Source organism: Yersinia alsatica (genome assembly GCF_902170305.1).
Taxonomy (GTDB): Bacteria; Pseudomonadota; Gammaproteobacteria; order Enterobacterales; family Enterobacteriaceae; genus Yersinia; species Yersinia alsatica.
On the sequence record NZ_CABHWW010000015.1, the window covers coordinates 1 to 57,671 of the forward strand.

The window sequence follows — 57,671 nt, forward strand, 5'->3', positions numbered from 1 at the left end:
GTTCCCGGTCAGTGGAGGCGCATTATAGGGAGTTCCTGACAGCCTGCAACCCCTAATTTGAAAAAACTTTTCAACCGTGTTTTATTTCAACGATTTGCTGTGATAACCGCCACTATTGTTATTTTTTGTACGACAATGCCGAGAAATCCTGAGCAAAACTGCTTACCTGTTGCCAATCCGTATACTCAACTTCTTTACTGGTATCAGTTTCTCCGCCCGTCATACGCATAATAAGTTGAATCATCACCCGATCTATCCAACGATAGCGGGGATAACGCAGGGCTCCAGCGAATACAGTGCACAATGTAGGTTGCCAAGGTGTGCTGAGCAAAAACTTACGGACATAGGCATTAGTTTGTGGCGAGCGCTTTTCTGGCTTACGTGCGGTCAGATTGACTGCAAAGAATGCACTCGGCATTTGATTTAGCTGTTCGACGTGTTTGTTGACGAATTTGCTCAAGCTTGGGTTGAAATGCCCATAACGCACAGAGGCACCAATCATCACTTGCTGGTATTGGCCCAGATCGATTTGCCCCACTTCTGCCAAATCCTGTATTTCACAGGTGGCAGCCACTGATAACTCCTTAGCTATATAGGAAGCGATGGTTTTCGTTTGACCATCTCGGCTGGAGTAAAATATCAGTACTTTCATAGCAATGTTCCTTATGCAGAATTACTCACGCCAGAATGTTGGGGTGAAAAGAACCAGTAAGGTGAAGACTTCTAGTCGACCAAATAACATGGTTATCACCAGTATCCATTTCGCCGCTGGGTTCATAGAGGTAAAGTTATCAGCAACAACCCCCAGGCCTGGCCCAAGATTGTTCAAAGTTGCGGTGACTGCCGCAAAAGCAGAGAACTCATCAACACCCGTCGCGATAATCGCCAACATACTAATGATGAAAACCAAAGCATAGGCGGAGAAGAACCCCCAGACAGCCTCCAATATCCTTTCCGGCAACGCCCGCCGCCCGAGCTTAATGGTATAAACTGCATTCGGATGAACCAAACGTTTTAACTCACGCGAACCTTGCAGATAGAGCAACAGGATACGGATAACTTTCAGGCCACCACCGGTCGACCCCGCACATCCCCCAATAAATGCAGAGCATAATAAGAGTATTGGCAAGAACAAAGGCCACTTAGAAATACTGTCAGTGGTGAAGCCCGCCGTGGTCGCCATTGATACCACTTGGAAAAACGCCTGGTTTAGCGTTTCCATGCCCGACTTGTACACATTATGTTGCCAGAGCACTAGGGTGCACACGATAACCAAGGTCAATTGTACGAAGATAAACATACGGAATTCGGGGTCACGCCAATACACTTTCAAACTGCGGCCACTGAGCACCGCAAAGTGCAGACCAAAGTTACACCCGGAGATCAGTAAGAAAATACCAATAATGGTGTTAATCGTTGGGCTGTTGAAGTAACCGATACTGGCGTCATGGGTCGAGAAGCCGCCAATAGCTATAGTAGAAAAGCTGTGAGAGATAGCATCAAACACCGACATGCCCGCGCCCCACAGGGAAAGCGCACAGGCAATCGTCAGTAATACATAGATAAGCCACAGCGTTTTAGCGGTTTCAGCAATTCGGGGCCGCATCTTATTGTCTTTCAACGGGCCGGGCATTTCTGCTCGATAGAGCTGCATCCCCCCGACCCCCAGAATAGGTAAGATTGCCACAGCCAGCACAATGATCCCCATACCACCAAGCCATTGCAGCATTTGCCGATAGAATAAAATAGCTTTAGGCAGTGAATCCAATCCCACTAGCGTGGTCGCCCCAGTGGTGGTCAAACCGGAGAATGATTCAAAAAATGCATCAGTTAAGGAGAGGTTTGGCCGCTCAGAGAATAAGAAAGGTAATGCCCCGACACTGCCCAGCACCGTCCAGAACAGCACGACAATGAGAAAACCCTCGCGAGGCTTCAACTCATGCTTCTGTTTTCGGTTTGGTAGCCAAAGCAAAAGACCGATCGCCAGAGCAACAAAAAAGGTTTCGCTGAAGGCACGGCCGGCACCATCACGATAGATCAAGGCCACTAGCCCGGGAATAAACATTGTCCCGGAGAATAAGATGACCAGCAGGCCAACAATACGGGTTATGGCACGAAAATGCATTCCGGCACGTTCCTTAGCAATTCACTTGGATGGGGATTATTGCGAAATGGGCGTCAATTGCAACGTACCACGACTGAGATCACGCAATTTATCCCCGACCTGACTGGCTTGAGTTGCTGGCAATGAGAGATGAAGTGTCACGAGTTGTGCATATTCACTCTGTAAAATCTGGCCTTCAACCTGCTGTAATAGTGTTTCTACCATCGCAAGCTGCGCATAGTCACACTGCAAAGTATATTCTACCTGCGGGACTTTATATTTTACTTCAATCTGTTTTAACGCTTGCTGAACACCACTACCGTACGCCCTGACCAGCCCGCCAGTCCCCAGCTTTATACCGCCATAGTAACGCACAACCACAGCAGTAATTTCACCAATATGACTGCCCATAAGCTGAGCCAGAATAGGTTTGCCCGCAGTACCCGAGGGTTCACCATCATCGGAAAAGCCTAATTGCTGTGAATCTGTTGGTGTACCGGCAACAAAAGCCCAGCAATGATGCCGGGCTGTAGGATGTTGTTGCTTAACCTGCTGAATAAAATCCTTCGCTTCATTCACCCCACAGGTATGTGCCAGTAGGGTGATAAAACGACTTTTTTTGATCTCTTCGCTGATAGTCACCGGAGCCGCAGGTATCAGATAAGGCTGCATCAGGCCAGCTTCAGGTCACGTGTCATGTTCTCAACCCGATTATCGTGAATAACGATATTATCTTCTATACGAATACCACCAAAAGGCTTCAGCGCATCAATACGATCCCAATTGAAGTGCTGACTAAACTCCCCTGAGCGCCATGGGGCCAGCAGAGATTCGATAAAGTAGAGGCCCGGCTCGATGGTGAGCACCATGCGAGGTTGCAGAATTCGTGTGCAACGCAGATAAGGATACTTGGTTGGCGCGCTCAGGTGAGTACCGGTATCATCCTGCATAAAACCAGCAGTATCATGCACTTGTAACCCAAGAGGATGGCCTAGCCCGTGAGGTAAGAATGGGCAGGTAATTCCTTGTTCGACCATGGCATCTTCACTGATCCCAGTGACCAGATTATGAGAGCGCAGTAACTTGGCAATGCGCTGATGCATCTGGACGTGATAATCAGTATAGCGCTCACCACTTTTGATGGTTTTGATCAGTGCAAGCTGCTCATCATTCAAATCTTGGATCAGCGCTGCAAAATCGCTATCACTATCAGCGGCATAAGTCCGCGTCAGGTCAGCAGCATAGCCATTGTATTCAGCACCTGCATCCATCAAGAAGCTGCGTATTTCTGCCGGTGGCTGATGCTGTAAGGTGGTGTAGTGAAGCACAGCAGAGTGTTCATTCAGCGCAACAATATTATCGTAAGGCACATCAGTATCACGGTGGCCTGTGGCCATCAGATACGCCAGATTGATGTCAAACTCACTCATTCCTGATTGGAATGCTTCATGAGCGGCCCGATGCCCGGTGACCGCCATTTTTTGCGCTTCGCGCATACATGCCAGCTCATAGTCCGTTTTATAAGAACGGTAGAAATGCAGATAATCTAACACCGGCTGCGGATTGATGTTTTCGGCGCTGAAACCCAGAGCCTGAGCGCGGTGCTGCGCATATCCAATATAGGCTACGCGATCCCGCTGCACAGGTAATTGCTGCGCAATATCATCTGCATTAGCTAATGGTTGGATATCGATCGATTTTGTCCAGAAACTGTCTGGCAATGGCTCCACACTGTGCCAATAGTCAACTGGGGAGTAAAACCATAACTTCGGCGTATTGACCCCATCAACCCATAACCAGCAGTTTGGGACTTGCGTCACTGGCACCCAAGCTTTGAATTGGGCGTTAACTTTAAAGGGATAATCACGATCATCAAGGAAAATGCGTTGTAATTCACCGGAGTGAATCAGTAAAGCGTCTAGCTGATGACGCTCCAGCACATCGCGGGTGCGCTGTTGTAGGGTGGACAAATGTTCGTTATATAAAGAAGCCAGCGTTTCCATCACAGTACCCTTTGCTATTAGAACTTAATTTTTTCATCTTATCATAGTCGCCAAAGCCATGTTCCGGCGACCGCTTATCTGTCTGAAAAATACGTTACAACCCACAATAAATTGATTATTTAACCGCTCAAACGCCACGAATAAACATGATAAAAATCAACTAACCCTTCTAATTGACTGTGATCTTCACTGCAAAAAATCAATCTCTTGTTTGCATTTCATTAACAAAATATCCACACTTCCTGAATATCTGGTCATACCAGATCACATGCGCTTATTCAGGAGATAGATATGCTCTACCAAAGCGAAACACTGCAGCTTCACTGGCTGGAAAACGGCATCGCCGAGTTGGTGTTTGATGCACCGGGTTCAGTTAATAAACTGGATACCAAAACTGTAGCCAATCTGGGTGAAGCCCTGGCTGTGCTGGAAAAACAAAGCGAACTTAAAGGGTTACTGCTGCGTTCCGCCAAGGCGGCCTTTATTGTCGGTGCCGATATCACCGAGTTTCTGTCTCTGTTTAATGCGCCACCCGAAAAGCTGCACCAATGGCTGGTCTTCGCCAACGATATCTTCAATCGTTTGGAAGACTTACCGGTCCCGACTATTTCTGCCATCAATGGCTACGCATTGGGTGGTGGCTGTGAATGTATTCTTGCTACTGATTTCCGTGTTGCATCGCCAGAAACCCGTATCGGTCTGCCGGAAACCAAACTTGGTATCATGCCGGGCTTTGGCGGTTCCGTGCGTTTGCCGCGCTTACTAGGTGCTGACAGTGCATTGGAAATCATTGCGGCTGGCAAAGATATTATTGCCAAAGATGCCCTAAAAGTTGGGCTGGTTGATGCCGTTGTTGCCCCTGAAAAGCTGGCTGATGCTGCTTTAATCATGCTGAAACAGGCGATTGACGGAAAGCTCGATTGGCAAGCTGCACGCCGTCCGAAATTAGAGCCACTAAAACTCAACCCAACTGAAGCCACCATGTGCTTTACCATTGCCAAAGGCATGGTCATGCAAGTCGCGGGTAAACACTATCCAGCCCCATTGACCGCGGTCAAAACTATCGAAGCTGCAGCGAAGTTTGGCCGAACCGAAGCATTGAAACTGGAAACCAATAGCTTTGTGCCATTGGCCGGTTCTAATGAAGCTCGAGCGCTGGTCGGTATTTTCCTTAATGACCAATATGTTAAAGGTCAGGCCAAAAAACTGTCCAAAGGTGTCAGTGCACCAAAACAAGCTGCCGTATTGGGTGCTGGGATTATGGGCGGTGGGATTGCCTATCAATCGGCGCTGAAAGGCGTGCCAGTCATTATGAAAGATATTAATGACAAATCGTTGACCCTTGGCATGAATGAAGCCGCCAAGCTGCTCAATAAACAGCTGGAGCGCGGTAAAGTCGATGGCCTGAAAATGGCGAATATTTTGGCAACCATCCAGCCAACACTGGATTATGCCGGAATTGAACGTGCGCAAGTTATCGTAGAAGCTGTGGTGGAAAATCCAAAAGTGAAAGCCGCTGTTTTGGCAGAGGTTGAAGCGCTGATTGGTGAAGAAACGGTTTTAGCCTCTAATACATCGACCATTCCAATCGATCAATTAGCTAAATCACTGAAACGCCCTGAAAACTTCTGCGGCATGCACTTCTTTAACCCCGTTCATCGTATGCCGCTGGTTGAAATTATTCGTGGCGCGAAAACCTCAGATAAAACTATTGCCGCCGTTGTGGCATATGCCACACAAATGGGCAAAACCCCAATTGTGGTGAATGATTGCCCGGGTTTCTTCGTTAACCGCGTCTTATTCCCGTATCTGGCTGGCTTTGGCATGCTGGTCAGAGACGGTGGCGATTTCCGTCAAATTGATAAAGTGATGGAAAAACAGTTTGGCTGGCCAATGGGTCCGGCTTATCTGCTAGATGTGGTGGGAATTGATACTGCGCATCATGCACAAGCTGTGATGGCTGTTGGCTTCCCAGATCGCATGAATAAAGATTATCGCGATGCAGTTGATGTAATGTTTGATAATCAACGCTTTGGTCAGAAAAATGGCCAAGGTTTCTACCGTTATACCCAAGATGCCAAAGGCAAGCCACGTAAAGAAAATGACGAGCAAGTCGATGGGTTACTGGCACAAGTCAGCCAACCGGCTCAGAAATTTAGTGACGCAGATATTATCGCGCGCACCATGATACCGATGATCAATGAAGTTGTGCGGTGTCTGGAAGAAGGCATTATTGCCAGCCCGGCTGAGGGTGACATGGCATTAGTTTATGGTCTGGGCTTCCCTCCATTCCACGGCGGTGTCTTCCGTTACCTTGATACTATCGGCAGTGCAAATTATGTCGAGATGGCGCAACGTTATGCTCACCTTGGCGCGCTGTATCACGTCCCGGCAGGGCTGAGAGCCAAAGCTGAACATAACGAAAGTTATTATCCTGTGGCAGCAGCGCTGCTTGATGTTTCTACCAGTCAACCGGCATGAGGTCTGAAAACATGGAAAATGTAGTCATTATTGATGCCGTCCGCACGCCGATGGGCCGCTCTAAAGGCGGCGCATTCCGTCAGGTTCGAGCAGAAGATCTCTCGGCTCACTTAATGCGGGAAGTTTTAAGCCGCAATCCTGGGCTGAATGCTGCCGAAATCGATGATATTTATTGGGGCTGCGTGCAACAAACGCTAGAGCAGGGCTTTAATATCGCCCGCAATGCCTCTTTGTTGGCTGAAATCCCGCATAGCGTTCCCGCAGTGACAGTGAACCGCCTATGTGGTTCATCTATGCAGGCTCTGCATGATGGCGCCCGAGCTATTATGGTGGGTGATGCACAAGTTAGCTTGATTGGTGGCGTGGAACATATGGGCCATGTGCCAATGAATCACGGTGTCGATTTCCATCCGGGCATGGGCCGTACTGTGGCTAAAGCGGCGGGCATGATGGGGTTAACCGCTGAAATGTTAGCAAAAATCCACAATATCAGCCGCCAATCACAAGATGAGTTTGCTGTTCGTTCTCATCAACGTGCCTATGCGGCGACGCAAGCGGGCCATTTTGCCAATGAGATAGTCGCGACCAATGGACATGACGCTGACGGCATCTTAACACGCTTTGATTTCGATGAAGTTATTCGCCCTGAAACCAATCTAGCCGGTCTGGCAGCTCTGCGCCCAGCCTTTGATCCCGTGAACGGCACCGTGACGGCCGGAACATCGTCGGCACTTTCTGATGGTGCTTCAGCCATGCTTATCATGAGTGAATCTCGTGCAAAATCATTAGGTTTAACACCGCGCGCCCGTATTCGCTCAATGGCGGTCGTCGGTTGTGACCCTTCGATTATGGGATATGGCCCAGTACCCGCCAGTCAACTAGCATTAAAACGTGCTGGGTTAAAACTGGAAGATATTGGTTTATTTGAATTAAATGAGGCTTTTGCCGCGCAATCACTGGCTTGTCTGAAAGGTTTGGGTTTGCTGGAAAGCATGGATGATAAGGTAAACCTGAATGGCGGGGCCATTGCATTAGGCCATCCATTGGGTTGTTCAGGGGCGCGAATCTCTACCACATTGCTCAATCTGATGGAACGCCGTGACGTGCAGTTTGGTCTGGCAACCATGTGCATCGGCTTGGGCCAAGGCATCGCGACCGTCTTTGAACGCGTCTAATCTCTGAATATCTTATCTAAAAAACATTAAGGGCCTGAATACAGGCCCTGATAACCGCTGTACCTGGTGTTTAGTTGCCGTTTTCCCGCCTGTCAGGGGCGGGCTTTTTTATTCTGAATAAAATCATTCACTCAGATAAAGGCAAAAGCATCACCATAGATATGCGCTTCCTGCGCGCTACGTTCAGCACAAAAACGCTCACGGGCAATTTTCGCCATTTCAAAACGACCGGCGATATAGATATCCTGCTCAGCGAGAGAGCCGTAGTCTTGCAATACCGCACTCAGCACTGTTCCGGTACGGCCACGCCAGCCCTCTTCAGGTTGCTCGACCACCGGGATAACTTTCAATTGTGGATATTTAACCGACAGCGCTTCCAGCTCGTTTAGATCGTATAAATGCACGGCTTCGCGGCCTCCCCAATAGATAGAGACTTCACGATCAGGCCGTTCCGCTAACGCCGCTAACAAAATTGAGCGCGCATAGGAAAAACCAGTGCCGCCGGCAATAAGAAGCAATGGACGGTGACTGCCCTCACGGAACCATGCCTCACCATGAGGGATATCCACATCCAGTGTTTTCTCTTTCAGAATTCTGTCCATCACGGCCATGGCATACAAATTCAGTTCCGAAGCCCCAATATGCAGCTCAATAAAATCTTGCTGCAATGGCGTGGATGCCATAGAGAATGGGCGCTTATCACGCTCGTCCATTACTACCATCAAATACTGCCCAGCACGGAAAGAAAATGCAGATGCAGGCACCAATTGCACCCGGTACACCGTATCGGTAATGGCCTCTACGGAGGTTACTTTACAGCTTAAAGTTGTCATGCCTTCCCTCTGTCGGGTCATCAAATGCAAAACCAAGGACAAGAACGACGCCGGTTAGCGTTTCGTCTCTTTGTCACTGAAAATGGCGAGTTCATCCCAAATAGCATCAACACGGGCGCGGACTTCTTCATCCATTTTAATTGGACGCCCCCATTCACGCGAAGTCTCAGCTGGCCATTTGTTGGTGGCATCCAGCCCCATTTTCGATCCCAAACCGGAAACCGGTGAGGCGAAATCCAAATAATCAATTGGCGTGTTTTCAATTAACACCGTATCGCGGGATGGGTCCATCCGGGTGGTAATCGCCCAAATAACATCATTCCAATCACGCGCATTAATATCATCATCGCAAACAATAACAAATTTTGTATACATAAACTGGCGTAAAAACGACCAAACGCCCATCATCACGCGTTTAGCATGGCCTGCATACTGTTTCTTTATTGTCACTACCGCCAGACGGTATGAACAGCCTTCTGGTGGCAGATAGAAATCAACAATCTCTGGGAACTGCTTTTGCAAAATAGGGACAAATACTTCATTCAGTGCAACCCCCATCACCGCCGGTTCATCCGGAGGACGGCCAGTATAAGTGGAATGGTAAATTGCATCTTTGCGCTGGGTAATATGGGTAACGGTAAAGACTGGGAAGCTGTCAATCTCGTTGTAATAACCCGTATGGTCACCATAAGGACCTTCCGGAGCCATATCGCCCTGCTCAATATATCCTTCCAATACAATTTCTGCACTGGCAGGCACTTCAAGGTCATTGGAAAGACACTTCACAACTTCTGTTTTGTGCCCACGCAGTAAGCCAGCAAAAGCATATTCAGACAGTGTGTCGGGCACTGGCGTTACCGCCGCCAAGATGGTTGCTGGATCAGCACCAAGCGCCACAGCCACCGGGAAACGTTCACCGGGATGAGCTTCACACCACTCTTGATAATCTAGCGCGCCACCACGATGGGATAACCAGCGCATAATTAATTTGTTTTTGCCTAAAACTTGCTGGCGATAGATACCCAGGTTTTGACGCTCTTTATGCGGGCCACGAGTGACCGTCAGCCCCCAGGAAACCAAGGGTGCAGCATCCTCAGGCCAGCAATGCATGACTGGGATTCGGCTCAAGTCGACATCGTCCCCTTCCCAGACTTGTTCCTGGCAAGGAGCGGAACTTAAGCATTTCGTCGGCATATTCAATACCTGCTTAAATTTCGGCAGTTTATCGAATAGATCGCGAAATCCCTTCGGAGGATCGGGTTCTTTCAAGAAAGCCAACAGCTTACCAACATCGCGCAGTGCGCTGACATCCTCTTGTCCCATCCCCATGGCTACCCGCTTGGCGGTGCCAAACAAGTTACACAGCACTGGCATGCTGTAACCCTTAGGATTTTCAAAAAGTAATGCAGGCCCGCCAGCACGCAAGGTGCGGTCGGCAATTTCTGTCATTTCCAGATAGGGATCAATAGGCTGGCTAATACGTTTAAGTTCACCCCTCTGTTCCAGCAACGAGAGGAAGTCACGTAAGTCACGGTATTTCATGCTGATCATTTCGGCGGCTATGTGATGCGCCATTATAGGCTGTCTTTATAGCAGTTGCTGTCTTTTTGTTAAAAATGGATACGGGCTCACTCGAAAAGATATCATGCTGCTCTCTGCTATTAACAACTATCAATCCAAATATCATTTCATCAGTGGGAAATAGGCTAAATCTTTGTATAACAATCAATAGGCTCTAAATGCCCATTTATCCTCACTGTTTATATATCGCCACTTTTGTTATGCTGCCAAGTAGTACCTAAAGGCATGTGAAATTATGAAATATTGGCATTTATTATATTGTAAACGTGGCCAGCTTTTACGCGCTAAAGAGCATCTAGAGCGGCAAAAAGTGAACTGCTGGACGCCGATAGTGACTATCGAGAAGATAGTGCGCGGAAAACGGGCTGAAACGACAGAAGCGTTATTTCCTAATTATCTGTTCGTGGAGTTTGATCCGGAACATATTCATACCACCACGATAAGTGCCACTCGAGGTGTAAGCCACTTTGTCCGATTTGGTGTGCAACCCGCGGTGATTCCAGCACTGGTTATCGCTGAGATGCAATCTCACACTGCAGATAGAATCATTGCGCCAGAAGTCCCTGTACCTGGTGATGTGGTGACAATTACCGAGGGTATTTTTTCTGGGCTACAGGCGATTTATACCGAGCCAGATGGCGAGGCTCGCTCAATGTTGCTGCTGAATATGCTCAATAGCCAAGTGCTGCAAAGCTTGGATAATCGTCAGTTCGAAAAACAATAATATCCCAGTATAGAAATAAATCGAGGTAGGTACATCCATACCTACCTTATAGTTTATATGCAAAGAGTTAGCGCTGCATTTGATCGTCATGAAGCCATTGTGCAACTTGCTTAGCAAAATAGGTTAATACCCCATCCGCACCTGCACGTTTAAAGCATAATAGTGACTCCATTACCGTCGGTTTTTCTTGCAGCCAGCCATTTTGAATGGCTGCCATGTGCATCGCATATTCACCCGAAACCTGATACGCAAAAGTTGGAACCCCAAAGGTATCTTTCACCCGACGCACCACATCCAGATATGGCATTCCTGGCTTGACCATGACCATATCAGCGCCTTCCTGCAAGTCCTGGGCTATCTCTTGCAAAGCTTCATCACTGTTGGCCGGGTCCATTTGATAGGTTTTCTTGTTGCCGCCTTTTAAATTGCTGCTAGAGCCAATAGCATCGCGGAATGGGCCATAGTAGCAAGAGGCATATTTCGCTGAGTACGCCATGATTTGCGTATTTACCAACCCTTGCAGTTCTAACTGATCGCGAATAGCCCCAATGCGGCCATCCATCATATCGCTCGGAGCAACAATCTCGGCTCCGGCTTCTGCATGTGACAATGCCTGACGCACTAAAATCTCTTTGGTGATGTCGTTAATGACATACCCGTCAGCATCAATGACGCCATCTTGCCCGTGGGTTGTGTAAGGGTCGAGTGCGACATCGGTAAGAATACCTAACTCAGGTACTGCATCTTTTAAAGCACGTACAGTTCGTTGTACCAAGCCATTTGGGTTATAGGCTTCTTCCGCATGTAATGATTTCAGGCCTGACTCAATAACAGGGAACAACGAGATGACCGGAACACCAAGCTTGGCAATGGCCTCAGCTTCTTTTACCAACAGGTCAATCGTCATGCGCGAGACTCCGGGCATGGATGAAACCGCTTGCTGCTGGTTATTTCCTTCCATGACGAACACCGGATAGATCAGGTCATTGACTGTCAGTTGATTTTCAGCGACCAGTCGGCGACTGAAATCATGACGGCGCACACGGCGCATACGGCGACCAGGAAAGGTGCCCGGGAATGCATAGCTCATATTGTTCTCCTAACTCAAACCAACCGGAAAATCCGGCGGGCGTTTTCATCAGTTTTCTGTCCCAGCCATTGAGGGTCTTCTTGTCGCCAGACAGCAACCTGCTGGACGATATGAGGCAGAAAGCAAGGTTCATTGCGACGGGATGCAGGTTTTGGATGTATATCCCTTGGCAATAAATAAGGGGCATCAGTTTCCAGCAACAATTGTTGAACGGGAATGCGCGGCAGTAGTGATCTTAGCTCAAGGCCTCGGCGTTCATCACAAACCCAACCGGTGATACCAATAGATAGACCCAACGCCAGGCAAGAATCTAGCTCATCAGCAGTGCCCGTAAAACAATGCACAACAGCAGCGGGGATTTTATCTAACCAAGGCGAAAGCAGAGTGATAAAACGTTCGTGAGCTTCACGACAATGTAAGAAAACAGGCAAAGAAAGCTCTGCTGCCAGTGCAAGCTGGGCAGTAAATGCGATTTCTTGCTCTGCTGGTGTAGAGAAGTTGCGGTTAAAATCTAGCCCACACTCACCGATGGCGACTACCGAGGTATCTGCCGCCAATGTTCTGATTTGCTGCTCTACCGATATTTGCCAGCTACTCGCATGATGAGGATGAACCCCTGCGGTTGACCAGCAGTAACCCGCGTTGGCTGTGGCAAGCTCAAGTGCGGCCTGACTCTCTTCGGCATCAGTACCGGTAATCAGCATCCCGCTAACCCCAGCTTCTTTTGCGCGAGCAATAACCTGAGGACAATCTTTGGTAAATTGCGCGCTGGTTAAATTCACACCAATATCAAACATGTACGTTCCAAAACAGAAGCCGCCCCAGAGGGCGGCTAAACATCAAAACAGAGAGTTAAGGGGCTTTCGGATGGTTATCGCTGTCTTCATCCTCTTCCTCAATATCTGCGCGCCGTTGTTTGCCAGTATAAAAACGAGCAAAGAACACACCCAGTTCAAATAACAGATACATTGGAATGGCCAATAATGTCTGTGACAGCACATCAGGTGGCGTAAGGAGCATGCCCACGACAAAAGCACCGACAAATACATAAGGACGTTTTTTCTTCAATGCTTCAGGTGTTGTTACCCCAGCCCAGCATAGAAGAATGATGGCGATCGGGACTTCGAAAGAAATACCAAACGCCATAAATAGCGCCATAACAAAATCAAGGTATTTGGTGATATCCGTCGCAATCAATACGCTTTCCGGCGCTGTTTTGGCAAAAAAACCAAAAGCTAACGGGAAAACGATAAAATAGGCAAATGCCATACCCAGATAAAACAAGAAACTGCTGGATATCAGCAGTGGAACCATCAGGCGGCGCTCATGTTTATACAGCGCAGGGGCTATAAATGCCCAAACCTGATAGAGGATCATCGGTGCAGAAACAAACACCGAGACCATCATGGTCAATTTAATCGGGGTAAAGAACGGGGATGCAACATCAGTTGCGATCATACTGGAGCCAACAGGCAGTTGTTTGATCAACGGTGCTGAAACCAAGTGATAGATATCATTGGCAAAAAAAACCAATGCTAAAAAAACCACTAAAATAGTGATAATACAATTCAATAGCCGCTTACGCAGTTCTATCAAATGAGTGATAAGGGGTTGGGTATCATCAACAGCCATGTTTACCGATCGCCGTCAGGTTGGTGAGTTCGAGGTTGGTCAGCACTGATTGAATCTGTGCTATGGGAGTCAATTGTGGCTGCGTTCGCCTTGGTTACAGGGGGGTTTGTAACTGGCACAGCCTCCCTCTCTACTGAAGGGATAGACTCAGAGAATGCCTTAACCTGAACAATGGGTTTCTCGACGTTATCAAGGGCAGTTTCAACCACAGTCGAGGTGCCCACCTCATTAGTGCTCGGTGCCTGAGGTGAAGCTTCAGCTTGCGTCGCCGATTCAGCAGGGGTAACGCCATCATGAATTGCTTCTGGCTCGGTTACCAACGGATTATGGATCGTATGTGGCGCTTCCGAAGCAATATCAGAATGATAAGAACGCTTCAGCGCCTCCGCAGCCTCTTTGAGTTCATCCATTGAGGCTTTCAGCTCAGGTGTCAGGTTCTGCAAACCAGCCTGTTCTGCTTTTTTCAGACTGTCTTGCAACTCTTGCAACTTAAGTTCTTGTGCCAATTCGTTTTGCACTGTTGCCGCGAGTGAGCGCAATGTCCGAATCCAGCCGGCGACTGTTCTTACAGCAACCGGCAGCCGTTCTGGCCCAAGCACGACCAGACCAATAACAAGTATCAGTAGCAGTTCACTAAACCCGATGTCGAACACAGCTTATCCCTGCTCTTTGTCGTGACTCTTAGTAGGCTCTTCAGCTTTGACTACCGGCTGTTGCTGCTTTTCTGCAATCGATTTTGCAAAATCAGCATCATTGCTGGTCTTATCAGCATCAGTTGGAGCGTCTTTTGGTTCATCACCTATCGCTTTTTTAAAACCTTTGATGGACGCACCTAGATCTGACCCTAATGTCCGCAGCTTGTTAGTACCAAACAGCAGAACAACAATCACGGCAATGATTAATAACTGCCAAATACTTATACCACCCATTACATTCACCTCTATATACAAGGGTTATTCCACAGAGGGCCGCATTATACGTCATATAACCTCTGTGAATACCTATCTAACTTACCGCATTTTGAACTAGCGCATAGCTTCTTGAACAAATAAATGGCTTCTTGAATAACTTTTACATAACTCATTAACCATGCAATAAGTATGTTAACTGGTTCGTCGCCAACCAATAAACCAGGCCAGTACTCCAGCGACAATGAATCCCGTTGAGATCTCTACCGCACCAGCCAAGAATAAAATGGTACCACTGACTAATAGTGTAGCGCCAACCCCGAACAAATACCGTGACTGCCCTTGACGTTGTTGCTGGCCTTGTATCTGTGTAGTGAGTTTATCGACACTTTGTTGCAATAATTTGTGCTGTTGCAAGCTGTCATAAACGAGTTCCGGTAGCTCTGGGAACTTCTCTGCCCAGAACGGCGCCTTCTCTTTCAATGCACGAATTACCGCGGGTAAGCCAACCTGGTCCCGTAACCAGCTTTCAAGAAACGGCTTCGCTGTCGTCCAGAGATCAAGCTGGGGATAGAGTTGACGCCCTAAACCCTCAACATACAGCAACGTTTTCTGTAACAGAACCAACTGAGGCTGTACTTCCATATTAAAGCGACGTGCTGTGTTAAAGAGATTCAATAACACATGCCCGAATGATATTTCTGCCAGGGGCTTTTCAAAAATTGGCTCACAAACGGTACGAATAGCGAACTCAAAATCTTCAACATTGGTATCACGAGGTACCCAGCCCGAATCAACATGCAACTCAGCAACTCGCCGGTAATCGCGGTTAAAGAAAGCAATAAAATTTTCAGCGAGATAGCGTTTATCTGCTTTGTTTAACGAACCAACAATACCGCAGTCAATCCCGATGTACAGTGGGTCGTGAGGATGCTCATAGCTAACAAAAATGTTCCCAGGATGCATATCCGCATGGAAAAAGCTGTCACGGAAAACCTGAGTGAAGAAAACTTGCACTCCACGTTCCGCCAACAATTTCATATTTGTACCTTGATCTTCTAAAGCAGCAATATCAGATACAGGTATGCCGTAAATACGTTCCATCACCAATACGCTTTCCCGGCAATAGTCTGAATAGACCTCAGGAATATAGAGCATGGGGCTGTCTTCAAAATTGCGGCGTAATTGAATAGCGTTAGCGGCTTCACGTAACAGATTCAGCTCATCAAGCAGCGTTTTTTCATATTCACGCACGACTTCCCGTGGACGCAATCTGCGGCCATCAGGTAAAAGCTTAGGTACCCAGCCAGCAAGACGATACATTAAGCGGACGTCGGCTTTAATAATCGGCAAAATATCAGGGCGAATAACTTTCAGTACAACTTCCTGGCCGTTCTCTTTTAAGCGCGCCGTATGTACCTGAGCAATAGAAGCAGAGGCCAAAGCTTGCTGTTCAAAATCGTCGAACCATGTTTCTAACGGCCCACCCATAGCGATTTCAATCTGCTTGCGTGCAAGCGCACCATCAAATGGAGCAACTCTGTCCTGCAATAACGCCAGTTGATCAGCAATGGCTGGCGGGAAAAGATCACGGCGCGTGGACATCATCTGGCCAAATTTGATCCAGACGGGTCCTAACTCCTGTAAAGCGAGACGTAAACGCTCACCCAAGGGTTTATCTTTATGGCGATTAGGCAGCCAGAAAAACAGATGACGACCAATACGTAATGGCAACGTCAAACGTATCTTCGGAATTAATTCTTCCAGCCCATAGCTTAAGAAAACCCGAATAATGAGATACAGGCGCCGAAGTTCTCCTGGCGTCATTGTTTTGTCTCCATAGTTGCCAACCTGGCACTTAAAGCCTCTGTGGCACGAACAGTGGCATCCACCTCTTCGTTAAACCACACAACCTCTAGTGGTGCCGGCGCTATTTTCCATTCTTCAGTTATTGCGTCAGCCAAGTAATGTTGCTGCTGCCGTAACTGCTTACCAAGAAAACGACTACTTTTATGCACTACCTGCCCTATGGATTCAGCGGCAATATCACCGATGTAGGGAGCCAACCATTCTGCAGGCTCCCACTCAGCAAGATCCAATAGCGCAGCAAGTTGTTGAACCACCTGAATATCACCTTCGACAATCAGTTCGCCACTGCGCATCAAGGGTGAGAGTTGCTGACGGTCTCGCAATTTTGCCAACACAGCAACTTCTGTTTTCACGATGCAATCCGCTTCACCATCCCATTGGCTTAAAACATCTACCTGCCGTTCACTAAAAACGAACAGCAGTGGGAAGCTTATCTCGCGTAACTCGATGCGCAGAACTTTCCCTGCCAAGCGTAAACGCGCAGCTTTCATGCTTTTATCGCGAAATAGCACACTATTGAGTGATGTTTCTATAGCGGCTGTAATTAGTGGCAACAGTAAAGTTGGTTTCAGTGACAAAGGTCTAAATATCAGTGATTTTAGCGGCATAACCCCATTCCTGTTAGAACTTAAAGCCCCGATGTAACGCAACGATGCCACCGGTTAAATTGGAATAGGTTACGTTTTCAAACCCGGCATCCATCATCATGCCTTTCAGTGTTTCTTGGTCAGGATGCATCCGAATAGACTCCGCCAAATAGCGGTAGCTTTCAGAGTCCTGTGCCACAAGCTCACCAATCTTAGGTAGAATATGGAAAGAGTAAGCATCATAGGCTTTGCTCAAAGGTGCCAGAAGTGGTTTAGAGAATTCGAGAACTAACAAGCGACCGCCGGGCTTTAGTACCCGAAACATAGAACGTAACGCCTTTTCTTTTTCGGTGACATTTCTCAAACCGAATGAAATGGTGATGCAATCGAAGTAATTATCAGGGAAAGGTAGGGCCTCAGCATTGGCCTGTACATAGCTGACATTACCAACGATGCCTTTATCACGCAGCTTTTCACGGCCCATACGCAGCATAGATTCATTGATATCAGCCAGAACGACTTCGCCCTGTTCTCCCACCAGCCGAGAGAATTTAGCCGTTAAATCTCCGGTACCACCAGCTAGATCCAATACTCGTTGACCGCGCCTAACACCGCTACAGTCAATAGTAAAACGCTTCCAAATACGGTGAACACCGAACGACATCAGGTCATTCATCAGATCGTATTTGGCGGCTACGGAATGAAAAACTTCTGCCACCATGCCTTCTTTCTGTTCTTTGGCTACGGTGCGAAAACCAAAATGAGTGGTTTCCTTGTCCTGATCTACCATTTTCTGTGCCTGCTTTTCAGTCAATCTTTCGAGGAAGTGTACCAGAACTCCGATGAAAGCCCCACCTCACCTGGTATTAAGGTAACTGCTTAATCGCAGTCTTCTCAACATCATACAGAAGAGGAACATGCAACTAACCCTAGTACTTCAGCGGTGCAGAATCATTGATTGCGGATTCTGCATCATCGGATAGCGCTAAATCGCTCTCTGGGCTTTCCTCCATACTGGCTTTCTCTGCCAGTGACGGGCTAATAGGTCGTTTTACCTCGACCCCCAGAGTGCGAAAACCTTCAACTTGCCCTATCAGGTTACCACGGCCTTGCGACAGTTTGTTCATTGCCTGACGATAACTTAGCTGAGCTTTATCGAGGCTTTGCCCTAATGACTCCATATCATCAACAAATAAGCGCAATTTGTCATAGAGTTTGGCTGCTCTTTCTGCGATGCGTTGCGCATTTTGGCTTTGGTGCTCATATCGCCATAAGTTAGTAATAGTTCGTAGAGCCACCAGTAGTGTTGTCGGGCTAACCAGCATAATATTGTGCTGTAATGCTTCACTGATCAATTCTGGCTGGCGGTCTATCGCAACCAGAAAGGCGGGTTCTACCGGGATAAACATCAAAACATAATCAAGCGAACGTAAGCCGGGAAGTTGCTGATAATCTTTGCGGCCCAGCATTCGAATATGGGCGCGTAGCGAGGATAAATGCTCATTTAATGCTGCGTCTCGTTCAGTATCATCTTCGCTATTAAAATAGCGCTCATAAGCCACCAGCGACATTTTAGCGTCAATGACGACATCTTTACCCTGTGGCAAGCGAACGATAACATCCGGCTGCATACGGTTATTGTTATCGATTTTTACGCTAACTTGGGTTTGATACTCATAACCTTCACGCAGACCTGAAGCTTCGAGCACTTTAGCTAAAACAACTTCGCCCCAGTTTCCTTGCGTTTTATTATCCCCTTTGAGTGCTTTCGTCAGGTTTAATGCTTCGCGCGCCATTTGAGCATTGAGCTGTTGCAAGCTACGGATTTCATGGGTCAAAGTATGGCGTTCGCGCGCTTCTTGCCCAAAGCTATCCTGAACCTGCCGACGGAAACCATCTAACTGCTCTCGTAGAGGCAGCAATAAGCGATCCAAACTCTGCTTATTCTGTTCATCCGCACGGCGGCCAGTTTGTTCAAAGATACGGTTTGCCAGATTTTCAAACTGAGTGGTTAGCCGCTGTTCGCTATTAAGGAGCAAACGCTGCTTTTCTTCTGCGGTCAGGCGGGTTTCTTCCAGGCGAATAGTCACTTCGCGTAGTTCGGCCTCTTGCGCGCTATTCACTTCCCTTTGAGCGCGTAACTCTTGATTAAGTTGCTCGCATTCATCGCGCCAATGGGCCAACTGCTGTAGTTTCTCTGCATTTGCCGCTAGCTGGCTATGTAAATTACGTAGCTCTAACTCACCTTGCCGTAATTGTTGTTCATTACGTTGTAAAGCAGTCTGTAATTCTGCGGTATTCTGCTGAGACTGTTGTAATGCCTGTTCCAGTAACCGCCGTTCAATATCCTGCTGTGCTTTATTACGCTGCTGATGCAAGCTGGCAATCAGCCAACCAATAAGGCCACCAAGCAGACAGCCCCCCAGCCCATAAAATAAACTGATATCCACGGTTATCTCCCCATTAACCTATTGTTAGTCAAGGTAAGGGGATACTGTATGGATGTCCAGAGTGTTTTTCCGTTACATGCCATCTTGCGAAGCGGTACGCATAAATAATAAGCAGTTCAAAAAGTACTTACTTTGCCACAAAGAAATAGGCTAAAACTGTCAGCCGTAGAGCGCTGATGACGCACTATATGCCTAAGTAGGGTTAATCTATCCAGTGAGAAAGCCACTGAATACCAAATGCACCTGGAGCCAAAATACCGAATGCCCAAATTAAGGCGGAAGTGATGTTAGCTAACTGGAAATAGAACTTTGGCATGCCACAAATACCGGCCACCAGCGGAACGGCTGCACGCAGAGGGCCAAAGAAACGGCCAATAAAGGCACCAAAGAATCCCCAACGTTCAAAGAATATATGACCGCGAACCAGTAGCTGAGGATTACGAGAAAGTGGCCACATGGTGCCGACGCGATCCTTGTAATGGTCACCGACCCAATAAGAGAGCCAATCACCAAAGAATGCACCGGCCACGGCAGCGGCCCAAATTGGCCAGAAGGAAATACCACTTTCACCAATTAATGCGCCCAATCCGAGCAAGATAACTGTTGCAGGTAGAAGCAAGGAGATAAAAGCGAGTGACTCACCGAAAGCAAGAATAAACACGATAGGCATAGCCCATGTTTCATGTTCGCGAACAAAATCGATAGTGGCGGTAATGACATCATTCAGGGTCACAGGTATTTTCCTGTTATCAATAAAGTTGCCATTAGCATACGCAATGTGTCGACATTTTGGCTTAACAAAAAATAAACGGCCGGAAGATTCCGACCGTTCTGACAAATTAATACAATAAATTTAGTTTATCAGGCGTTAGCAGTGACTACTTTGTTGCCCGCCATTTCGGCTGATCTGCGGATCCACAGTTCACGCCATTTTTTCAGTGCGGATATCAAGATGATTACACCCAGTGTCATCATGATAATAGAGATGATGCCATTGAATAGGTTGTAACCTTTTGCTGCTGAGTTGAAATACACGTGGGTGATCATCCAGTAACCAGCATAGTTTACGGTAACAAACAGATAGGCCAGTGGGATAACACAGGTCAGCATGTAAATCCGTTTAGTCGCCAAACGCAGAATGATAGTGGCACCAATGATTAACCCAACAGAAGCCATTAACTGGTTTGATACACCAAATAGCGCCCATACCGAGTTGATATCACCGGAGTTCAGGAGATAGCCCCACAGTGCGCAAGCGATAACACTACAAGCTAATGTGCCTGGTAGCCAATCAGTGCGTTTCAATGGTGCCCAGATATCGCCCAAGAAATCTTGCAGCAAGTAGCGAGCAACACGAGTACCAGAGTCAACTGCGGTCAGGATGAATACGGCTTCAAACATAACAACGAACTGGAAGAAGTAAGCGGCCAGACTACTAAACCATGGCACACGAATGAAGATATCCGTCATACCAACCGCCAAGGTGACAGCACCACCAGTACGGCCATATAAGTCCAGACCGATTTCCTGACTCAGTTTCGGCAGGTTAACCACATCCATGCCAAGCATACTCCAGGCTTCAGCAGATGAGTTAATCGCGAAGTAGTCAGCTGGATGCAAGGATGTTGCAGCGATCAGGGCCATAACCCCAACCATACATTCGGCCAGCATCGCACCAAAACCGACAGGTAAAATATCACTCCATTTATCGATCTGTTTTGGTGTTGTACCTGAACCGATAAAGGCATGGAAACCAGAAATCGCACCACAAGCAATAGTTATCGAGATGAACGGCCACACTGGCCCGGCCAAAACTGGGCCACCACCATGAATAAACTGTGTCAGTGCCGGGAATTGAATCTCAGGGTTGATAAATACAACACCAACAATCAATGCGCCAAATACACCGATTTTCATAAAGCTAGAGAGGTAACCACGAGGGGTTAATAACATCCAGACCGGCAGTGCCGTCGCAAAGAAAGCATACATTGGCAAAATAATGCTGACGGTATCGGCTTTCAGCATTAACCATTCGCCAAGCCAAGTACCTTCAATATAAGGACCGACAAACACGCACACCATAATGGCGGCGATGCCAACATAAGAAGCCCCTTTCATGCTGCCGGTCATGCGTTCCCATAAACCGACGCAAATAGCGATAGGGATTGTCATGAACACCGCGAAAGTACCCCAAGGGTTACGTTCCAGGGCATGTACCACCACCATCGACAAACCAGCCATGGTAATAGTGATGATAAACAGCATAGCCAGACCGGTACACCAACCTGCTACTGGGCCGAGCTCTGATTTAGCGACTTCAGACAGTGATTTGCCCTGATGCTTCATTGAAGCAAACAGAACCACGGTGTCGTGAACCGCACCACCGATAACACAACCAATCAGTAACCACAGGAAGCCAGGTAAATAACCATATTGGGCTGCCAGCACAGGGCCAACCAAGGGACCAGCCGCAGCGATTGCTGCGAAGTGGCTACCAAAGTTCACCCATTTTTTAGTTGGAACGTAATCTTTACCATCTTCGAAGGTGTGGGAAGGTGTTATTTCACTGTCATCGACGCGCAAAACCTTACGAACAAAAAAGATACCGTATAAACGGTAGCAGATCATAAGGATACACGCTGAAGCGATAACAAAGGTGATCGCATGTTGCATGAGCATTCTCTCCAGGGAATTTGTCAGGCGTTAACATACGCTTGGTCCCTAAGAGAAATATCAGTGAACTGGTTAAGCGGTAGTTTGCATCATTAAGCGGTTAAAAAGAGCCACCTAGTGGCTCAATAAAAGACGAATTGGAAAAACGGGCGGTAGAGAGCCCTTATTCCAGGAAATATGACTGCAATTTTTCTCGCTCTATGCTGCCAAGACCAAACTCCTGTTGAAGCCAATGGTCCCGGCTACCATAGCGCTCCTGAATACTACGTAGCGCGGTTTGAATAAATTCTTCTCTGGCTGACAGTACAAAGGCGAATTGCCCTAATGCCTGATCGTTGAGTTTTAGTGCCAACTCAGCCAGCATATGCTCACGAAAAGGCTTCAATGTGGTTTCGGTCAACAGATAATCTTCCAACACCGTCGATTCATCAGCACCTAAAGCAAACAATACCAAGGCAGAACCCACGCCGGTACGGTCTTTCCCGACAGCACAATGCTGAACGACCCCTGTGGCAGTATGCTCTGGTGAAGCACTGTTTTGCAGCAAACTAACCAGCTGCTTATAAGCTTGATTACCAAAAGGTAACCGACCATAAAGCTCTAACATGAAGGCTCGAGCATCAAACGTCGCTAAGGTTTCGTTCGTCAGCTTTTCCAGATTGGCATTAACTTCACTGCTGAGTGGATTGGCAGGAATATTGTGATAACTGGCCCCATGCCACACCACATCAGGTTTGGCCCGAACTTCATCAGCATCTCGATAATCAAGAATTTGAGCAACAGAGCCGCTGCTGAGTAAGTCGCAATCTTTGGCACTCAAACGATCGAGTGAACCGGAGCGAAACAGTAACCCGCGTTTGATACGCCGACCATCAGCAACGGCATTGCCACCGAGATCACGAAAGTTAATACCACCGTCCAATGGCAGTAGGGAAGGATGAGATAGAGCAGGTGTCGTCATGTTTTCCTCTTATTATTGTCCATTATAAGAGCTACGACATTAACAGATAAATCGACGAAATAGAAAACGGGCCAGTAAACTGACCCGTCGATAGTAAGCATGACAACAACCGGTATTACAGCAAGTGACGTGCCGCTTCTACCACGATTTTTACTGCGTGGCTTTCAGTCGCTTTCATGGTTTCTTCGTTCGGGATCTCTTGCTGGGTGCGGTTTACAATCACCCCAGCAACCATACCAGCACGCAGGCCTTGACTCGCACACATGGTCAGCAAGGTTGCAGATTCCATTTCATAATTCATCACGCCCATAGATTGCCATTCTTCCATGGAGCCTTTAAAGCGGCGAACCACACGGCCAGAGAAAGTATCGTAACGTTCTTGGCCCGGATAGAAGGTATCTGAAGACGCCGTAACACCAATGTGGGTGGTCGCACCAACCGATTTAGCCGCGTTAACTAGTGCCGTCGTACAGTCAAAATCAGCTACAGCCGGGAATTCCATCGGTGCAAAATGCAGGCTGGCACCGTCTAAACGTACCGCCGCAGTCGTGACCAATACATCACCAACATTGATATGTGGCTGAATGGCACCGGTAGTACCAATACGCAGGAAAGTCCGCACACCAAGCTGCGCTAACTCCTCAACGGCAATGGATGTTGATGGCCCACCGATACCGGTTGAACAGACAATCACAGCTTTGCCATCAAGTTCAGCACGCCATGAAGTAAATTCACGATGCGAGGCCAGATGCACTGGGTTATCCATCAATTTAGCGATTTTCTCAACACGCTGTGGATCACCCGGAACGATAGCCAGAGTCGCCCCTTGCAGATCGCTTTTAGTCAGGCCCAAGTGAAAAACGTCGGATTTAGCCATGTGTGAGACTCCTCTTTCATGAGAGATGTTATAGGGAGATACAAAGGAATACTTTACTCAAAATCACCCCATCATTGCGTGATGGATGTCACTTTGACAAAAGAAATGAATATATCAAATACATTAAATTAGTGACTCAAATCACAAAATAAAATCAATGAGACTGTTTTTCATACAAATCAGACCACAGACATAGTCATTTTATATATGAATAACAAGAATAGAACTCATTGATTAATGTTGTATGTTTATCTTTATTCACTGACTTATTAGACAGATCCCATGTTGCAATAAAACGCTGAATTACTGCAAAACCTGATCTCATTAATCTCAAAGATTACCTATAGTTAAAGTCGAGAACAGCCAATATAGGGCAACAGGTTATTCAGCCCAGCCAGTATTCATCGCGTAATACTTCCCTCATTTCGCAAGGAGACCACAGTGAAAACTGATCAACTTATGACTCTCAGGCCAACAGCAGCTGGCTTCACACCTGCGGTCGCTCCTCTGGCCTCGACGACCCGCCATACCGATCAACAAGGTATTCACTGCGGAGAAACCACCATCCCCTCCCAAGGCGATGAATTGCCAGCTTATATTGCCAAACCCGCGCAACATACCGGCCCTTACCCGGTCATTATTGTGGTGCAAGAAATCTTTGGTGTGCATGAACATATTCAAGATATCTGCCGCAGGCTGGCAAAACAGGGTTATTTGGCCATCGCTCCCGAACTGTTTTTCCGTCAGGGAGATGCTAAAGAATATGATGATATTAACGCGTTATATAAAAATTTGGTCAGCAAAGTCCCCGACCGTCAGGTTATGGTAGATCTTGATCACGCGGCGCATTGGGCTTCCCGCCATGGCGGCGATACCAGCAAACTGGCGATTACCGGATTTTGTTGGGGAGGGCGAATTGCATGGTTGTATGCCGCCCATAACCCACAGTTAAAGGCTGCAGTAGCATGGTATGGCAAGCTAGTTGGAGAGAAAACCTTGCTGCTCCCGAAATATCCAGTGGATGTTGCAGTCGACCTCAGTGCACCCGTGCTAGGGCTGTATGGCGGTAAAGATGGCAGCATCACGCAAGAGCATATCGACACCATGCGCCAGGCATTACGTGCCGCGAATGCTGATGCAGAAATCATTGTTTATCCTGATGCAGGGCACGCATTTAATGCTGACTATCGTCCCAGTTATCATGCAGAATCGGCATTAGATGGCTGGCAGCGCATGCTTGACTGGTTTACTCAACATGGGGTGAGCGCCCATCCGGTACCTGAAGAAGATAAATAACAGCCATAAAAAAGGGCGCAAAAAATGCGCCCAAAATCTCACACACAGAGTAAATCGTAATTTATGAAACCTGTTCTTCACGCAGACGTTGCGCAGCCAGCACCATGTTTGCCAGTGCCTGACGGGTTTCCGGCCAACCGCGAGTTTTCAAACCACAGTCAGGGTTAACCCATAAACGTTCCGCAGGAATACGTTGAGCGGCTTTACGCAATAAAGCTTCAATCCATTCCACACTTGGCACATTCGGCGAGTGAATATCATAAACGCCGGGACCAATCTCATTCGGATAGGCGAAGTCTTCAAATGACTCCAACAGTTCCATATCTGAGCGCGAGGTTTCGATGGTAATCACATCAGCATCCAGCGCAGCAATGGAATCCATGATGTCATTGAACTCGCAATAACACATATGGGTGTGGATTTGAGTATCATTTTGCGCCACCGCAGCATTCAACTTAAAGGCATCGACCGCCCATTGCAGATAGGCTTGCCAGTCAGCACGACGCAGAGGTAAACCTTCACGCAGGGCTGGTTCATCAATCTGGATGATACCAATACCGGCCTTCTCCAAGTCTTCCACTTCATCACGCAGTGCCAGTGCAATTTGTTTGGCAATGGTTTCACGGCTGACATCTTCGCGTGGGAATGACCAACACAGGATAGTGACCGGCCCGGTCAGCATGCCTTTGACGGGCTTGTCCGTCAGGGATTGCGCATATTTAGCCCATTCAACGGTAATGGCTTCAGGGCGGCTGATATCACCAATAATGACTGGCGGCTTAACACAGCGCGAACCGTAGCTCTGCACCCAACCATTTTGCGTAAAGACAAAACCGTCCAGATGTTCGCCAAAGTATTCAACCATGTCATTACGTTCTGCTTCGCCATGCACCAGGACGTCCAGACCCAAACGTTCCTGCTCTGCAATAGCTTGCTTGATATGTTCGCTGATGCCAGTGCGGTAGTTTTTACCGTCCAGGCGGCCTTGTTTGAAGTCCAGACGCAGGCCACGGATCTCGGTAGTTTGCGGGAATGAGCCGATAGTGGTGGTCGGCCATGCGGGTAAATTAAAGCGTTTGCGCTGCGCAGCGGCACGCTCTTCATAAGGTAATTGGCGTTCAATATCTTGCGCAGTAATGGCCGCCAAACGTTGTTCCACTTGTGCATTATGAACACGGCTGGAAGCACGACGAGCACGAATTGGCGCGCTATATGCTGCTAGCTCAGCCAGTTTGGCTTCGGTTGGTGCATTTAATGCCTGCGTCAACAATGCCAGTTCGGTACATTTTTGCAGGGCAAAGGCGAACCAGCTTTTCACTTCTGCATCAAGGCGCGTCTCTTCACTTAAATCAATCGGGCTGTGCAATAACGAACAAGAGCTACCAAGCCATAGTGGACGACTATTAACCAGTGGTTGCAGACGTTCGAACCAGTTGCTCAGGTCAGCACGCCATACGTTACGACCATTGATAACGCCCAGTGATAACAGCCACTCTTTTGGCAGTTCGGCATTCAGGGTAGCAATGTCATCATGACCCGCGACCACATCAACATGCAGACCTTGCACCGGCAGTGCGCGGATAGTATCAAGGTTGTGGCCGATGCTATCAAAATAGGTGGTCAGCAATATTTTAACCTGACCTTGCAGTGCCTGATAAGCCGGTTGGAATGCAGCCAGCCACTCTGGTGGTAACTCTAGCACCAGTGCGGGTTCATCAATTTGCACCCATTCAATACCGCGTTTTGCCAGTTCAGCCAGCACTTGCTGGTAAACGGGAAGAATATCTTTCAGCAGAGATAGGCGGTCGAACTGCTCACCTTTAACTTTACCCAGCCACAGATAGGTTACCGGGCCAAGCAGTACTGGCTTGATTTTGTGGCCCAATGCCAGGGCTTCATCCACTTCATCTAACAGTTGAGTCCAACCCAGTTTGAACTGCTGGCCCTGTTGGAACTCCGGCACCATGTAGTGGTAGTTAGTATTAAACCATTTGGTCATTTCTGCCGCGGCTGCCGGTTTACCGGTTGGAGCACGGCCACGACCAATACGGAACAGAGTATCCAAATCAATAGAACCATCAGCATTCTGATGACGCTCTGGAACATTACCCAGCAGCAAACTGGTGGTCAGTACATGGTCATACCAAGCGAAGTCGCCGACTGGCACTAAATCAACGCCAGCTTGCTGTTGCTGTTGCCAATGGCGAGCGCGCAATTCGCGACCCACATTGAGCAATTCTTCTTGCGTGGAGTTGCCTGCCCAGTAACTTTCTTGTGCTTTTTTCAGTTCACGTTTCAGACCTACACGCGGAAAACCCAGTGTGTGATTTAAAATTGTCATCGTCTTATTTCCCATTTAGCCATCCAGATGTTTACACATCCATAATCCGCAGGTACTGTATAATCCACAAGCGCAATTTGTTCACTGTCACTGTGAAGGACTCTCATGATCGAACTGAAACACTTACGCACCCTGCAAGCTTTGCGTAATACCGGCTCACTGGCTGCGGCGGCGACACAACTTCATCAAACCCAATCGGCCTTGTCCCATCAATTCAGCGATCTGGAGCAACGTCTGGGTTTTCGTCTGTTTGTGCGAAAAAGCCAGCCGCTACGTTTCACCACACAAGGTGAAATCCTATTGCAGTTGGCAGAACAGGTGCTGCCACAAATTAAGCAAGCCCTGCAAACGTGTAACGAACCGCACCAAACTGCACTGCGTATCGCCATTGAGTGCCATAGTTGTATTCAATGGCTGACGCCAGCGTTGGATAACTTCCACAAAAACTGGCCGCAAGTGGCGATGGATTTCAAATCAGGTGTGACTTTCGATCCGCAACCGGCGTTGCAGCAAGGAGAGCTGGACTTGGTGCTAACCTCGGACATTTTGCCGCGCAGTGGCCTGCACTATTCACCTATGTTTGATTTTGAAGTACGTCTGGTACTGGCTCCAGACCATCCTTTAGCCAATAAAGCTCGCATTGAGCCAGAAGATTTGGCGCAGGAAGTGTTAATGATTTACCCGGTACAGCGCCAAAGATTAGATGTCTGGCGGCATTTCCTGCAACCGGCGGGGATTAATCCCCAATTGAAGAATGTGGATAACACCTTACTGCTGATTCAGATGGTATCAGCCCGCATGGGTATCGCCGCCCTGCCACACTGGGTGGTAGAGAGCTTCGAACGTCAGGGATTAGTGGTAACAAAAACGCTGGGGAATGGGTTATGGAGCCGGTTATACGCTGCCGTCCGTGATGGGGAGCAGCGCCAACCGGTCACTGAAGCTTTTATTCGTTCGGCTCGGCAGCACGCTTGCGATCATCTGCCGTTTGTAAAGAATGCGGAGCGACCCAACGGCGGTGTACCCATAGCGAAGCCATTATCACAATTGCCCCAATGATAAAGCTGGGCCAATGGGGCTTCTCTTGCCAAATGGCCAGATTCACCAGTAACCCAGCCGGAACATGCACGTTATTCATGATACCCAAGGTGCCGGCATCTACCTGTGTCGCACCATAGTTCCACATGAAGTAACCCAGAGCTGAAGCCCCCACACCGAGCCAAACCAATACCCCCCATTGCAACGATGTCGTTGGCAGTTTCTGTGGATTACCAAAGGCGAACCAAGCCACCACCGCTACAATCAGAGCACCGACATAGAACCATGAAAATGCCACATGCTGCGGGATTGGGTGGACTTCCATCAAGCGCTTATACCCCACTTGGCCAATGGCAAAACAGATATTTGCCGCCTGAACCAGCATCAGCCCCCACCAAAAGTGTTCGCTCAGATGGTCATAACGAATAATGGCCGCCCCCACCACCGCCAGCAATGCACTTAGGGCATAACTCCAACGCAGGCGCTGACGGCGCAGCAAATCATAGATTAACGTGACATACAGTGGAGTCATCACGGTGAACAGCAAAAATTCCGGCACAGTCAAATAGAGATACGCGCGGAAGCTGAACAAGTACATGATTCCTAACTGAATTGCGCCCACAATCATATACAGCAGGTTCACCCGCCAGTGGATATTGCGCCAACGCAAGAAGGGCAAAAAGACCAGCGCCGCCAAGCCAACACGCATCAGCACAGAGAACCAGCTATCCACATGCCCTGCCAGATATTCGCCAATTAGGCTAAAAGAGAACGCCCATAAGATGGTGGTAATGACCAGTAAAAACACAGTAAGTAGGCTCTTCGAGGTGGTAAAGTGCAATTGTAGCGGAAGCGGGAGACAATTTTTACACGAACTAGGTTTACATTTGAACAAAAACAAACCAATCAAACTATTTCATCCCCTCAAGAGCATACTAGATCGAGTCGTGCATGGGTCAGTTAAGCCAAGCGGTCAATGAGAAAAGCAAAATGATATTTAATTTTACCCGCATAGGATGTTGGTTATTATTAACAGCTATATTTAACTAGTGTTGATTCTAATACTTTATATCATAAATTAATTTTTCTTATTAATTTTAAATACTATAACAAATATTTCATTAATAAATTTTCACTATCAGTATTGAATATAAGATTTAATCACATAAAATAAGACTTCGCTGCTCTACTCTAGAACAGCCATAGCCAAGGAGTGACATATGGGGATCAATGAATATGATCATGTGAACTTTTCCCAAGATCATGAGCTTGATTATCATTTAAAAAAAGTCAATAAACGCCAGACAGAAAATAACCGCATGATATTGAAAGAAATGGGAGAGGAACTGAAGAAAAAACTGAATAAGTCACATCTAACTCATACCGAATTTCATAATTATATTGAAACCCAACTTAACCGATTGGAATAGTTAAAATTAAAAACCATCTATATAGATAAGATTTAATTTAAGTGCTTTAAGGCAAAGCAATCACCGATAAAGATTTACGTACTTGATAAATCATAAGCATTAAATTCAACGTATTTAAATATAGAGCCTAGTTTTATGAAGAAACTTTTAACATTATCCATTATGTTTATTTTGAGTATTGGTGCTGCAATTGCCCATTCTGGTGGTACGGATGCTAATGGGTGCCATACCAACAAGAAAACCGGCGATTACCATTGCCATAATCCAAAGTAAGATAGATACAGTCGAACTAACACAATGGGTTAGTTCGACTTTCATTCTATCACTCCAAACAAGAGCGATAAGCTCGATAGTTACAACCCGGCACCAATAATGGTCAGGATCAGCGGCGTAGTCACCGCCGCCAGCACGGTGGACATCACTAAACTGGCGGCCGCAGGGCCGGTCAGCACATTAAATTGACGCGACATCAAATAAACATTCACGCCAGTTGCCATTGAGCCCAGCAATACCACCACCTGAGTTTCCAGTGCTGGTAGATTCATGGACCATGCCAGCGCCCAAATTACCATGGGCTGCACAATTAACTTGAGCAAACTGATGGCACTGCTGATTTGCCAGCCGTCAGTCACACGGTATTCCGCCAGCCCCATCCCCAACACGATTAACGACAGCGGCGGGGCTATTTGGCCTAACATGGTGACGGGTTGGTCGATAACCGGCGGGAGTTGCAAACCGGTTAAGCTGAATAAGGTGCCCGAGATAATCCCAATAATCAGTGGATTGGTCAGCACGCTACGGGCTGTTTTGGCAAAGCCGGCCAAAGTCGGTGAACCATTGCGCGCCCACTCCACTGAGATAGTCACTAATGTCCATAAAATCAGGCCATTAAATACCAAGACCAGTGCCACTGCCGGGATAGCTTTTTCACCCAACATCAGGGTCGCGATCGGCAGCCCCAGCATCACGTTATTGGAAAAAATCCCCCCGAGGGCAAATACCGAACCGGACACGCCATCCAGATGGAATACCCGGTTAGCCACAATGCGCCCGATAACAAACACCACCAGACAACTGCCAAAATAGGCAATGAGTAGGCGAGCATCAACCGCAGGGCGTTCGGAGAAATCGCACATCATGCGAAAGAGCATGGCGGGTAAAGCGAGCGAGAAAACAAAACGGGTTAGACCATCAGTGATGGTAGAAGGCCACTTGCCAAATCGTACTAAGCAGTAGCCCAGTGCGAGCAAAACAAATAGCGGTGAAGACAATACAATCTGGTGCCAAAGCGAAATAACAAAGGCGGGCATGGTTAACGTCCTGTCAAACCGGGCCAGGTCAGCCCGTAACTGTAAGAATGGCTGACCTGTTCTGTTTTCCGTTTTATTTATACCAACGTCATTGGAGTTACAGGTAGGCAGCAAATGAACGAATCCCGATGAACATACTCAAGTATGTGATTCGGGTGAGTGAGTGCGGCTAACACCCCTGTGACTTCAAGTACGAAGGTAGAAGTCTGTACCCATTAAATCTATACGGTCAGTACAGATACAGTCAACGCCCCAATTTAACAATTCTGTCGCCCGGGCTGGCTGGTTGACGGTATAGACCAAAATATGTAACCCAGCAGCTTTGAGTAATGCCACCCGCTCTGCCGTCAGTTGCTTGTGGTTAATATGCAAAGAAACACAATCCAACTGGCGGGACATCGCCTGCCAATTATCATCCCATTGATCCAGTAATAAGCCACGCGGCAGCTCAGGTGCAGCATGCTGCGCGGCGGCTAATGCATCAAACGAGAAAGACGACAATAGTGGCGGTATCGCCTGACCTTGCCACAACGCGCGAGCCGCTAGCGCAATGGCTCGCCCAGTGGGGATTTCAGCGCCGGTGGTCGGTTTAATTTCAATATTAGCGGCCATGCCGTATTGAGCACAGCGAGCGGCAACGTCAGAGAGCAGAGGCAAGCGCTCACCTCGAAATGTGGTGCTATACCAATCGCCCGCATCCAGTTGAATCAGCTTTTCCCAAGGTAAATCCCCAGCGACGCCCCAGCCATTACTGGTTCGCTCCAACGTATCGTCATGGAGCAGAAATATCTGGCCGTCTTGCGATAATTTGGCGTCAAACTCAATCATCTTATGACCGTGACTGGCGCCGACATCAATGGCTGCCAAGGTATTCTCTGGTGCCAATGAGCCGCCCCCACGATGGGCAACAATAGCAGGATAAGGCCAGTTTTTACTCATGATTCCATCCGTAATCCGCTTTCTGAATCAAAAAAGTGCAGCGCTGCTGAGGGCAGATATAAATAGAGCATACTGCCCGCCACTGGCATTTCTTCATGGGATAAGCGAGCAATAATGCTCTGCCCACCCCACTGCCCGTGCGCCAAATTATCCGCCCCGAGTAATTCCAGAGTTAATAACGCCATCGGCACACCCAGTGCTGAAGTTGTTTGCTGAATATGCTCTGGACGGATACCCAGGGTCAAGCGCCGAGCAGCCCATTGTGGCCGCGGGACTTCCAACGACAAAGCCATTCCATCAGATAAAATAAACGCGCGCCCATCTGGGCTAACCGTTCCGGCTAATAGGTTCATCGCTGGCGAACCAATAAAACTGGCGACAAACAGTGAAGCCGGCTGTTTGTAGACCTCACTCGGCGTGCCAATTTGCTCCGCAATCCCTTTGTTCATCACAATCACCCGCTGGGCTAGCGTCATGGCCTCAACCTGATCATGGGTCACATACAAACTGGTGGTTTTCAGTCGGCGATGCAATTGTTGCAGTTCAAGGCGCATCTGCACCCGCAACTTGGCATCCAAATTAGAAAGCGGCTCATCAAACAGGAACACCGCCGGTTCGCGCACAATAGCCCGGCCCATAGCAACGCGCTGGCGCTGACCACCAGAAAGCTCGCGTGGCTTGCGCTTCAGCAGTGGTTGTAGCTCCAAAATACGTGCCGCTTCATCCACCCGCTGGCGGATCTGTTCTTTACCAAAACCTCGAATTTTTAGCCCGTAAGCCATGTTGTCAAACACGCTCATATGGGGATACAGCGCGTAATTCTGAAAGACCATGGCGATGCCGCGGTCTTTGGGTTCCAAATCGGTCACTCGCTGATTATCAATATAGATATCGCCGCTGGTGGTGCGTTCCAACCCGGCCACCATGCGCAGCAGTGTCGATTTACCACAACCGGACGGGCCGACCATGACGATAAACTCACCGTCGGCAACATCTAAATCAATCTGTTTAATCACCGGCGTGACGCCGTCATAAGATTTGGTTACTGCCTGAAGCTTTAAACATGCCATATCAGATTACTTCTCACTGTCTACCAGGCCGCGTACAAACCAGCGCTGCATCAGAAGGACCACCGCGACCGGTGGAATTAACGTTAGGATCATCGCCGCCATCACCTGATTCCACTGTGTTGGCGCACCGGAGGTGGAAATCATGCTTCTTATCCCTGCTACCGCCGTCCCCATAGAGGCATCGCTGGTAATCAGAATTGGCCAGAGATATTGGTTCCAACCATAGATAAAAGTGATAACAAACAGCGCCGCCAAATTGGTTTTTGACAGCGGCAAAACGATGTCCCAGAAAAAGCGCATAGCACCAGCGCCATCAATACGGGCTGCTTCCAACAACTCATCCGGCAGAGTCATAAAGAATTGGCGGAATAAGAAAGTGGCGGTGGCGGATGCCATGAGTGGCAACGTCAAGCCGGTGTAGCTGTCTAGCATATTCAGGTTCGCAATCACCTGAATAGTCGGGAAAATTCGCACTTCTACCGGCAACATCAAGGTGAGGAAAATTAACCAGAAAAATAGATTTCGCAGCGGAAAACGGAAGTAAACGATGGCATAGGCCGATAGCATCGATACCGTGATTTTGCCGATGGTAATCGCCAAAGCCATCACAAAACTGTTAAACAGCATCAATCCAAAAGGGGCGCTGTTGTTGCCCACACCGGCGTGCCAAATATGGCTAATGTTCTGCCATAAATGAGGGCCAGGTATCAGAGTCATTGGCACCTGAAAAACCTGCGTGTCATCCAACGACGCCGCCACAAAAGCCACATACAGCGGGAACAGGATCAGCAGCACGCCGATAATCAGCATGACATGACAGAAAATATCCAGCCCGCGACGATTCTCAATCATTGGTAACGCACCTTACGCTCAACAAAACGGAACTGGATAACCGTCAGGCCAATCACCAGCAACATCAGCACCACCGACTGGGCAGCAGAACTGGATAAGTCCAGCCCGGCAAAACCTTCACGGTAAATTTTATAAATCAGAGTCGTAGTTGCCTGTACCGGGCCTCCCCCTGTCGCTGCATCAATGACCGGGAAAGTATCAAAGAAGGCATACACCAAATTCACCACCAGCAGGAAAAAACTCACCGGAGAAATCAGCGGCAACACTAAATTGAAGAAGCGACGCACTGGCCCAGCGCCATCAATAGCAGCGGCCTCGACCAAAGAGCGCGGGATGGATTGCAGTGCTGCGAGGAAAAATAAGAAGTTATAACTGATCTGCTTCCACACGGAAGCCAGCACCACCAGAAACATTGCCTGCCCGCTATTTTGAGCATGATTCCAGGTGTAACCCAGGGTGCCGAGGAAGTGAGTTATCAGTCCTAACCCTGGATTGAACAGAAAAATCCACAATACCGCCGCCACCGCAGGGGCCACAGCATAAGGTAAAATCATTAACGTCTGATAGATACGGCTGCCACGCAGGACGTAATCCACCATGGCCGCCAGAAATAGCGATACAACCAAACCGATCCCCGCCACCAAAGAGCTAAAAATCAGCGTGGTGTAAAAGGAAGCTAAATAGTATTCATCCTGAAATAGCTGAATAAAGTTACTCAGCCCGACAAATTGGCTAGAGAGGCCGAAGGGGTCCAGTGTTTGCACCGAATACCACAGTGCTTCACCGGCAGGCCATAGGAAGAAAACCGCGGTGATTGCCAGTTGGGGTAATACCAACAAATAAGGCAACCAACTACAGGAGAAACCGGGACGGGAAGATGACATAGAGTTAACCGTTTATCGAACTAAATGCTGATGACTGCACAACACTATTTGGCATTACAGGCACAGCCAGTTTGGCTGCGCAGACCGCAAGCCCAAACTGGCAAATAAAATAGCCAAATAACGTTATTTATTCGCTTGCTCGAAGCGACGTAGCAACACATCACCCCGCTTCACTGCGGTATCCAAAGCTTCCTGAGGTGTCTTCTTACCCGTCCACACCCCTTCCAGCTCTTCATCTACCACAGTACGAATCTGTGGCATATTGCCCAGACGCAAGCCTTTGGTATAAGGCAATGGTGGTTTATTCAGCATTTGACGAGTGGCAACATCAGCGCCCGGATTCTTATCATAGAAGCCTTGCTGTTTGGTCAACTCGTAAGCTGCAGTAGTAATCGGCAGGTAACCGGTTTTTTGGTGCCATTCAGCAGCAATTTCCGGTTGAGCCAGATATTGCAGGAATTCCGCCACGCCTTTATAGGTATCTTTGTCTTTGCCATCCATCACCCACAAACTTGCACCACCAATAATGGCGTTTTGTGGCGCATTTTTAGCATCTGCGTCGTAAGGCATCATGCCGACGCCATAGTTGAACTTGGCATAATGACGAATATCGGCCAGTGAACCAGAAGAGGCGGTGGTAATCGCACAGTCGCCATTATAGAACTTGGCGGTTGATTCATCTTTGCGGCCAAAATAGGTGAAATCACCTTTCTTGTTCATATCTGACAGCAACTGAATATGCTTAACCTGCAATGGCTTATTGAACTCCAGCACCGCATCGATGCCATCAAAACCATTATTGCGGCTGGCAATCGGCTGACCATGCCAGGCACTGAAGTTTTCAATTTGAATCCAACCCTGCCAGCCGCTGGCGTAACCACAGCTTGAGCCAGCAGCGCGTAACTTAGCAGTATCTTCCGCCAGTTCTTGCCAGGTTTTAGGCGGTTGGTCAGGGTTCAAGCCCGCTTTCTTGAAAGCATCTTTATTGTAATACAGCACCGGCGTGGAGCTATTAAATGGCTGCGATAATAAGTGCCCAGTTTTGGCATCAGTGTAATAACCTGCCACTGTTGGCACAAAGACGGATTCGTCAAAATTGATATCCGCATCTTTAAACACCTGGAATACCGGCTTGATAGCTTTACTGGCCATCATTGTCGCGGTACCGACTTCATAAACTTGTAAAATAGCGGGGGCTTTTCCTGAACGGAAAGCAGCAATACCTGCGGCCAAGCTCTGTTCGTAGTTACCTTTATAGACCGGTACAATCTTATAATCGGTATGTGACTGGTTAAAACGATCCGCTAATGAATCGACCTCTTTACCTAACTCCCCTTCCATTGAATGCCAGAAAGGAATCTCAGTGACAGCCATTGCATTGGCACTGAATGCCAAGGTAAGCGCGATACAAATCGACGTTTTACGAATAGTATTGTTAAACATATCTAGCCCCTGAATAAATCTGTATGGCTCACTTCAATGAATTGCTACTGGTGAGCGAAATAAATCAGTTTTTGTTCGAAAGCAAACATGACACCATTTCATGACAGAAATATAACCTTCACGTGACAGAAAAATGACAAAGAAATCAGAACAGAAACGAAATTAGCTTTTAATGCCACGACGAGTAACGAATATAATTAGTATTTCTGCTAAATTCATTGACAGCTAAAATAAGGTTTATCCAACGATATAATAAAAATTAAAGTATCAATTAGGAATTTATTTAATTACCCCAACCAATTTAATTTTCTTTCCTTAAATTGGTTGAATCATTATTGAACCACCTTTATCTGACATGTTACTGTCTCTTCGCCTTGTGAGGCTCGATATTAATAAGACTGTATTAACGCCCTCGTTATCGTCGATAATATAACCCACAAGAACCGCTAGAGGAAATAACGGCTATTCATTCTGAATAGAATTTTATACAAAGGACTATTAGGTATCCACGATGAAAAAGACTCTATTATCTATTATAACTATGGCAACATTAGTCGGTAGCATGGCTGCTTATGCTGCTCCGATAGAAAAAGAAATCCCCGTTTCAGTAACAATTAATGGTGTGATGAGCCTGACAGATGATAATGGTACTGATATTAATGCATTGACTTTAGATTATGATTCCATTGACAAAAAGCACACACTGGCACAGCCGATTAAAATAACAAGCAACACAGGAAATAAGGTTAATGTTGTAGTCAAAGAGGCGCTTGTTCTGGCAGAAAAAGATGATGCTAGCAAAGTGTTTAGTGGCGTAGAGGTGAAACTTGGGAATGAAGTATTAGCTGTCAATCAAATGAAAGATTTTAAATTAATTTCTTCTGTATTCGAGGCTGATCTAAGTATAACAGCGAAACAACCAGACGATGCTGTATCAGGTGAAGTTTACTCTGGAACTCTGAGTCTTAGTATCGAGGCTACGGCTTAATTACATATAGTACATATCAATTTAATTAACCTATACAGTCAGGAGGCTAACTTCCTGACTGCATTACCCTTTGACCTCAATATATAACATAGTAGTTTAATGAAAAACCGTTAACACAAATAAATATATTCGTCGGGGAAATATATCTTTATAAAAAATTAAATCATTAATAGTGGAATATAATTCAATGAAAAACACTATAATAGCCAGGCCGGCACTCTTATTTATTCTATTACTACAAACATCCAATTCAGTATATGCGCAAAATATCACTATTGAGCATTTAGTTCCTGCGGGTTTTTCAGCTATTGACGAGCATAAAACACTGCAATTACTTGGTATATTCGATGGTAAAACATTACCTGGCCCAATATTTTTCTCAGAAAAAAAGAATGAATTAAGCTTCGACCAGCAGCAATACCGTAATAACCACATTGATGAGCCTTCAATTGCATTATTAGAACAGATTTTACCTCAAATTCCTTATTTGCAATGTGAAAATGGCTGCGACTATATTTTGTCAAACCATCGCGTCATGTTGGATAAGGTGAATAACGTTGTCACTATCACCAATAACAATAGCCGCTATTTGATGCCGGTTACGACTTGGGGCTTAGTTCATAACCAATCTTTTGACGTACGTATGACCGCAAGAAACTACAGTGCCATGTCTGCCCGTGGGCAGGGTTATCTTGGGCTACCCCTGCAATCTTATGGTTTTGTGCAGTGGTTTTATAACAGCGTTCGCACCAAGAACCATTACCCGTTCGCAGGCCAATCACAGTACCAACAGCAAACTCAAATCGGGATGGGCAGTTGGTATCTACAAAAGAACTTCCAAGCCCTCTATTTACGGGCGGGTAAACAAAATAATCTCGATAACAGCGCGGGTAGTATTCATACCCTGATCAATCCAGCGTTAGACCAATTTATCACCTTAGGTAGCCAGAGCTATTTAGCACTGGATAAGCCCTCGGCGGGCAGCTTAGTGTTATATGCCACTGTTGATGGTGATTATGAAATCTACCGTGATAACCAATTGATCCGCCGTATTCCCGCACAATTGGGCCGCAACGAAATTGATTATAACCGGCTCCCCGGTGGTTACTACAATATTGATATTCGCCTTGTGGACCATACTGGTCGCGTTGTCAGTCAGGAAAGCCAAACCATCAGTAATATCGGCGCACAAACTAATCATGGTTGGTTCCTGACCATGGGTAAAAGTGCAAAAAGAGACAAAAATAAGCCCCACCATCTGGCACAATTTGGCCGCAGCATGGCCATACAAAACATTCAAACCAATATCTCGCTACTGGCTGATGATGCGCGCCACTGGGCAGCCGAAGGGAACATATCGCATCCATTAGGTATATCCTCTCTTAATATCACCCCCACTTTAGGTGTGATGTCTGGAGAGAAACGTAGTGGCGGTTATCTGCGCCTAAATGGCGGCAATTCTACTGTGGGATATCTATCTGTTGCGCGCTATCAAACGCCGGATATATCAATATACGCACCAAATTCCGGCAGTACTTCAGCTTCTTATAGCCGTCGCGTTGGACCAACACAACTCAGTTATCAATTCAATCAATATAAAAATAACCAGCAACACCGTATTCAAAGCAGTTGGAACTGGCGACGACCGCAATTTGGCTTAAATCTGTCCGTTGGCGCACAAAAAGGTGGGCAATGGCATAGCCAAAACAACTACGGGGTGTTTATAAATACCACGCTGTCTCTGCGTCAAAGTAGCGCCAGCATCAACAGCGCCTATACCCGACAACAACTAAGCACCAGCGCCAATTATCAAAAAGAATTTACCGATAACCATGGCACCAGTTCTTTGGGGATCAGTGGCAGCACCAGTGGGAAATCTAATGGCATCGGTACTTTTGCCCAACGTAGCGGCAGTCGTGGAGATATTTCGGCCCGAATGGGGGTAGATAACAAGATAGCCAACGGCGGTATTAGCTATAGCGGTATGGTAGCCATCAGCCCACAAGGGGCGGCGTTAGGACGCAGTAGCTATAGTGGCTCAGCATTGCTGATCAAAACACCTGAATTATCAGGTACTCCCTACAGCTTCAACGCAGAAGGGAATCCAATAACCGGCGGTGGCCTTTACGCCATACCTATTCCCCGCTATCAAGACCGTTTCTTTGTTCGGACACATAATAATCGCAGTGATCTGGATATGAATATTCAGTTACCGGTGAATATTGTCCGCGCACATCCAGGCCAGGTATTTGTTAGTAAAGCTGATATTACGCTAGACATTCTTTACAACGGTTTTCTTAAAGACTCACAGGGGCAACCTGTTAGTGGAACAATTAAAGAGACCAACGATACCGTGCACCCTAATGGGCTATTTGCCATTAATTCTAACGTCGTGCTGAAAAATATTACGGTCCAAAATGGTTCGGTCCGTTATCACTGCGATATGCAGCAGCAGCGTGACCATATTTACCTTTGTCACTCCAATTAATACCGACGGAAATAACCATGAAATATAATAAATTACTTATAAGTATTACCTTACTGCTGGCCTCTACCACGGCAACTCATGGGCAGTTAATGGCGATACCTATCCGCACGACGGTTGAAGCTATGGATCAACACCACACCGTGCAAGTCTCTAACAACGGTGATACGCCATTGTATTTGAATATCTCTCTACAGCAGGTAGAGAACCCGGGAATGACCCCAGAGAAAAAGACGCTAATCAGTGATATCGCTCAGCCTGAAATGATTTTTAATCCTAACCGGATCACATTAGGGCCGAAGCAAAAACGCGATATAAAGTTGCTCCCATTAAAGTCCCCGAAACAGGAAACCTTATACCGTTTGTATATCGATCCAGTCGTCGATATTAAAGCCGTGGGTGACGGAGATAAGGGCAAGATCCACACACCAATTGCTATCAGTGTTGGTTATGGCGTCCTTATCCACCATGTCCCTCCAGCCGCAGCCCATACTCGCCATTGGCAACATCAATGCCTACCAGATGGGCTAATGCTCCGTTCTACAGGTAGCGTCCACAGTAAGTTTGCGCAACTGAAATCATCGGATAACACCGCACTTGCAGACAGTCTGAATGTGTATCCGGGTACTCCAATCACCTTATCAGTCAAACAACTTAGCGGGCAGGCTGACAATGAAACCTTTACTCTTCATTGCAGCTAGCTGGCTGCCATTGAATGCTTTCGCAGTAATAGATATTCAGCCACATGTGTTGGAAATACAACAAACCAGTGCGGAGGTGAATGTTATCAACCACAGCTCAGTCACTGAGTACATCACAGTTCAGTTGTATCAGATTAATAACCCCGGAGTGCCACCAGACCAAGAATCATTAATCTCTGTTGGAGAGCAGCTGCAACCAGCGTTATTTGCCGTGCCATCCAAACTCACTCTCGGCCCCAAGCAGAGCGGTAGAATATTACTTAAAGCACTGCAATCGCCAGATAAAGAACAAATTTATCGGCTATCCGTCATGCCAGAAAAGAACCTACAAGTCAGCGGAGGCCATGGTGGTGCTGTCGGTGTGCAACTGAGTTATATGGGATTGGTCAGGCATCTACCTGCTTCATCACATCCCCAATGGGTACACCACTGCGTTGACGGAAAATTGAAATTACAAAATACCGGTAATACTCGCCTGCATTGGCAACAGTTGAAGACCCAACAGGGGGAAATAGATAATTTTAATCTTTATCCCGAAAAATACCGGCAACTAACCGTCAGCAATCTACAGGGAATAGTTGAAGATGAATTCTTCAGCTTACAGTGCCCTACTAGTTAAAGATTAAGGAGCATTATGAATATTATAAAAATATTGGCCATATTATTATTCATTCCATGGCAGGTTAATTCTGCTGGTACTGAAATTGAGCTTGGCCGTATTGATATCAAATTAGACGTCACCGCACTGCCCATCATTGAGGTTGAAAGACCACAAGGTGGCTGGTACGACAATATCAAACTGGATAATAGCCTGGATAATCCCAATATTTATCAATCTGACGTTCCTGTCACAGTAAAACTACGCAACCAAACGGGATTTCGAGTCTCAGTTAAAAATGAGCTAATACTCACTCGTCAGGCTAATAACGTTGGTGATCCCGAACGGACATTCTCACTTGCTCAAGTATATTGGGGCAAAGAACGCACCAATTTGCGGAAATTAACAGCTGCTCCGCAAACATTTACGGTGGATAAAAGTACATCTAGCTTGGTCAGCACTGACTATATATTGCGTATTTCAGCTTTGGCACCTAGTGAACCAAATAGTACAGGGAAGTATCACGGACAGCTGACATTAATCTTTGAAGTAAATAGCTGACAGACATGGAGAAATACTAAGTGAACATAAAATATAAAAAATTATTGATGGGGTTAATGCTATTAATACTGCAACCCACAGCTATCGCTAGCCCCCTTTTTTACAACGACTTTGTTCAACGCTATTCCAATTGTTCAGTAAAACTATCAGATGACTACAGTGTTAGCGTCTCTTTTAATGTAGAGATGGTGAGTAATCTATTTGCCGATGGCAATCGACATCAAAAAGTATGGGCAAAATTAGTAGGTGTCCCAAATCAAGAAGCAGAAGTAGGAGATGTTTACTTACATCCATACAAAGCCCTACTTTCACTCTATTTCTACAATGCTGATGGTTCACCCAATGTCAATATTGGTATTAAAGACCTAAATAGTATTTCGCTCAATGGCGCTACACCGGATAGTTCTAGTGATAATATTAAAGAAATTAAATTTAATCACGGTTTGGCGTTTAATGATAAAAATAAAAGCTATGAGGTGTCATTTACAGTTAATGCCAATGTGCTTAAATATATCCGAATCGGTGCAACCGTTGGAGGGCAGTTAGGAGTATTTACCGGTGAAATAGAGATGCCGACATACTCGCTACTTGCATCAAGAGGCGTTTCTTTTGGCCCAGCAGGTAAAAAATGCAAATTTTTTGATCCACAGGCTAATATCGCACCAGATGCATTTAAAGTGTCGCCCAATTTTCAGCTATCTTCCGCAGTATGGCAATTAAAATCTATCGATCTTGACTCTTTGTTAGAAAGAACCGCTGACAATAATGGTAGCTTACATCTTCAATTGGAAAATGCATCAGCAAATCGCTTCTGTATCAACTATCGCGCGATGGGGGTACAGAATAATAATTATATGATCAGTGCCAGCAATATAAATGCATTAGATAATAGTGGCCAATATTTTCAATTAAAAGAAAAGGAAGGTAATAATCTGATTAACTATAACGTAAGATTCGTAAGTGATGAGAACCCTAGCAAAAAATTTGTATTGCCAAAAGATAAAAAATTTATTCAGTTAATAGCAAATAATTACGCGGATAAACAAGAAATGTGCTGGTCGCCCGAAATATATCTTTACCGTACCGATTCCATGGATAAAGGCAGCTACAGCGATACACTGACTTTCACTATCACCCCTGAATCATAGAGTTGATTAAATAATAGAATAAGGCCCACAAGTGGGCCTTAAAAAATCATCTATGAGACTTAACCGCCCAAATAAGCTGAGCGCACTGCCTCATTCGCCAGCAAGGCCGCCCCGGTGTCTTCCAGAACAATACGACCATTCTCAAGAACATAACCACGATCAGCCAATTTCAGTGCCTGATTGGCATTCTGTTCAACCAAGAAGATAGTCATACCCTCCTCTCTTAGCTGTTGAATAGTATCGAATATTTGCAGAATAATAATCGGTGCCAGCCCCAGTGACGGCTCATCCAGCAACAATAATTTAGGCTGGCTCATCAGCGCACGACCAATCGCCAACATTTGTTGTTCACCACCAGACATCGTCCCCGCCCGTTGAACACGCCGTTCAAACAGCCGTGGGAACAAGTCGTAAACCCGCTCGATACGTTGCTGATATTGTTGGCGATCAGCAAAGAAGCCGCCCATTGCCAAATTCTCTTCAACAGTCATACGGGAGAAGACCCGACGCCCTTCTGGCACAATCGCAATCGCCTCACGCATAATGCGCGCAGTTTGCCAGGCGGTAATATCTTGCTCACCAAAAACAATGCTGCCCTCGGTAGCTCGAGGTTCGCCACACAATGTCCCCAACAAGGTGGTTTTACCCGCCCCATTGGCGCCAATCAGTGTAACGATCTCGCCTTGTTGAATATGCAGGCTAACTTGGTGCAAAGCCTGAATTTTGCCGTAATGGGCTGAAACTTTATTAAATGACAACATGTTATGTTTATGCCTCGCCCATGTTTTATTCGCCCAAATAGGCGCGGATCACATCCGGGTTATTACGAATTTCGGCTGGTGTACCATGAGCCAGCGGGGTCCCCTGATTGACCACATAAATACGATCAGAAATCCCCATCACCAGTTTCATGTCATGCTCAATGAGCAATACCGACACTTGATGCTGGTCACGCAGTTCCATAATTAACTGATTCAGTTCATCAGTCTCTTTCGGATTCAAACCCGCAGCCGGTTCATCTAACATCAATAATTCAGGGCGGGTTACCATGCAGCGTGCTATTTCTAAACGCCGTTGCTGACCATAAGCCAGATTCCCTGCCTGACGATTAGCCAAATCTAATAACCCAACACGCTCCAGCCAAGTTGCCGCACGTTCCAATGCATCGGCCTCTGCCCGGCGAAAGCCGGGAGTTTTCAACAAGCCAGCAAATACACCGCTTTTAAGATGCTGATGCTGTGCTACCAGCAAGTTCTCCACTACCGTCATTTCACGGAATAATCGCACGTGTTGAAAAGTACGAATGACGCCCATGCGAGCAATCATCTGGCCGGGTAACCCTTCAAGATGACGATCTCGCAACTTAATGGTGCCACCAGTCGGGCGATAAAAACCAGTTAAGCAGTTAAAAATAGTGGTTTTACCCGCCCCATTTGGGCCAATCAGCGAAACAATTTCCCCTTGATTAAGGGTCAGACCAACATTGTTCACCGCCAACAATCCACCAAAACGCATCGACAGCCCTTCAACAGCTAACAAAGGTTGCGTACTCATGCTTGTTCCCCCTGTTTAGCTTTGATATCTGCCACTTTAAGCTTCAGCTGTGGCCGTTTCATTGGCAGCAACCCTTGCGGACGCCAAATCATCATCAATACCATCAATGCACCTAACAGCAACATACTGTACGCATTGAGATCGCGCATTAATTCACGCGAAACCACCAGCAACACAGCAGCCAGAATGACCGCGAACTGCGACCCCATTCCGCCTAATACTACAATCGCTAGCACGAAAGCTGATTCAACAAAGGTGAAAGATTCTGGGCTGACAAATCCTTGACGGGCGGCAAATAACGTACCGGCAAAACCGGCAAAGGCGGCACTGATGGTAAACGCTGTTAGCTTGATTTTGGTTGGGCTGAGGCCCAATGAACGGCAGGCTATTTCATCTTCGCGCAGTGCTTCCCATGCCCGACCTAGCGGCATACGCAATAACCGGTTAATCACGAACAGTGTCAAAATCACTAATAACAGTGCGACCATATACAGGAAAATGATGCGGTCACTCGGGTCATAATTCAGGCCAAAGAAATTGTGGAAGGTATCCCAACCGCCGTCTTTCGCTGTGCGGCTAAATTCCAGGCCAAACAGGGTTGGCTTAGGGATTTGGCTAATACCATTAGGACCGCCGGTAAACTCGGTATTATTGAGCAGCAAAATACGCACAATCTCACCGAAACCCAATGTCACGATCGCCAAATAATCTCCGCGCAGACGCAGAACCGGGAATCCCAGTAGAAATCCTGACAGGGCCGCGACAATACCTGCCAGAGGTAAGCTTTCCCAGAAACCTAAACCATAATAGTGATTTAGCAGAGCATAGGTATAGGCACCAATAGCATAAAAACCGCCATAGCCGAGCACCAGCAAGCCGGATAACCCAACCACGACATTCAGCCCCAAGCCCAACATGACATAGATAAGTGTCAATGTTGCGATATCAACTGAACCGCGAGAAACCAAAAATGGCCAAGCTACCGCGGCGACAATAATTGCGGCAGCTAATAGTTTTTGCCGTGGTGTAGTGCCATCAAAGCTAGGTAACACCCAGGCTGGGCCAGAGACTTTTTTAATGCCTTGCTGAATATATGGGCGCACCAATTGGAAGAAGAAAACCACGATGCAAGCCGCGCCAATCCACAACCAACGGACTTCTGAAGCGCCTTGTACGATAAGTTTGGTGCCGTCTAATTGCAGCTGCAAGCCCATCACAAATGAGGCGAGGACCAGTAACACAAAGCTGGAAAGAATGGCGTTAAGGAAATTGAGTTGTTTCATACTTTTTCAACCTCCGGACGGCCTAAGATCCCGGTCGGCATCACTAGCAAGACGACAATCAACAGCGCAAATGAAACTGCATCTTTGTATTCGGTACTGAGATAAGCAGAGGTTAATGCTTCAGCTACCCCTAGAATCAAGCCACCAATCATCGCCCCCGGAATGCTGCCAATGCCACCCAATACTGCGGCGGTGAAGGCTTTCATGCCGGCCATAAAGCCAATGTATGGGTTAATCACACCATAAAACTGACCCAATAAAACCCCGGCAACAGCAGCCATCAGCGCGCCGATAACAAAAGTCAGCGAAATAACCCGGTCAGTATTAATGCCCAGTAAACTGGCCATTTTTAAGTCTTCAGCACAGGCACGACATGCTCGCCCCATGCGGGAATAACGAATAAACAGTGTCAATGCCAACATGGCCAGGAAGGTGACAATCCAAATAGTCATCTGCATGGTGCTGATCGTTGCGGCAAAACCATTGGTTTCTGCCAGAGTCCACTGCCCCGTCACCAAACTGGGTAATGCCAGATCACGGGAACCTTGGTTCAAGCTGACATAGTTTTGTAGGAAGATAGACATCCCGATCGCAGAGATCAGTGCAATCAAACGCTTAGAGCTACGAACCGGCTTATACGCCACCCGTTCAATACTCCAGCCATAGGCACTGGCGATCACAATCGAGACAAGAAAAGCGGAGCCGATCAATAACCAGCTGGCATCGATCCCTATCATCATCAATGCGGCGATCACGATAAATGAGACGTAGCTGCTGATCATATACACTTCGCCGTGAGCAAAGTTGATCATGCCGATAATGCCGTACACCATGGTATAACCAATGGCGATCAGCGCATAAGTGCTGCCCAACGTAACACCGTTGAACATCTGCTGCAGAAAATAGAGAAACTGCTCTGACATACCCTAACCCTTTGATTCACTTGCTTGGCTGCCCTAGCCAACTGCGCCGAATCTACTGTGTGCAGAGTGGAAAAATCCCCCCGTAATCTGGGGGGATGCAGTTGGTAAAAGGGGCCGGATTGCTGCGACAGCAACCCTACAACTTGATGATTCTAATATTATTGTTATTTGACTGCGGTAGACGAGCCATCCGCATGCCATTCAAAAATACCGAACTCAAACCCTTTCAGATCGCCTTTTTCATCCCAGCTCAATGGCCCCATCACGGTTTCAACCGGCTTACCGGTTTTCAGATCTTTGACCAAATCAGCAGGTTCCTGGCTGCCACTCCGCTCCATCGCTGTAGTCAGTGATTGCAGCGCAGCATAGGTTGTCCAAACGAACGGGCCAGTTGGATCCAGTTTCTTCGCTTTCAATGCCTCAACGATAGGTTGGTTAGCAGGAACCTGGTCATAACGTTTCGGTAATGTCACCAGCATGCCTTCAGAAGCATCACCGGCGATATTAGACAGTGAGGAGTTACCAACGCCCTCTGGGCCCATGAAGCGGGCTGTCAGACCAGCTTGCTTAGCCTGACGCAGGATTTGCCCCATCTCTGGGTAGTAACCGCCGAAATAAACAAAATCGACGTTCTCTTTCTTCAGACGAGCAACCAGAGTAGAGAAATCTTTATCACCCGCAGTCACACCCTCAAACAGCACAGGCTCTGTGCCCTGCTTTTTCAGGCTGTCACGTACTGAGCGCGCCAAACCTTCACCATATTGCTGTTTATCATGCACAACCGCGATACGTTTAGGTTTGATAGTCTCAAGAATATATTTCGCCGCAGTTGGGCCTTGGTCAGAGTCTAGACCGGTGGTGCGCATAATCATTTTGTAACCACGGGTGGTCAGATCCGCGTTAGTTGCCGCTGGGGTGATCATGATCAGGCCTTCATCTTCATAAATATCTGAAGCAGGCTGAGTTGAGGAGGAGCACAGGTGGCCGATAACATAGCGGATGCCATCGTTAATCACTTTGTTAGCAACAGCCACTGCTTGTTTAGGGTCGCAGGCATCATCGTATTCCACGCCAACCAGTTTATCGCCTTTAATTCCACCTTTGGCATTGATATCAGCAATAGCCTGACGTGCGCCGGTAAATTCCATGTCACCATATTGGGCAACCGGACCGGACATAGCGCCAACAATGGCAACTTTAATGTCTTTCGCCAGCACAGAATGGCTCATCGCCATTGCTATACACCCAGCCAGCAACACTTTACCTTTTGTTAATTTCATCCGCGAATACCCCATCTGTCGTTGTGAACGTGCTTGTTGTGTTTGTCTTAACGTTTTTTATCGTGCTTTAACGTTTTATTCATAAGTAATAATGATTTAGTCTCAAAAGCCATGCATTTTTCTAATAAGACTTTATTTTTCATGTCATTAAACAGGAGTTTTATGCTGTAAATCAACTGAGACAAGCAGAAACAAGCGGTGTAAACAGCATAAAATTAGGATTAAATTGAATGGGTTTCGCACAAATGCTAGTGAGTTGTGCTGGATATGTGATCATTTAGTCTACTAAAACTCGGAAAATGCAGTATCGAAAAAACATTTTCCCCCGTAAACGTACAGAAAAACTTACACAACGCTCTGACCTGTGATCTAGTACAATAAACCACAGCCCCATAACCCTTATCTCTTTGTGGTCTAGCGACGATGAAACTGACTATTGAACGATTAACAACCCTTACTCATCAGGACCTTATCGATTTAGCTAAAATTTGGCCTGAGCAACAACCAGCCCTCTGGCAACAATGGATTGACGATGGTAAGCCCCTCTTCGCCGCACGTTTTAATGAGCGTCTGTTAGGTGCAGTTAAAATCAGGGTGGATGGTGAACAAGCCGAACTTCAGGATTTGTGGATCAGAGAGGTGACGCGTCGTCGCGGAGTGGGGTTATATCTGATTGAAGAAACATTGCGTCAGCTACCAGTAATCAAGCACTGGTATTTAAGTGATGAGCAAGTCACTGCCGAAAACCGTGCAGCAATGGATGGCTTTATGCACGCCAACGGTTTTATCCGCAGTACGCAAGGCTGGCAGCGGCAGTCATAAGGATAGCGCCGGTGCTACGGTATCAATAGCCAGCGTAAATATAAGAAAAGCAAAAGGGCGATATTAATATCGCCCTTTTTGTCGTATTGCCGCATCGTGATTGCCGTATTAGGCTTCGATTGCCATACGTAATTTTTTCATCGCGTTCTTTTCAAGCTGACGAACACGTTCCGCAGATACGCCATACTGATCAGCCAGCTCCTGCAACGTAGACTTATTGTCATCGTCCAGCCAACGAGCACGAATAATATGCTGGCTCCGCTCGTCCAATCCTTCCAACGCATAAGACAGTTTATCTGCCGCGTGGTTATCCCAGTTGTCCTCTTCGATGCCATCAGCAAAGTCAGAGGTTTTATCCTGTAAATACAGGACTGGGGCCATAGATTGGCCGTCACGTGCTTCGTCATCTGGAGATGGGTCGAAAGTCATATCCTGAGCGGACATGCGTGATTCCATCTCACGAACATCTTTACTGGTCACACCCAGTTCTTTGGCAACCAGCTCTACTTCATCCTGATTAAACCAGCCCAGACGCTGCTTGGTTTTACGCAGGTTAAAGAACAACTTACGCTGAGCTTTTGTGGTCGCGACTTTAACAATTCGCCAGTTACGCAGAACATATTCGTGAATTTCTGCTTTGATCCAGTGTACTGCGAAGGACACCAGACGTACCCCTACCTCAGGGTTAAAACGGCGAACCGCTTTCATCAAGCCAATATTACCTTCCTGGATAAGGTCGGCTTGTGGCAAACCATACCCAGAATAGTTGCGGGCAACATGAGCGACAAAGCGCAGGTGAGACAGGATAAGCTGTTTAGCCGCTCCCAGATCGCCCTGGTAATGCAGCCGTTCAGCCAGCTCCCGCTCTTCCTCTGCAGTCAGCATCGGATAGGCATTGGCAGCCCGAATATAGGCTTCCAGACTACCTTGGGGTACTAAGGCTAAAGTTTGCATTTCTTTGGTCATTCAAAACCCTCTCATTGCATCTATAGGTATAGTGCGGTTTTATCTCAGCGCCGATATTTTAGCATCTGCTTAGACAGATTCAAGCGCTGGGCGCTATATCATTTCACTGTGTTCTTCGACTGGTTATTGCCAAAAAAGTTCAAACTAGATCACATTTCTCAACTGTAGATCCTAGCAGATAACCCGGAGTGTGTCAGGGGAGAGTCAGCGGAATTAACGAGTAAACAACGACTCTTTCCCTGCCTTAATCCGAGCACTGCAGGGAAAGAGTATAACAAACATTTTTTACTGCGGTGTAAATCGGCGTAAATGTTGAACCGTCGCCAGCCAAGCTGCGATCCAGCCAATCATGGCAGAGATCAATACCAGTAATAGGCACTCATCCCAGCTTAAGCCGTGTAATGTAAAGCTGGTGCCAAACACTGTGGCTACCTGCGTAACCACCGAACCCAGCTTCCATACCAGTGCTTCAGACAGAATCAGTGATAACACTGCGCCACTAAAGCCCAACATCGCCCCGCCGTTCAAGAACGGACGCAAGATAAACCCATCGGTCGCGCCAATCAACTTCATGACATTGATAGTGTCGCGCCGACTAAAGATGCTCAAACGTACGCTGTTACCAATCACCAGGAACACAGCGACTATCATCAAAACACCAATCATTGCAGCAACTTGCCCAACTAATCCCGTTAGGGCTGCCAAGCGAGCAAACCAGCTGTCGTCCATGCGAACTTCCGCGACGCCTTCAACTTTACTGACTCGGTCACGTAGAGTTTCCAACGACCCTGAACTTTGGAAATCCAACTTCGGTGTGATGATCGCGACAGCGGGCAGTGGATTCTCTTCGAGCATATCCAGCGCACCACCAAAACCAGACCAGTTGCGGAACTCACCCATCGCTTCTTCTCGCGACAGATAGTTAACCTTCTCAACACCAGCTTCAGCTTTCAGTGCGGTTACGACATTTTCAGCCGCATTATCATCCAGAGCCTTATCCAGATAAATCGTCAATTGCGGAGTCGGATACCATTGATCCGCCGCCTGACTGACGTTTTTCCATACGATATAGCACACACTTGGCAGTGTCAGTGAGATAGCAATGACCATCACAGTTAACAACGTTGCCAAGGGTTGGCGCATCATATCGGCAATGGCATTAACCCACGAATAGCGCCACTGTTCGCGCCAGCCGCCTTTCAGCGCCTTGGTTTTTGCTTTCTGCGCGTTATTCGCCATGATGCGCTCCTAACATCCGCCCCTGACTCAGCGTCAAGATTGGGTAGCGCCGCCGGGCAATCAACGACGTATCGTGAGTTGCCATCAACACGGTCACACCCACACGGTTAAATTCTTCAAACAAACGCAAAATGCCTTCGGATAACGCATCGTCCAGGTTACCAGTTGGTTCATCCGCCAGTAATACCGCGGGCTTGTTCACCACTGCCCGGGCAATACCGACACGCTGTTGCTCACCACCGGAAAGTTGAATAGGGAAGTTCTTCGCCTTATCCAATAGCCCCACTTTATCCAGTGCTGCTGACACCCTGCGGCGAATATCTTCGGTGCTGGCACCAGCAATAATCAATGGCATAGCAACATTGTCATATACTGTTCTATCGAGCAGTAGATGGTGATCCTGGAAGATCATTCCGATCTGGCGACGCAAGAATGGCACTTCGCGGTTTTTCAAGCGGCTGATATCGTGACCACCAAACCAGATATGGCCAGCGCTCGGTCGCTCGATACCACAAATCAGTTTCAGCAGAGTACTTTTCCCAGCACCAGAGTGGCCGGTCAGAAACGCCATTTCCGCCGGGCGCAGATGAAAATCTACCCCTTGCAGCGCCTGTCGTCCGCCTAGATAAGCTTTACTGACCTGTTCAAAGCGAATCATCCGTATTAATCCTCTCGGGCAAAAAGAGCCTCAATAAAATCGTCAGCCTTAAATGGCCGCAAATCTTCTATACCTTCCCCAACACCGATATAACGGATTGGGATACCGAACTGGTCTGCAATGGCAAAAATAACCCCGCCCTTGGCGGTGCCATCCAGTTTAGTCAGGGTAATTCCGGTCAGACCCACTGCTTCATTAAACAGTTTCGCCTGACTAACCGCATTTTGTCCGGTACTGGCATCCAACGTCAGCATAACCTCATGTGGGGCATCGCCGTCCAGCTTTTTCATCACACGGACAATCTTCTTCAGCTCTTCCATCAAGTGGGCTTTATTTTGCAAACGCCCCGCGGTGTCTGCCAACAGCACATCAATACCACGAGCTTTAGCCGCCTGAATAGCATCGAAAATTACCGAAGCGGAATCTGCACCGGTATGCTGTGCCACAACGGCAATTTTATTGCGGTCACCCCAAACTTGCAGTTGTTCTACCGCAGCGGCACGGAAAGTGTCGCCCGCAGCCAGCATGACAGATTTACCTTCCGCCTGGAATTGACGCGCCAGTTTACCGATAGTGGTGGTTTTACCCACACCATTAACGCCGACCATTAAGATGACATACGGACTTTTGCCACTGACATCCAATGGTTTATCTACTTTAGACAGAATTTCAGACATTTCCTCTTTGAGCTTGCCATACAGCGCTTCAGCATCTTTTAGTTGCTTACGGCTGGCGTGTTCTGTCAAAGAGGTAATGATTTTACGGGTAGTTTCCACACCCACATCGGCGATCAAAAGCTGTTCTTCCAGCTCATCAAAGAGGTCGTCGTCGATTTTTTTACCGCTGAACAGCCCCATAAAACCGGAGCCAAGATTCTGCTTGGTTTTAATTAAGCTGCGTTTTAGCCGGGCAAAAAAGCCTTCTTTAGTTGGCCGCTCTTGTTCCTGAGCCGCTACTGGAGCAATTTCTTCTTCCGTTTCATCGTCTTCGACTTCAGCAATATCAAGCTCTTCAATAACCTCAATCTGAGGTTCTTCGACTACAGCTTGTGGCGCTGGAGCATCAATAACAACATTATCTTCCATCAGCGGCAGTTCTGGCGCACTGACCGAGCCTTCATCCCATGAAGTAATACTCTTATCATCACTCTGTTGTTGTGAAGAATGATGCGGTGAAGAGTGATGCTGTGAGAAATGATGCTGTAAATACCGAGGGTCTTCAGCAGAATCTATAGGTTTTTCAACGGCTATAGGTTTCTCGACGACTATAGTTTCTTCAATAACTATAGGCTTTTCAACAGATTGCGCAGTGTGTTCTGCTGCCACCTCAGGGAGAGTTTCAGCCGCAGCTTCACTGATGGCAGCGCTATCCCATTCACCCGGGGTTAGTGCTGGCTGCTCTGCTACAGGCTCGATTGCCGTGCTTTCAGGCGCTACATCAGCTTGTTTTTCACTGATAGCTTGCTGTTCGGCAATTTGCTCTGCTGTATCTTCTTTCTCAGTAGCCAATGGCTCTGCTGTGTTTTCTTCATTCTGCCGGCCAAGACCCAGCCAGGAAAAAAATCCACGTTTTTTATCTTTTGCCATTTTTGGACTCTAATTACTTTGGGTTTGCATAAATAAGATAATAGTTCGCAAGTCTATCACTTTCCCCTGAACAGCAACACGCGCACGATGCTGCTTTCTATTGTGAATTCAATCAACAAAGGTTTAACGTTTCCCCCACACTGCACACATAGGTAGAATAGGAACTAACTTTTTTATTCAGTGCTGTAATACTGGCCAATTCTCACAAAAAGCGATCTATGGCAAAGCGACCGATAGTAAAAGCAAAACAAGCCCCATCACAGTCAGCAGGGCAAATCCGCATCATTGGCGGTAAATGGCGAGGGCGCAAATTGCCTGTGCCTGATAGCCCAGGGCTGCGTCCAACCACTGATCGGGTTAGAGAAACACTGTTTAACTGGCTTGCACCGATGATTCAAGGTGCCCGATGCCTGGATTGTTTTGCTGGTAGCGGCGCATTAGGGCTGGAAGCACTATCGCGCTACGCAGGTGAAGCTATATTGCTGGAAGCTGATCGGCATGTCGCGAAGCAACTGAGCAGCAACCTGACGTTATTGAGTGCCGAAAATGGGCAAGTCGTGCATACCAACTCTTTGCAATGGTTGGCCCAACCGGGGCAACCTTTTAATTTGGTATTCCTTGATCCCCCTTTTCGTAAAGGTTTATTGGCTGAAACCATCAATTTACTGGAACAATTCAACTGGCTAGCGGCAGATGCCTGGATTTATGTCGAAGCTGAGGCTGAAAGCGCTGCCGCAGATGTGCCAGCCAGTTGGCAGTTACATCGTGAGAAAATTGCCGGGCAAGTTGCTTATCGCCTCTATATCCGTAACAAACCGACTCATCAAGATGCAGAATCCGTTGAAGAACAGGAGCAACACCATGTGGATTAACCTCGGCCGATTATTGATGCTAGGAGTATGGTTTTTCCTGCTCTTAAATCTATTTAAACCGTTTCCAACACCGTTAAAATATTTTATTAATGTTGCAATGATATTCATGGTGTTGATGCATGGGTTGCAATTGGTATTACTCAAATCTACCCAACCTAAAGACCAACCCATCAGTCGGTTACAACAAGTTAAAATTTTTGTCTTCGGCGTTTTTGAATTGCTGGCCTGGCAAAAGAAGCAACCACCAATTCCTAAGAAATAATGGCCTTACCCGTCATCTTTCAAGGTGCAGGGGTGTTGGCTGCTTTCGTTCGCCCGAGTCACTTACTGATGTAAGCCATCGGGATTCTCTCCTTTGCCGCCTTCCTGCATTTTGAAATCTATTGGGTACAGATATGTGCCTTCTTTCAAGTTGCAGGGGTGTTGACTGCTTTCGTTCACCCGAGTCACTTATTTGTCACGGCTGTGTTGGGCGTGAAATCAATATAACGGGTTCCCTGTAGGCGTAGCGTCCCTTGGGCACCCTGCTCAATACGGTTATATTCCTGTAGCGGTAGTATCATTTTGATTTCACTGTTATTTTTCGATGCTATCTCACTAAAAACAGGTCGAAAATCAACTTCATAACGCTTTTCTTCGGCAACAATCTCTTCACGCTGACGTGAACGACGATTGGGAGCCAATACCTCTCGCTTATTAATGACTTCAACTTGTAAGCTGCGCACCGGTGAGCGGTCGTTTTCCGCCTCCTGCCGTTTTTTCTGCCAATACTGACGGGTTGCCAGCACGGCAATCAGCACAACTACAGCAATAAATAGCAACGGAGGTCTGTTCATAAAATCTTACGAACCCCACTCAAGAGATAGGTTTAAGGTTTATTACCTGGCAGATAAGGGAAGCTCATCACGTTATTCCCCAGTTCGGAGATCCGAGCACTGCCCTTTTCCGTTACCGCATCAATGCGAATCACAGAATGAAGTGGAATATAGCTACGGTTAACACCAGAAAACTCTGTCTTCAATTTTTCTGTTGATGGATCAACCAGTAATGTGGATTGGCTATCAAAGACAAAATCAGCAATTTCAATAAACCCAAACAGGGTACTTGGGCCAACCTCACGGACATAGAGCTGATAATTCTTACCGTTATTAATAAATTGAATACGATAAAGTAATTGTTCATTAGCCATGGCGTATTGCCTCTATCCCTTGATTTAACGAACGGAAATCGGCGTTAACATAACATGTGGGCCAAACAAGACCAAGAGCTGTGCCGACCGATTGCTCAGCTAAACCTGATTATGCGCACTGCTACGCATTAAGTGGCATAAATCATGCAAATCACGTTAGCGTATCTATCACTCTTTGTTTCCATCCCTTACACTTGAAGGATGTATACTAAAAGTCATTGGCGTTGCGGATTATCATTACAACACAGGTACTTTCATTGAAACCTGTATAGAAAAAGGATAAATAATGAGCTGGCCATTCCTTGCTGTATTCTTTTCCGGTTGGTTGTTTGTTGATGCAACTTACCGCGGCCCACGTTGGCAACGTTGGGTATTCAAACCCGTCACCTTGTTACTGTTGCTGTTACTGGCATGGCAAGCACCGATCCTCGGCCCTGCCGGTTATCTGATTGTATTCGGTCTGGTGGCAACGCTGGTTGCAGACGCCTTATTACTGCTACCCAGTGAGCGCTTACTTTATGCTTTGGGTGCATTCTTCCTCTCTCATTTACTGTATACCATCAGCTTTGCCAGCCAGATGACCTTCACTCTATTCTGGCCGCTTCCTTTGGTTTTAATTATTGTTGGCGCGCTATTGTTAGCAACAATCTGGAGCAAGTTAGAAGAGATGCGTTGGCCGGTAGTCGCTTTCGTCGGCATGACATTACTTATGGTGTGGATGGCAGGTGAACAGTACTTTGCTCGTAGTACCGACCTGAGCTTCTCATTGCTGGCAGGTACCGTGCTTTTGCTGGTGTCACATACTATTTGGTTACTGAATCGCTATCGTTTCTCGTTCCGCGCTTCAGCTGCCGTCGTCGCTGGCTGCTATTTTGTTGGGCACTTCCTGATTGTTCGGTCGCTGTATCTGTAATTAACCCATTACAGTACAAAGCAATTTAGCAACATACTGATTTATAAAGTTACTGAGACACAGCCCCAAGGATGGGGCTGGAATATTTGGCGCAAGATGTGCTCCCTTCCGTTATACCCTCATCGCCGACTAGCCTCCGTTTAGTAATTATTCTCATTTAGCCTCTTGACTCTGGAGTTGACTCTAAGGTGTAGAGTGCAAGCATACTGGCTAAATCCAGTATCTCTTTTACATTTTGTCCAGGAGGCATCATGCATTCACATTCTGAACATCGGAATTCAACTGATACACATAGCCACTGTGGCTGTGGTCAAACCCATGCGAAAAAACAAACGGGTTGCAGTAGCCAACAAGCCACCAAAACCGGTAATGACAGTACAAATTCAGTGAGTGAGCATTCACATCACGAAGGGGGTTGCTGTAGTCAGAGCCATGCCGATGAGGGTGATGACGAAAGTGACATACTTGCGGCAACGCTACCTTCAGGAAGCCAGCGCTTTAGCTGGCAAGTCAAAGGGATGGATTGCCCAAGTTGCGCCCGCAAGATTGAAAATGCAGTCAGTAGTTTGATTGGCATTGAAAATGTAAAAGTCCTCTTCGCGACGGAAAAATTGGTGGTTGATGCCAGCTCGGATATTCGCCCCCAAGTGCAAAGTGCCGTCATGAAAGCTGGTTTTAGTCTGATAGATACTCAATCAGCTGTGACGAACCCAGCGCCAGAAACACGCTTTAGTGAATATCTACCAATTGCATTATTAACCACGCTGATGCTTATCAGCTGGGGGATCTCGTTATTTAGCACTGAGCTGAGTGAATTTGCTTTCACCGCGACAACCATTGTCGGGTTGATTCCTATCGTAACTAAAGCCTGGAAACTCATTCGCTCAGGCACACCTTTTGCCATTGAAACCTTGATGAGCGTGGCCGCTATCGGGGCAATGTTTATTGGCGCAACAGCTGAAGCTGCCATGGTGCTGCTGCTGTTTATGATTGGTGAATTACTCGAATCCTATGCTGCAAACCGCGCGCGCCGAGGAGTCACTGCACTGATGGCGCTGGTGCCGGAAGAAGCGCTGCTGTTGAAGGATGGGGAACGCAGACCAGTTCCTGTCGCCAACTTGCGCCCCGGCGATATCATTGAAATCGCGCCGGGTGGCCGCCTGCCCGCAGACGCAGAATTAATCACCGCATTTGCCAGTTTTGATGAAAGCGCCCTCACCGGAGAATCTATTCCTGTTGAGCGCCAACAAGGCGAGAAAGTTGCTGCGGGAAGTTTATCGGTCGATCGCGCCACTGAAATGCGCGTTATTTCGGAGCCGGGAAACAATGCCATCGACCGTATTTTACAACTGAT

At 47.2% G+C, this 57,671-nt stretch carries 56 protein-coding genes (1 of these 56 running past the window's edge); 18 read left to right on the forward strand and 38 right to left on the reverse strand.

Annotated features, from left to right (window positions below):
* Positions 1 to 118 precede the first annotated feature (118 nt).
* Genes hemG through pepQ form a run of 4 tightly spaced genes read right to left on the reverse strand, consistent with a single transcriptional unit; the run spans position 119 to position 4,107 of the window.
* Positions 119 to 652 carry a menaquinone-dependent protoporphyrinogen IX dehydrogenase gene (gene hemG / locus FTA96_RS10765; RefSeq protein ID WP_145573802.1) on the reverse strand — a complete coding sequence of 178 codons (534 nt, stop codon included), beginning with the start codon at positions 650 to 652 and terminating at the stop codon, positions 119 to 121.
* A gap of 21 nt (positions 653 to 673) precedes the next feature.
* The gene (gene trkH / locus FTA96_RS10770) at positions 674 to 2,125 is read right to left on the reverse strand and encodes a Trk system potassium transporter TrkH (protein ID WP_050109808.1); all 1,452 of its coding nucleotides are present in this window, start codon (positions 2,123 to 2,125) and stop codon (positions 674 to 676) included.
* A 36-nt stretch (positions 2,126 to 2,161) separates the two neighbouring features.
* Positions 2,162 to 2,776 carry an IMPACT family protein gene (locus FTA96_RS10775; protein WP_050109806.1) on the reverse strand — a complete coding sequence of 205 codons (615 nt, stop codon included), beginning with the start codon at positions 2,774 to 2,776 and terminating at the stop codon, positions 2,162 to 2,164.
* Positions 2,776 to 4,107 carry a Xaa-Pro dipeptidase gene (pepQ, locus tag FTA96_RS10780; RefSeq protein WP_145573804.1) on the reverse strand — a complete coding sequence of 444 codons (1,332 nt, stop codon included), beginning with the start codon at positions 4,105 to 4,107 and terminating at the stop codon, positions 2,776 to 2,778. The genes FTA96_RS10775 and pepQ overlap by 1 nt, the downstream gene beginning before the upstream one ends.
* 291 nt (positions 4,108 to 4,398) lie before the next feature.
* On the opposite strand from pepQ, the gene fadB reads away from it, so the two are divergent.
* On the forward strand, positions 4,399 to 6,588 hold the full coding sequence (fadB, locus tag FTA96_RS10785) for a fatty acid oxidation complex subunit alpha FadB (protein ID WP_145573806.1): 2,190 nt from the start codon (positions 4,399 to 4,401) through the stop codon (positions 6,586 to 6,588).
* Positions 6,589 to 6,599: 11 nt separating this feature from the next.
* The gene (gene fadA, locus FTA96_RS10790; protein WP_050135727.1) at positions 6,600 to 7,763 is read left to right on the forward strand and encodes an acetyl-CoA C-acyltransferase FadA; all 1,164 of its coding nucleotides are present in this window, start codon (positions 6,600 to 6,602) and stop codon (positions 7,761 to 7,763) included.
* 131 nt (positions 7,764 to 7,894) lie between these two features.
* On the opposite strand, the gene fre is transcribed toward fadA, so the two are convergent.
* A complete protein-coding gene (fre, locus tag FTA96_RS10795) occupies positions 7,895 to 8,596 on the reverse strand; it encodes an NAD(P)H-flavin reductase (protein WP_050109798.1) in 702 nt (233 codons plus the stop codon).
* A 54-nt stretch (positions 8,597 to 8,650) separates the two neighbouring features.
* Positions 8,651 to 10,147, reverse strand: coding sequence for a 4-hydroxy-3-polyprenylbenzoate decarboxylase (gene ubiD / locus FTA96_RS10800; RefSeq protein ID WP_050109813.1), 1,497 nt, complete (start codon positions 10,145 to 10,147; stop codon positions 8,651 to 8,653).
* A 265-nt stretch (positions 10,148 to 10,412) separates the two neighbouring features.
* Between ubiD and rfaH the strand changes: the two genes are divergently transcribed.
* Positions 10,413 to 10,901 carry a transcription/translation regulatory transformer protein RfaH gene (rfaH, locus tag FTA96_RS10805; RefSeq protein ID WP_050109796.1) on the forward strand — a complete coding sequence of 163 codons (489 nt, stop codon included), beginning with the start codon at positions 10,413 to 10,415 and terminating at the stop codon, positions 10,899 to 10,901.
* A 67-nt stretch (positions 10,902 to 10,968) separates the two neighbouring features.
* Here the strand turns inward: rfaH and hemB are convergent, their stop codons facing one another.
* From hemB to udp, 13 genes are all read right to left on the reverse strand, one after another.
* The gene (gene hemB, locus FTA96_RS10810) at positions 10,969 to 11,991 is read right to left on the reverse strand and encodes a porphobilinogen synthase (RefSeq protein ID WP_050109794.1); all 1,023 of its coding nucleotides are present in this window, start codon (positions 11,989 to 11,991) and stop codon (positions 10,969 to 10,971) included.
* A gap of 14 nt (positions 11,992 to 12,005) precedes the next feature.
* Positions 12,006 to 12,788, reverse strand: a complete 783-nt coding sequence (gene tatD, locus FTA96_RS10815) for a 3'-5' ssDNA/RNA exonuclease TatD (RefSeq protein ID WP_134956658.1) — start codon at positions 12,786 to 12,788, stop codon at positions 12,006 to 12,008.
* Positions 12,789 to 12,843: 55 nt separating this feature from the next.
* Complete coding sequence (gene tatC, locus FTA96_RS10820) at positions 12,844 to 13,623, reverse strand: Sec-independent protein translocase subunit TatC (protein ID WP_050109791.1); 780 nt, start codon at positions 13,621 to 13,623, stop codon at positions 12,844 to 12,846.
* 2 nt (positions 13,624 to 13,625) lie between these two features.
* A complete protein-coding gene (gene tatB / locus FTA96_RS10825) occupies positions 13,626 to 14,276 on the reverse strand; it encodes a Sec-independent protein translocase protein TatB (RefSeq protein ID WP_145573808.1) in 651 nt (216 codons plus the stop codon).
* A gap of 3 nt (positions 14,277 to 14,279) precedes the next feature.
* A complete protein-coding gene (gene tatA, locus FTA96_RS10830) occupies positions 14,280 to 14,552 on the reverse strand; it encodes a twin-arginine translocase TatA/TatE family subunit (RefSeq protein ID WP_050109788.1) in 273 nt (90 codons plus the stop codon).
* 174 nt (positions 14,553 to 14,726) lie between these two features.
* Positions 14,727 to 16,358 (reverse strand): ubiquinone biosynthesis regulatory protein kinase UbiB, encoded by a 1,632-nt coding sequence (ubiB, locus tag FTA96_RS10835; RefSeq protein WP_050109787.1) that lies wholly within the window; start codon positions 16,356 to 16,358, stop codon positions 14,727 to 14,729.
* On the reverse strand, positions 16,355 to 17,008 hold the full coding sequence (gene ubiJ, locus FTA96_RS10840; protein ID WP_186371932.1) for a ubiquinone biosynthesis protein UbiJ: 654 nt from the start codon (positions 17,006 to 17,008) through the stop codon (positions 16,355 to 16,357). The genes ubiB and ubiJ overlap by 4 nt, the downstream gene beginning before the upstream one ends.
* A 13-nt stretch (positions 17,009 to 17,021) precedes the next feature.
* Positions 17,022 to 17,777 carry a bifunctional demethylmenaquinone methyltransferase/2-methoxy-6-polyprenyl-1,4-benzoquinol methylase UbiE gene (gene ubiE / locus FTA96_RS10845; RefSeq protein WP_050109784.1) on the reverse strand — a complete coding sequence of 252 codons (756 nt, stop codon included), beginning with the start codon at positions 17,775 to 17,777 and terminating at the stop codon, positions 17,022 to 17,024.
* Positions 17,778 to 17,916: 139 nt separating this feature from the next.
* Positions 17,917 to 19,437 (reverse strand): DNA recombination protein RmuC, encoded by a 1,521-nt coding sequence (gene rmuC / locus FTA96_RS10850; protein ID WP_050109782.1) that lies wholly within the window; start codon positions 19,435 to 19,437, stop codon positions 17,917 to 17,919.
* Positions 19,438 to 19,639: 202 nt separating this feature from the next.
* Positions 19,640 to 20,170 carry a DedA family protein gene (locus FTA96_RS10855; protein WP_050109780.1) on the reverse strand — a complete coding sequence of 177 codons (531 nt, stop codon included), beginning with the start codon at positions 20,168 to 20,170 and terminating at the stop codon, positions 19,640 to 19,642.
* Between the two features lie 128 nt (positions 20,171 to 20,298).
* Positions 20,299 to 22,110 (reverse strand): carbon starvation CstA family protein, encoded by a 1,812-nt coding sequence (locus tag FTA96_RS10860; protein WP_050123870.1) that lies wholly within the window; start codon positions 22,108 to 22,110, stop codon positions 20,299 to 20,301.
* 163 nt (positions 22,111 to 22,273) lie between these two features.
* Positions 22,274 to 23,071: a tyrosine-protein phosphatase gene (locus tag FTA96_RS10865; protein ID WP_050109777.1), complete on the reverse strand. Its 798-nt coding sequence runs from the start codon at positions 23,069 to 23,071 to the stop codon at positions 22,274 to 22,276.
* A gap of 115 nt (positions 23,072 to 23,186) precedes the next feature.
* Complete coding sequence (udp, locus tag FTA96_RS10870; protein WP_050109775.1) at positions 23,187 to 23,948, reverse strand: uridine phosphorylase; 762 nt, start codon at positions 23,946 to 23,948, stop codon at positions 23,187 to 23,189.
* A gap of 441 nt (positions 23,949 to 24,389) precedes the next feature.
* On the opposite strand from udp, the gene FTA96_RS10875 reads away from it, so the two are divergent.
* Positions 24,390 to 25,244, forward strand: coding sequence for a dienelactone hydrolase family protein (locus FTA96_RS10875; protein WP_050109772.1), 855 nt, complete (start codon positions 24,390 to 24,392; stop codon positions 25,242 to 25,244).
* Positions 25,245 to 25,305: 61 nt separating this feature from the next.
* Here FTA96_RS10875 and metE read toward each other — a convergent pair whose 3' ends face one another.
* Positions 25,306 to 27,585, reverse strand: a complete 2,280-nt coding sequence (gene metE / locus FTA96_RS10880; RefSeq protein WP_072077971.1) for a 5-methyltetrahydropteroyltriglutamate--homocysteine S-methyltransferase — start codon at positions 27,583 to 27,585, stop codon at positions 25,306 to 25,308.
* Between the two features lie 105 nt (positions 27,586 to 27,690).
* On the opposite strand from metE, the gene metR reads away from it, so the two are divergent.
* Entirely contained in the window at positions 27,691 to 28,644 is a 954-nt protein-coding gene (gene metR, locus FTA96_RS10885) for an HTH-type transcriptional regulator MetR (RefSeq protein WP_050109768.1), read from the forward strand.
* On the opposite strand, the gene FTA96_RS10890 is transcribed toward metR, so the two are convergent.
* Complete coding sequence (locus FTA96_RS10890) at positions 28,532 to 29,431, reverse strand: carboxylate/amino acid/amine transporter (RefSeq protein ID WP_145573809.1); 900 nt, start codon at positions 29,429 to 29,431, stop codon at positions 28,532 to 28,534. The two genes, metR and FTA96_RS10890, sit on opposite strands and share 113 nt — an antisense overlap.
* Positions 29,432 to 29,843: 412 nt before the next feature.
* Between FTA96_RS10890 and FTA96_RS10895 the strand changes: the two genes are divergently transcribed.
* Both FTA96_RS10895 and FTA96_RS10900 read left to right on the forward strand, forming a co-directional pair.
* Positions 29,844 to 30,053 carry a hypothetical protein gene (locus FTA96_RS10895; protein ID WP_145573811.1) on the forward strand — a complete coding sequence of 70 codons (210 nt, stop codon included), beginning with the start codon at positions 29,844 to 29,846 and terminating at the stop codon, positions 30,051 to 30,053.
* Positions 30,054 to 30,188: 135 nt separating this feature from the next.
* Positions 30,189 to 30,326: a YHYH domain-containing protein gene (locus tag FTA96_RS10900; RefSeq protein WP_145573814.1), complete on the forward strand. Its 138-nt coding sequence runs from the start codon at positions 30,189 to 30,191 to the stop codon at positions 30,324 to 30,326.
* A gap of 80 nt (positions 30,327 to 30,406) precedes the next feature.
* On the opposite strand, the gene FTA96_RS10905 is transcribed toward FTA96_RS10900, so the two are convergent.
* The 6 genes from FTA96_RS10905 to ugpB all read right to left on the reverse strand — a co-directional run bounded on the left by FTA96_RS10905 (position 30,407) and on the right by ugpB (position 36,551).
* Complete coding sequence (locus FTA96_RS10905) at positions 30,407 to 31,363, reverse strand: AEC family transporter (protein ID WP_050123875.1); 957 nt, start codon at positions 31,361 to 31,363, stop codon at positions 30,407 to 30,409.
* Positions 31,364 to 31,549: 186 nt separating this feature from the next.
* A complete protein-coding gene (gene ugpQ / locus FTA96_RS10910) occupies positions 31,550 to 32,302 on the reverse strand; it encodes a glycerophosphodiester phosphodiesterase (RefSeq protein WP_145573817.1) in 753 nt (250 codons plus the stop codon).
* Positions 32,299 to 33,372, reverse strand: a complete 1,074-nt coding sequence (locus FTA96_RS10915) for a sn-glycerol-3-phosphate import ATP-binding protein UgpC (protein WP_145573819.1) — start codon at positions 33,370 to 33,372, stop codon at positions 32,299 to 32,301. Before FTA96_RS10915 ends, ugpQ begins: the two co-directional genes overlap by 4 nt.
* 6 nt (positions 33,373 to 33,378) lie before the next feature.
* Positions 33,379 to 34,224 (reverse strand): sn-glycerol-3-phosphate ABC transporter permease UgpE, encoded by an 846-nt coding sequence (gene ugpE / locus FTA96_RS10920; protein WP_050109758.1) that lies wholly within the window; start codon positions 34,222 to 34,224, stop codon positions 33,379 to 33,381.
* The gene (ugpA, locus tag FTA96_RS10925) at positions 34,221 to 35,108 is read right to left on the reverse strand and encodes a sn-glycerol-3-phosphate ABC transporter permease UgpA (protein WP_050109757.1); all 888 of its coding nucleotides are present in this window, start codon (positions 35,106 to 35,108) and stop codon (positions 34,221 to 34,223) included. The genes ugpE and ugpA overlap by 4 nt, the downstream gene beginning before the upstream one ends.
* Before the next feature lie 123 nt (positions 35,109 to 35,231).
* Positions 35,232 to 36,551 (reverse strand): sn-glycerol-3-phosphate ABC transporter substrate-binding protein UgpB, encoded by a 1,320-nt coding sequence (gene ugpB / locus FTA96_RS10930; RefSeq protein ID WP_050123878.1) that lies wholly within the window; start codon positions 36,549 to 36,551, stop codon positions 35,232 to 35,234.
* A gap of 511 nt (positions 36,552 to 37,062) precedes the next feature.
* Between ugpB and FTA96_RS10935 the strand changes: the two genes are divergently transcribed.
* The 6 genes from FTA96_RS10935 to FTA96_RS10960 all read left to right on the forward strand — a co-directional run bounded on the left by FTA96_RS10935 (position 37,063) and on the right by FTA96_RS10960 (position 43,032).
* Positions 37,063 to 37,539, forward strand: coding sequence for a CS1 type fimbrial major subunit (locus tag FTA96_RS10935; RefSeq protein ID WP_050109753.1), 477 nt, complete (start codon positions 37,063 to 37,065; stop codon positions 37,537 to 37,539).
* 187 nt (positions 37,540 to 37,726) lie between these two features.
* A complete protein-coding gene (locus FTA96_RS10940) occupies positions 37,727 to 40,027 on the forward strand; it encodes a TcfC E-set like domain-containing protein (RefSeq protein ID WP_235897478.1) in 2,301 nt (766 codons plus the stop codon).
* Between the two features lie 17 nt (positions 40,028 to 40,044).
* Complete coding sequence (locus FTA96_RS10945) at positions 40,045 to 40,725, forward strand: fimbrial biogenesis chaperone (RefSeq protein WP_145573822.1); 681 nt, start codon at positions 40,045 to 40,047, stop codon at positions 40,723 to 40,725.
* On the forward strand, positions 40,697 to 41,344 hold the full coding sequence (locus FTA96_RS10950; protein ID WP_050109749.1) for a hypothetical protein: 648 nt from the start codon (positions 40,697 to 40,699) through the stop codon (positions 41,342 to 41,344). Before FTA96_RS10945 ends, FTA96_RS10950 begins: the two co-directional genes overlap by 29 nt.
* A gap of 15 nt (positions 41,345 to 41,359) precedes the next feature.
* The gene (locus FTA96_RS10955) at positions 41,360 to 41,884 is read left to right on the forward strand and encodes a fimbrial protein (protein ID WP_145573825.1); all 525 of its coding nucleotides are present in this window, start codon (positions 41,360 to 41,362) and stop codon (positions 41,882 to 41,884) included.
* 20 nt (positions 41,885 to 41,904) lie between these two features.
* Positions 41,905 to 43,032, forward strand: a complete 1,128-nt coding sequence (locus tag FTA96_RS10960) for a hypothetical protein (RefSeq protein ID WP_145573828.1) — start codon at positions 41,905 to 41,907, stop codon at positions 43,030 to 43,032.
* Between the two features lie 59 nt (positions 43,033 to 43,091).
* On the opposite strand, the gene livF is transcribed toward FTA96_RS10960, so the two are convergent.
* The 5 genes from livF to FTA96_RS10985 all read right to left on the reverse strand — a co-directional run bounded on the left by livF (position 43,092) and on the right by FTA96_RS10985 (position 48,072).
* Positions 43,092 to 43,793: a high-affinity branched-chain amino acid ABC transporter ATP-binding protein LivF gene (gene livF, locus FTA96_RS10965; protein ID WP_050109743.1), complete on the reverse strand. Its 702-nt coding sequence runs from the start codon at positions 43,791 to 43,793 to the stop codon at positions 43,092 to 43,094.
* Between the two features lie 25 nt (positions 43,794 to 43,818).
* A complete protein-coding gene (gene livG / locus FTA96_RS10970; RefSeq protein ID WP_050123884.1) occupies positions 43,819 to 44,586 on the reverse strand; it encodes a high-affinity branched-chain amino acid ABC transporter ATP-binding protein LivG in 768 nt (255 codons plus the stop codon).
* Positions 44,583 to 45,869 (reverse strand): high-affinity branched-chain amino acid ABC transporter permease LivM, encoded by a 1,287-nt coding sequence (locus FTA96_RS10975; protein WP_050123885.1) that lies wholly within the window; start codon positions 45,867 to 45,869, stop codon positions 44,583 to 44,585. Before FTA96_RS10975 ends, livG begins: the two co-directional genes overlap by 4 nt.
* Positions 45,866 to 46,792, reverse strand: coding sequence for a high-affinity branched-chain amino acid ABC transporter permease LivH (gene livH, locus FTA96_RS10980; RefSeq protein ID WP_145532708.1), 927 nt, complete (start codon positions 46,790 to 46,792; stop codon positions 45,866 to 45,868). The genes FTA96_RS10975 and livH overlap by 4 nt, the downstream gene beginning before the upstream one ends.
* Before the next feature lie 164 nt (positions 46,793 to 46,956).
* Entirely contained in the window at positions 46,957 to 48,072 is a 1,116-nt protein-coding gene (locus FTA96_RS10985) for a branched-chain amino acid ABC transporter substrate-binding protein (RefSeq protein ID WP_050109735.1), read from the reverse strand.
* A 423-nt stretch (positions 48,073 to 48,495) separates the two neighbouring features.
* Between FTA96_RS10985 and panM the strand changes: the two genes are divergently transcribed.
* Positions 48,496 to 48,894: an aspartate 1-decarboxylase autocleavage activator PanM gene (gene panM / locus FTA96_RS10990; protein ID WP_050147093.1), complete on the forward strand. Its 399-nt coding sequence runs from the start codon at positions 48,496 to 48,498 to the stop codon at positions 48,892 to 48,894.
* Positions 48,895 to 49,002: 108 nt separating this feature from the next.
* On the opposite strand, the gene rpoH is transcribed toward panM, so the two are convergent.
* From rpoH to ftsY, 4 genes are all read right to left on the reverse strand, one after another.
* Positions 49,003 to 49,860: an RNA polymerase sigma factor RpoH gene (gene rpoH / locus FTA96_RS10995; RefSeq protein WP_004391342.1), complete on the reverse strand. Its 858-nt coding sequence runs from the start codon at positions 49,858 to 49,860 to the stop codon at positions 49,003 to 49,005.
* Between the two features lie 285 nt (positions 49,861 to 50,145).
* The gene (ftsX, locus tag FTA96_RS11000; protein ID WP_050109731.1) at positions 50,146 to 51,099 is read right to left on the reverse strand and encodes a permease-like cell division protein FtsX; all 954 of its coding nucleotides are present in this window, start codon (positions 51,097 to 51,099) and stop codon (positions 50,146 to 50,148) included.
* Entirely contained in the window at positions 51,089 to 51,757 is a 669-nt protein-coding gene (gene ftsE, locus FTA96_RS11005) for a cell division ATP-binding protein FtsE (RefSeq protein ID WP_019213191.1), read from the reverse strand. The genes ftsX and ftsE overlap by 11 nt, the downstream gene beginning before the upstream one ends.
* A gap of 5 nt (positions 51,758 to 51,762) precedes the next feature.
* Complete coding sequence (gene ftsY, locus FTA96_RS11010) at positions 51,763 to 53,343, reverse strand: signal recognition particle-docking protein FtsY (RefSeq protein ID WP_145538037.1); 1,581 nt, start codon at positions 53,341 to 53,343, stop codon at positions 51,763 to 51,765.
* Between the two features lie 218 nt (positions 53,344 to 53,561).
* Here ftsY and rsmD point away from each other — a divergent pair, with 218 nt between their 5' ends.
* Together rsmD and FTA96_RS11020 are read left to right on the forward strand one after the other, a co-directional pair.
* Positions 53,562 to 54,215: a 16S rRNA (guanine(966)-N(2))-methyltransferase gene (gene rsmD, locus FTA96_RS11015; RefSeq protein WP_050152143.1), complete on the forward strand. Its 654-nt coding sequence runs from the start codon at positions 53,562 to 53,564 to the stop codon at positions 54,213 to 54,215.
* Positions 54,205 to 54,477 carry a DUF1145 family protein gene (locus FTA96_RS11020; protein ID WP_050152144.1) on the forward strand — a complete coding sequence of 91 codons (273 nt, stop codon included), beginning with the start codon at positions 54,205 to 54,207 and terminating at the stop codon, positions 54,475 to 54,477. The genes rsmD and FTA96_RS11020 overlap by 11 nt, the downstream gene beginning before the upstream one ends.
* A gap of 184 nt (positions 54,478 to 54,661) precedes the next feature.
* On the opposite strand, the gene FTA96_RS11025 is transcribed toward FTA96_RS11020, so the two are convergent.
* Both FTA96_RS11025 and FTA96_RS11030 read right to left on the reverse strand, forming a co-directional pair.
* The gene (locus tag FTA96_RS11025) at positions 54,662 to 55,051 is read right to left on the reverse strand and encodes a DUF2500 domain-containing protein (RefSeq protein ID WP_145538041.1); all 390 of its coding nucleotides are present in this window, start codon (positions 55,049 to 55,051) and stop codon (positions 54,662 to 54,664) included.
* 32 nt (positions 55,052 to 55,083) lie between these two features.
* Positions 55,084 to 55,404, reverse strand: coding sequence for a DUF1820 family protein (locus FTA96_RS11030; RefSeq protein WP_050109721.1), 321 nt, complete (start codon positions 55,402 to 55,404; stop codon positions 55,084 to 55,086).
* Positions 55,405 to 55,690: 286 nt separating this feature from the next.
* On the opposite strand from FTA96_RS11030, the gene FTA96_RS11035 reads away from it, so the two are divergent.
* Together FTA96_RS11035 and FTA96_RS11040 are read left to right on the forward strand one after the other, a co-directional pair.
* On the forward strand, positions 55,691 to 56,317 hold the full coding sequence (locus FTA96_RS11035; protein WP_050109719.1) for a lysoplasmalogenase: 627 nt from the start codon (positions 55,691 to 55,693) through the stop codon (positions 56,315 to 56,317).
* A 251-nt stretch (positions 56,318 to 56,568) separates the two neighbouring features.
* Positions 56,569 to 57,671, forward strand: partial view of a zinc/cadmium/mercury/lead-transporting ATPase gene (locus tag FTA96_RS11040; protein WP_145573830.1) — the beginning only. 1,222 nt of this gene lie beyond the right edge of the window; the window shows 1,103 of its 2,325 coding nt (coding positions 1-1,103); it begins with the start codon at positions 56,569 to 56,571; its stop codon lies off the right edge, out of view.

Coding starts and splice junctions, on each gene's coding strand:
- hemG (WP_145573802.1), bottom strand. CDS start 652: ATGAAAGTACTGATATTTTACTCCAGCCGAGATGGTCAAACGAAAACC.
- trkH (WP_050109808.1), bottom strand. CDS start 2,125: ATGCATTTTCGTGCCATAACCCGTATTGTTGGCCTGCTGGTCATCTTA.
- FTA96_RS10775 (WP_050109806.1), bottom strand. CDS start 2,776: ATGCAGCCTTATCTGATACCTGCGGCTCCGGTGACTATCAGCGAAGAG.
- pepQ (WP_145573804.1), bottom strand. CDS start 4,107: ATGGAAACGCTGGCTTCTTTATATAACGAACATTTGTCCACCCTACAA.
- fadB (WP_145573806.1), top strand. CDS start 4,399: ATGCTCTACCAAAGCGAAACACTGCAGCTTCACTGGCTGGAAAACGGC.
- fadA (WP_050135727.1), top strand. CDS start 6,600: ATGGAAAATGTAGTCATTATTGATGCCGTCCGCACGCCGATGGGCCGC.
- fre (WP_050109798.1), bottom strand. CDS start 8,596: ATGACAACTTTAAGCTGTAAAGTAACCTCCGTAGAGGCCATTACCGAT.
- ubiD (WP_050109813.1), bottom strand. CDS start 10,147: ATGATCAGCATGAAATACCGTGACTTACGTGACTTCCTCTCGTTGCTG.
- rfaH (WP_050109796.1), top strand. CDS start 10,413: ATGAAATATTGGCATTTATTATATTGTAAACGTGGCCAGCTTTTACGC.
- hemB (WP_050109794.1), bottom strand. CDS start 11,991: ATGAGCTATGCATTCCCGGGCACCTTTCCTGGTCGCCGTATGCGCCGT.
- tatD (WP_134956658.1), bottom strand. CDS start 12,788: ATGTTTGATATTGGTGTGAATTTAACCAGCGCGCAATTTACCAAAGAT.
- tatC (WP_050109791.1), bottom strand. CDS start 13,623: ATGGCTGTTGATGATACCCAACCCCTTATCACTCATTTGATAGAACTG.
- tatA (WP_050109788.1), bottom strand. CDS start 14,552: ATGGGTGGTATAAGTATTTGGCAGTTATTAATCATTGCCGTGATTGTT.
- ubiB (WP_050109787.1), bottom strand. CDS start 16,358: ATGACGCCAGGAGAACTTCGGCGCCTGTATCTCATTATTCGGGTTTTC.
- ubiJ (WP_186371932.1), bottom strand. CDS start 17,008: ATGCCGCTAAAATCACTGATATTTAGACCTTTGTCACTGAAACCAACT.
- ubiE (WP_050109784.1), bottom strand. CDS start 17,777: ATGGTAGATCAGGACAAGGAAACCACTCATTTTGGTTTTCGCACCGTA.
- FTA96_RS10860 (WP_050123870.1), bottom strand. CDS start 22,110: ATGCAACATGCGATCACCTTTGTTATCGCTTCAGCGTGTATCCTTATG.
- FTA96_RS10865 (WP_050109777.1), bottom strand. CDS start 23,071: ATGACGACACCTGCTCTATCTCATCCTTCCCTACTGCCATTGGACGGT.
- udp (WP_050109775.1), bottom strand. CDS start 23,948: ATGGCTAAATCCGACGTTTTTCACTTGGGCCTGACTAAAAGCGATCTG.
- metE (WP_072077971.1), bottom strand. CDS start 27,585: ATGACAATTTTAAATCACACACTGGGTTTTCCGCGTGTAGGTCTGAAA.
- metR (WP_050109768.1), top strand. CDS start 27,691: ATGATCGAACTGAAACACTTACGCACCCTGCAAGCTTTGCGTAATACC.
- FTA96_RS10895 (WP_145573811.1), top strand. CDS start 29,844: ATGGGGATCAATGAATATGATCATGTGAACTTTTCCCAAGATCATGAG.
- FTA96_RS10900 (WP_145573814.1), top strand. CDS start 30,189: ATGAAGAAACTTTTAACATTATCCATTATGTTTATTTTGAGTATTGGT.
- FTA96_RS10905 (WP_050123875.1), bottom strand. CDS start 31,363: ATGCCCGCCTTTGTTATTTCGCTTTGGCACCAGATTGTATTGTCTTCA.
- ugpQ (WP_145573817.1), bottom strand. CDS start 32,302: ATGAGTAAAAACTGGCCTTATCCTGCTATTGTTGCCCATCGTGGGGGC.
- FTA96_RS10915 (WP_145573819.1), bottom strand. CDS start 33,372: ATGGCATGTTTAAAGCTTCAGGCAGTAACCAAATCTTATGACGGCGTC.
- ugpE (WP_050109758.1), bottom strand. CDS start 34,224: ATGATTGAGAATCGTCGCGGGCTGGATATTTTCTGTCATGTCATGCTG.
- ugpA (WP_050109757.1), bottom strand. CDS start 35,108: ATGTCATCTTCCCGTCCCGGTTTCTCCTGTAGTTGGTTGCCTTATTTG.
- ugpB (WP_050123878.1), bottom strand. CDS start 36,551: ATGTTTAACAATACTATTCGTAAAACGTCGATTTGTATCGCGCTTACC.
- FTA96_RS10935 (WP_050109753.1), top strand. CDS start 37,063: ATGAAAAAGACTCTATTATCTATTATAACTATGGCAACATTAGTCGGT.
- FTA96_RS10940 (WP_235897478.1), top strand. CDS start 37,727: ATGAAAAACACTATAATAGCCAGGCCGGCACTCTTATTTATTCTATTA.
- FTA96_RS10945 (WP_145573822.1), top strand. CDS start 40,045: ATGAAATATAATAAATTACTTATAAGTATTACCTTACTGCTGGCCTCT.
- FTA96_RS10950 (WP_050109749.1), top strand. CDS start 40,697: ATGAAACCTTTACTCTTCATTGCAGCTAGCTGGCTGCCATTGAATGCT.
- FTA96_RS10955 (WP_145573825.1), top strand. CDS start 41,360: ATGAATATTATAAAAATATTGGCCATATTATTATTCATTCCATGGCAG.
- livF (WP_050109743.1), bottom strand. CDS start 43,793: ATGTTGTCATTTAATAAAGTTTCAGCCCATTACGGCAAAATTCAGGCT.
- livG (WP_050123884.1), bottom strand. CDS start 44,586: ATGAGTACGCAACCTTTGTTAGCTGTTGAAGGGCTGTCGATGCGTTTT.
- FTA96_RS10975 (WP_050123885.1), bottom strand. CDS start 45,869: ATGAAACAACTCAATTTCCTTAACGCCATTCTTTCCAGCTTTGTGTTA.
- livH (WP_145532708.1), bottom strand. CDS start 46,792: ATGTCAGAGCAGTTTCTCTATTTTCTGCAGCAGATGTTCAACGGTGTT.
- FTA96_RS10985 (WP_050109735.1), bottom strand. CDS start 48,072: ATGAAATTAACAAAAGGTAAAGTGTTGCTGGCTGGGTGTATAGCAATG.
- panM (WP_050147093.1), top strand. CDS start 48,496: ATGAAACTGACTATTGAACGATTAACAACCCTTACTCATCAGGACCTT.
- rpoH (WP_004391342.1), bottom strand. CDS start 49,860: ATGACCAAAGAAATGCAAACTTTAGCCTTAGTACCCCAAGGTAGTCTG.
- ftsX (WP_050109731.1), bottom strand. CDS start 51,099: ATGGCGAATAACGCGCAGAAAGCAAAAACCAAGGCGCTGAAAGGCGGC.
- ftsE (WP_019213191.1), bottom strand. CDS start 51,757: ATGATTCGCTTTGAACAGGTCAGTAAAGCTTATCTAGGCGGACGACAG.
- ftsY (WP_145538037.1), bottom strand. CDS start 53,343: ATGGCAAAAGATAAAAAACGTGGATTTTTTTCCTGGCTGGGTCTTGGC.
- rsmD (WP_050152143.1), top strand. CDS start 53,562: ATGGCAAAGCGACCGATAGTAAAAGCAAAACAAGCCCCATCACAGTCA.
- FTA96_RS11020 (WP_050152144.1), top strand. CDS start 54,205: ATGTGGATTAACCTCGGCCGATTATTGATGCTAGGAGTATGGTTTTTC.
- FTA96_RS11025 (WP_145538041.1), bottom strand. CDS start 55,051: ATGAACAGACCTCCGTTGCTATTTATTGCTGTAGTTGTGCTGATTGCC.
- FTA96_RS11030 (WP_050109721.1), bottom strand. CDS start 55,404: ATGGCTAATGAACAATTACTTTATCGTATTCAATTTATTAATAACGGT.
- FTA96_RS11035 (WP_050109719.1), top strand. CDS start 55,691: ATGAGCTGGCCATTCCTTGCTGTATTCTTTTCCGGTTGGTTGTTTGTT.